Here is a 57,671-nt window from a genome sequence, read left to right as displayed (position 1 = left end):
TGACCGTAGAGACGCCAAAGGCGTGAAGCTCCCCTTCCTTCAGGGCGCTCACGCCGTTGATCTTTCTCACGGATATTTGGTCCAGATCGAGACTCATCCTTTTCCCCCAATCAAGCCGGCCAGATATACGCGGCGATGGTTCCGGGACCGACATGCGTGCCGACAACCGCTCCAATATCAGAGAACAACGTCTCCTCAATCGTGAACACAGACGAGAGCTGCTCCAGAAAGTCCTGAACCGAAGCAGGATCTGCCGTGGTCCCCACCGCTACCTTAATCTTTGTAACACCGGATAAATCCTGCTGAAACAGCTGGATCATCCGCGCCGTTGCTTTTTTGCGTCCTCTTACCTTGTCAACAGAGTAAATAACACCCTCCGCATCAATAGATAGAATCGGCTTGATATTCAGCAAGGTCCCTACCACTGCCGAGGCTTTGCCGATCCGGCCGCCTTTTTGCAAATATTCCAGTGTATCCACCAGGAAGTACAATGCCCGCTTGCTCCGCAGCTCCTCCGTGGAAGCTACAATCTCCTCCAGAGACTTTCCTTCCGCGGCCAGCTTCGCGGCATGCACAACGAACATACCAAAGCCGTATGAAGCAGATTTCGAATCCCATACCTGAACTCGTTCCTCATGATCGCCTTCCATGAGATCTGTGGCAAGGCGGGCAGCCTGATAGGTACCGCTAAGCGCCGAGGACAGATGCATGGACAGGATATAGCAGCCAGGGTGCTGCTCAAAAATACGCTCATACGCCGCTACAAAATCCGCCGGTGACGGCTGTGACGTTGTCGGCAGCTGCGGGGATTCTACCAACCTCTTGTAGAACTGGGATGCCGTAATTTCTGTTCCGTCCAAATATGATTCATTTCCAAACAATACCCTCAGCGGAACGACGACAATGCCATGCTGCTCAATCAGTGCTGCGGGTATATCCGAGGTGCTGTCCGTGACAATCACGGTTCTACTCATGTAAAACCCCTCCCGAAAATGATCCTCTGCTCTAGAACCGTAACGAAACCGTTACGCTTCCACAGAGAACAAATATGCATAAATGGGCTGTCCACCGTAGTGGATCTCAACCTCAGCATCCGGATACTCCTCTTCGAGCCAGCGGGCAATGCCTTCAGTAATCTCCTCTGTTGCGTCCTCACCAGTCAGCAGGGTAATGATCTCGTCTCCGGATTGAAGCATCTTGCCAAGCAGCTGCTGACAGGCCGTCTTCAGGTCTGCAGCGGCAGCAACAATCTTGGAGTTCTGGATGCCGATATATTCACCAGCCTTGATCTCCAGCTCGTCAATCGTTGTATCCCGCACCGCATAAGTAACTTGTCCGGATTGGACGCGCGATACCGCCTCCAGCATGCTCTCCGTATTACTTTCGGTGCTCTCTTCTTCCTGGAATTCAAAAGCAGCCGCAATCCCCTGCGGAATCGTCTTGCTCGGAATGACAGTGACGCTGCGCTCACCCTCCAGCAGCTCCCGTGCCTGCTGGGCAGCCAGCACAATGTTAGAATTGTTCGGCAGAATAAAGATATGCTGTGCCGAAATGGTGGCAATGGCATTGACGAAATCCTCTGTGCTCGGATTCATCGTCTGTCCGCCGGACAGCACGACATCCACACCAAGGCTCTTGAAAATGCTCGATATTCCTTCGCCTGAGGATACGGCGATAAATCCGAAAGGCGCAAGCTCGTCTGCCGGCGGGGCTGCCGGATCCTCTGGTGATTTCTTCTCGGCCGGAATATCCGCGAACAGCTCTGGCATCGGCGCAATATCCATGCCTGTAGTCAAGAGATCGCGGTGCTGCTCCCGCATATTCAGAATATGAATCTGTGTGATTTCTCCGTAACGCAGCGCAAGGTTCAGCACCTCACCGGGCGCTTTGGAGTGCACATGCACTTTAATCGTCTCGTCATCTGCAATGACAATAATCGAATCTCCGTTGACGGCCAGTGACTGCCGGAATTGGTCCTCATGGAATTCTGCAGCCGGAGCTCCGCCGAGCTGACGGTTAATGAAAAATTCCATATCGTACAGAAACTCAATGTCTTCGGTTGAAATTTTGGACTGCGCTGACGAAGGGGCAGGCGCAGGAGTTACAGCTGGCTGTGACGTCAGCGCCGGGCTGGCTGAAATTTTGGGCATAACCGGCTCTGAGCCTGGTGTCTTCGCCTCCGCCGACGCCCCTTCATTCAAGGCCTTCAAGAAGCCCTCGTAGATGTACACGAGGCCCTGACCGCCAGAGTCCACAACGCCAACCTGCTTCAATACGGGCAGCAGCTCCGGTGTCTGGGCGAGCGCTTCCTTCGCCTTGGCAAGCACCTGCTCCATCACCTCAATAATATCACTGCTGCGGCGTGAGAAATAAACGGCATGCTTGGCCGCTTCCTTCGCCACGGTGAGAATCGTGCCCTCTACCGGCTTGACAACAGCCTTGTAAGCAGCCTCTACACCGGTTTGCAGCGCAGCTGCAAACTGGGTGCTGTTCAGCTCATCAAACGGGGCGGCATAGCGGCTGAAGCCGCGGAACAGCTGGGACAGGATCACCCCGGAGTTGCCGCGTGCACCCATGAGCAGGCCCTTGGAAAGGACGCCTGCACTCTGACCGATCGACGCCGAATATTTCTGCTTCAGCTCATTGACGCCGGCCGTCATCGTTAAGTTCATATTGGTTCCCGTATCACCGTCTGGCACCGGAAACACGTTCAGGGCGTTAACATGCTCCGCATGCAGCTGGAGCTGCTCCGCTCCGGCGAGCACCATCGCGGTAAATTCTGTTCCATTCAAAGAACGCTTGCTCAATGAGAATTCCCCTTCCTGGCATCATACAAAAAACGCTTCAATTGTAAGTGTAATTTCATTATTATTTCGTGAGCGCCCTCTTCGCGCTGCCTGTGCTCCAGCCTTTGTCAGAGACAACGCTGTCAGAAAACTCCAAAGGCAGCAAGCCGCCAGACAAACGCTGGCGGTTAAGGCTCATATCCATGCATAACCCTGCATGTAAAATCAATCCATAAGATACCATTCCAAACTATTATGGACTAAACAACATTGTACTATAAGAGCCATGATAAATAAATGTTTTTAGGATAGTTGACGCCGCATTTTTTACTGTGATATTATATTTAAGTATTGTTTTATACAGGGTTATGAAACAAGGAGGTGTAATCTATGTCTCGCAAATGCTATGTAACTGGTAAGAAACCAAGCAGCGGCAACCACGTTTCTCACGCCAACAACCACAACAAACGTTCTTGGGGTGTCAACGTTCAGAAGGTTCGTATTCTCGTAGACGGCAAGCCAAAACGCGTATACGTGAGCACTCGTGCTCTGAAATCCGGTAAAGTAACTCGCGTATAATTGTTTAAGGAAAACTTCTTTCACCTTTCGCTTGCAGATGCTGTGACGGGGCAAGGAAGTTTTTCTTGCGTTGTACATACAATTTCATCCGTAATCAAAAAGCACCCTTTCATGCAGCAGGTGCTTTTTTTGTGTCTGTATAATGATCTGACTCGGTCGTAACACGGGCCAGGCAGCCAAGGTCATACTTGGCCATCCGCTTCATTGCTATCCATGCTGCTTCCCCCGTGCTGCCGTCCCGTGCGGAGGTATGTCTCGCCGATCCAAGCTGTCAGCCCTTATGAAATGTGTTTAATATGGCCTTTACGAAACCTCCCAAAAACTTCGGCAGCTTGAACGTGTAGAATTTCATGTCTCACCCTCCCCATGATTCTCATATCCCATTGTTATGTTATGCTCCGCCGATGCGGATGTGAACCACAACAAAAAAGGCTACATGAGAACCCAGCTCATGTAACCATATTTATGCGGCCATCCAGTGACCTATGCATTTTCAGTTCAAAGTCAGGCCTGATCAGCCTTGTACACTTTCCCGAATTCTGCGAATAGCAGCAGCCCGGTCGCTGGCTCCATATACGGCACTGCCAGCTACCAGCACATCAGCGCCGGCAGAGGTCACAAGCGGCGCCGTTTCCGCTGTAATTCCGCCATCTACTTCAATGTGGATGGAAGGATTCGGCCCTTGGGAGATCCAGCTGCGCAGCTGCTCTATTTTGCGAACGGTTTGATGGATGAACTGCTGACCTCCAAACCCAGGATTCACGGTCATGACCAGCACCAGATCGAGATCGGCCAGCACCTCCTGTATTGCTGCAGCCGGTGTCCCGGGATTGATGGCAACCCCTGCCTTCACACCATGCTCTTTAATCAGGTGGACGACCCGGTGCAGATGAGGACACGCTTCGGCGTGAACTGTAATGTAATCAGCTCCTGCCTTGGCGAAGTCCGCAATATAATTCTCGGGACGCTCAATCATAAGATGTACGTCCAGCGGCAGCTTAGTGTGGGGCCGTATGGCCTGCACAATCGGTGCGCCCAGTGTCAAATTGGGCACAAAATGCCCGTCCATGACATCGACATGGATCCAGTCCGCTCCGGCAGCGCCGACCTCTGCAATTTCCTCACCCAGCTTCGCAAAATCCGCAGACAAAATGGATGGTGCTATAATCATTGGCTAATACCTCCGCTTCTTGTCTTTCATCTCTTCCAGAAACTCCAGGTAGTGACGGTACCGGCTATCTGCAATGTCACCGCTCTCCTTGGCGACAAGCACCCGGCAGCCCGGCTCATGCGTATGGCTGCAGCCCCGGAACTTGCATTGTGACGCATAAGAAGCAAATTCCCGGAAGCACACGGACAGCTCTTCGACGCCCAGCTCCAGAAAGTCCAGCTGGCTGAAGCCCGGAGTGTCGGCAACAAAACCGCCGTTGTCCAGCTCTATCAGCTCCACATGCCGGGTGGTGTGCCGTCCTCTGCCCAGGCGCATACTGATTTCGCTCGTCTCAAGCGTTAATCCCGGCTTGATGGCATTCAGCAGTGAGGATTTCCCGACACCGGACTGACCGGAGAATACACTGATCTCTCCCGCCAGCCGCTCCTTGACCTTCTCCGTGCCGATGCCTTCTATGGAGCTGGTAATAAACACCTCATAGCCGACTGATTCATAAAGCTCCTGAACTCTGGCTGCCGTTGCATCTCCCTGACCCGCCAAGTCCTGCTTTGTGATCAGAATGATGGCATCCAGTCCCGCATGCTCAATATGTACAAGGAACTTGTCCAGAAGCAGCAGATTCATATCCGGCTCCTTGACGGAGAACAGCAGAACGGCAAGGCCTGCATTGGCTACCGGAGGACGGATTAATTGGGAAGACCGTGGAAGAATTTCATCCACGGTCCCCTCTCCATTCTCCGTGAGTGAGTACATGACACGATCCCCGACAAGGGGGGATTCGCCTCTCTTTTTGAAGATGCCGCGGGCTCGGCATTGAATCGCCGTCTCCTCACCGGACACCTTGCCGTCTCGAAGGGGCTTGACATAATAGTACCCGCTAAGCGCCTTGACAATCAGGCCTTCCTGCATGCACACGCCTCACTTTCTGGATAAAATGGTGAAATGGTCTCTTTTAATCGTCATCTTCATCTTCATCTTCATCTTTGGGATCTTTTTTCTTATCTTCGTTCTTATCTTTATCTTTACCCTTGGCTTCACCCGGCGTTTCTGTATTGCCGTTTCCTTCGGCACCTGTACCGCCGGTACCTTCAGCACTTCCATCGCCGTTCTCGGGCTCTGTAACGGCCGGAACCTCCGGCACGATCGGCAGCGGCGGCTCCACCTCAGGCTCAGGAACCGTGCCGTTCTTGGCGTCATTATAGGCTACGACATACGTATCCAGCGAGCGTCCGTCCCGGTAAATGGTTACCGTCCCATCCTTGCCGGGAGCAAGCACCAGCTCCACCGGAATAATCTCAGTCGCATTGACATCCCGCTCGATCGCTTCCGCACTATCTCCCCGGGCGTCTGAATATACGATCCGGATGCGGCTGGATTCTCCTAAAGCTGACGGCGCAACCGGCACCTTGAAGGTATAGTTCAGCGCATCGGAAGGATACCCAGAACTAACGACAATATTCTGCTCTGTACCCGGTGTAGCCATCGCCCCGGCATCCCAAGGCCATTGAGACAGCACCGTTCCGCGTTCTGCCGTAAAGCTTGGCTCATCCTTTACGGTGCCCACCTTGAGCCCGAGCCGCTTGATCTCGTTCTCCGCTTCACTGCGGGTCATCGTCGTCAGATCCGTCATTTCCACTTCCGCTTTCCCCTTGCTGACAACAAGCATCACATTGGCTTCATCCGGATCAAATTCAACACCACTATCCGGTGACTGGGAAAGGATCTCACCTGCCGCTGCGCTGTCACTGTTCTCTTCGCGGACAGTGATTGCGTCCTTATCCACCTTCTGCTCTGCCAACAGCTCCATCGCTTCATCCAGCGTTCTTCCAGACAGGCTAGGCATCACACTAAGCGGCTTCTCTTCACCTACCGTGAGCTGGACGCTTGCGCCTTCCTTCACCACTGTACCTTCTGCCCGGCTCTGCTTCAACACGATTCCGGCTTCTACACCTTCTTTATACTCCCGAAGCACTTCCGGATTTACGACAAGACCCGCCTCTTCCAGCGTCCGGACCGCCTCCGCCTCCGCCATCGTAATTACACCCGGAACGGTCACATCCTTGACCTCCAGCATTTGATTCACAAAGAGGACGAGCCCTGCAATAATAGCCAGGAACAAAAGACTTAATCCCACGATCAGGGCAGGCTTCTTCTTGCTCTGCTTGCCACTCTTACGCTCACTGACCATTTCCTTGCGCACTCCGTCATCCTCCACATCCCCTGACGATGCATTAGGCGCCGGGGGGCCGGTGTAATTCTCCGGTCCGGGATAAGCCTCGGTTGCCCCTGCCGGCTGCATGCTCTTCAGAGCAGGCATTACAATCGTCTGATCAGCATCATCATGAAATTGAATCTTTGGTTCATTGCGTCTTGCTGGAAGCAGGCATGTTTCCAGATCCTGCAGCATCTCTTCCGCAGACTGATAACGCTCCTGAGGGTTTTTTCGCATGGACTTGAGGATGACATTCTCCACGCTTTGCGGGATTAAAGCATTAACCTCTTTGGGCTCCTCAAATTCCTCTTGCAGATGCTTCAGCGCCACGCTGATCGGACTCTCACCCAGAAACGGAAGACGGCCGGTCAGCATTTGGTATAAAACGATGCCCAGAGAGTACAAATCCGACTTCTCTCCTGTCGCAACCCCTTTCGCGTGCTCGGGCGAGAAGTAATGCACCGAGCCGACTACCGAGCCGGTCTGCGTGATCGTCGTAGAGGTTACAGCCCGGGCAATCCCGAAATCCGTTACCTTCACCCGGCCGTTGCGGCCGATCAATATATTATGGGGCTTGATATCCCGATGAATGATCTGGTTCTGGTGCGCATGCTCTAGTGCATCGCAGATCTGCGACGCAATGCGTACAGCCTCGTCCACTTGAAGCGGAGCCCGCTCTTTAATAATCTCATTTAAATTATTGCCGTCGATACATTCCATTACGATGTAATGCACATCGTCCTCTTGGCCCACATCATAAATGCTTACCACATTTGGATGTGACAATGACGCCGCAGACTGGGCCTCCCGCCGAAAACGGCGGATAAACTCCTCATCATGCACAAACTGCTGGCGCAGCACCTTGATCGCTACATGACGATTAAGCAGGATATCCTGGGCTTTGTAGACCAAAGCCATGCCACCCCCGCCAATCCGCTCAATCACCTTGTAACGACCAGCCAATTCATGTCCGATCATGAATTCCACCCCTTTGTTCGTTGCCGGCCGCTTCCTCCTGATGCTGAAGCAAAGCGACTGTAATATTGTCGTCGCCTCCGGCCAGAAGAGCCAGCTGAAGCAAACGGTCCGCCTTATCCTCCAAAGGAAGCTCCGCCGAGCCGATGACCTGGGCCATTCGCTCCCGGTTCACGAGATTACTCAGCCCGTCACTGCACAAAAGCAGCACGTCGCCGGCACCCAGCTCTACCGACCGCAGCTCCACCTCGACCTCGGAGTCGGTACCCAGCGCCCGAATGAGGACATTTTTGCGCGGATGCGAAGCCAGCTCTTCTTCAGTAATTTGACCATTCTTAAACAATTCATTGACCAGCGTATGATCCTCCGTCAGCAGGCTGACCTGATTGCCGGAGATCTTGTACGCCCTGCTGTCTCCGATGTGACCAATATAGCCCCGATGCTCCCGAAGAAGAACGGCCACGATGGTGGTTCCCATATTGTGCAGCCGTTCATTGCCGGAAGCTTCGCGGTAAATCACCTCATTGGCATGGAGTATAGCTTGTGTCAGCACTGCGCCTAATGCCTCTCCATCCAAATCAGCTGCCAGCTTCTTAAAATCCTCCGCCACGGTCTGTACCGCAAGCCTGCTGGCAGTGTCTCCTGCAAGGTGTCCCCCCATACCGTCGGCAACAATGCCGAGTGTATAGCCATGTCCGAGCTGCAGCACGAGGACCGAATCCTCATTGATCTGGCGCACCCGTCCGACATGACTCACATGAACCGTATTGATCAAATTTCGCTCACCCCAACTCCATATGCTTGGCTCGAAGCTGCCCGCAGGCCGCCGCAATATCATGGCCTTGCTCACGGCGAATTGTCACATTAACACCCTTGTCTGCCAGCGCCCGCTGAAATTTAAAAATATCATTCCGCGAGGTTCGCACATACTTGCGCTCCGGCACGTGATTGACAGGGATCAGATTGACGTGGCAGTTCATGTCCTTAATGACATCCGCCAGCTCCTCCGCGTGCTCAACCTGGTCATTCATGCCGCCAATCAGCGCATACTCGAACGTAATCCGGCGGCCTGTCTTGGCTTGATAATAACGCAGTGATTCAATGACATCCTCGAACGGGAAGCGCCGATTAACCGGCATCAGCTTGGAGCGGAGCTTGTCGTTAGGCGCATGGATCGAAATCGCCAGGTTGATCTGCGTGTTCTCCTCTGCAAACTGATAAATATTCGGAACAATACCGCTCGTAGACACCGTAATATGGCGCTGTCCGATATTCAGTCCCTTCTCGTGGATCATCGTGCGCAGAAATTTCATGGTTGCATCGTAGTTCTCAAACGGCTCGCCGGAGCCCATGATGACGATGCTGCTCACCCGTTCCCCTTTAGGATCAAGCATCTTCTGGGCCTGAACCACCTGGGCCACGATCTCGCCGGCAGTCAGGTTCCGCTTCAGTCCGCCCAGCGTAGAGGCGCAGAAGGTGCAACCGATCCGGCAGCCTACCTGGGTCGTCACACAGATGCTGTTGCCGTAATTATGCTTCATAATTACAGTCTCAATAGCATGATCATCATGCAATCCGAACAGGAATTTAATCGTTCCGTCCTTCGATTCAAAGCGCGTAATCTCATTCAAGGTTACAAAGCTGAACTGCTCGGTCAGCTTGCGGCGCAGCTCCTTGGACAAATTGCTCATCTCATCAAAGGAATTGACCCGCTTCACATACAGCCACTCATAAATCTGGCCTCCGCGAAAAGCCGCCTCTCCATTCTCTACAGCCCACTGCTGCAGCTCCTCTAACGATAAATCATATATAAAAGGGTTCATTTCACCACACCTGTCTATTTCATTTATACTCAGTTCTTTATTCATTCTTACTATTTTACCATAAATAAAACAGCCCGTAAAAGAGAAAACCCGCCAGAAGCGGCGGGCCGAAACCAGAATTCCCTATAAAAAGAGGCGTTAGCGCACTCTTCTCAGCCTTGCAATATAGAAGCCGTCACTGTGAAAATGCTGCGGCAGAATCTGAACGCCGCCGCCTCGGGAAAGAGCCTGCTCCCGAACCCGTTCCTGAAAGCCGTCGGGATCCTTCTCTACCTCAAACTCCGGACGGGAGGCCAGAAAGCCTTCCACGACGCCTTCATTCTCCCGCTCCTCCATCGTACAGGTGCTGTAAACCAGCAGCCCGCCGGGCTTGACCAGCTTCGCCGCCGCCTGGATCAGCTCCTGCTGAAGCTCGGCAATCGCGCCTACGTCCTCAGCCGTCTTGGTCCACTTCAAATCCGGCTTGCGCCGAATGACACCCAGACCCGAGCAGGGAGCATCCAGCAGCACACGATCAAATGCAGCCTCTTCATGAGCCTTTGGCAGATCCAGTGCATTCCCGGTCACCGGAACAATACTCGCCAGACCCAGACGCTCCGCCTGGGCTGCGATCAGCTTCTGCTTATGGGCATGGAGGTCATTCGCAAGGATCTCCCCCTGATCCTTCATCAGCTCGCCCATATGGGTGGTTTTGCCTCCCGGAGCTGCACAGCAGTCCAGAACCGTCATCCCCGGCTGGGGCTCTACCATCTCCGCGACGAGCATTGAGCTTTCGTCTTGAATAGAGATCATGCCCTCCCGGTACCACTCCGTAAAGGCCATATTGCCGCCGCTGCGGACGATAATGCCGTAAGGGCTGAGACTCGACGGAACAGCGTCCAGGCCCGCAGCCTCCATCTCTGCCAGCAGCTGCTCCCGGCTCACCATGGTTGTATTCACTCTGACGCTGACGGAAGGCGGCTCGTTATTCACGCGGCAGATCGACTCCGCGGCTGCCTCTCCGTACTGCTCTATCCAGCGCTCAACCAGCCACAGCGGGTGGGAGTGCTGCAGGGAAATGCGCTGTGCAAAGGGCAACTGCTCTGGCACAACCAGCTCTTCTTTTTGCCGGAGCACACTACGCAGCACCCCGTTCACCATCCCGGAGATGCCCTGGTGTCCCCGCTTCTTGCTAATGTTCACCGCTTCGCTGACAACAGCATGCTCTGGAATCCGATCCAGATACATGATCTGATACAGACTAAGACGCAGCAGGCTGCGCACCCAGGGCTGCAGCTTGGCCGTCCCCTTCTTGACGAAGCGGTCCAGGAAATAATCCAGCGTGTTCAGGCGTGAGATCGTTCCATACACCAGCTCTGTCGCGAGACCGGCATCTCCTTTATCCAGGGAGGACTGCGTTAAGGCGCTGTTCAGCAGCAGATTACTGTACGCCTGCTCCTGCTCCACCTGGGTTAGGACATTCATCGCCAGCTCTCTTGCGCTGGTCTTTCTGCTATGCCGGGTCACCGCAGCACCGTGCCTGGCACAAGGCTTGTCCCACGGATGAACTGGGCTGCCTCCATTGCTTTTTTGCCGCTCGGCTGAACGGTTTCCAGACTAAGCACACCCCTGCCTGTCTGAACCTGGATGCCGCGGTCGTCAAGCTTCAGCACTGTGCCGGGCTCTACATCCCCAGCTCTGCCTTCTTCCGCTTCAACGCGGGCACTCCAGACCTTGAATACCGCTTCATCCCATAAAGTAAAAGCGCCCGAAAAGGGAACCAGACCCCGAATTTGATTAAAAATATCAAGCGCTGACCGGCTCCAGTCAATCTTCTCGTCCTCGCGCTTCAGATTAGGAGCATAGGTCGCGTCTTCTTCGTTCTGCGGCTCTGCCTGAACCTTTCCGGCCGAAAGCGACGGAAGCTGTTCCTTCAACAGCTCTGCGCCAGCCTGGCTCAGCTTCTCAAACAGGGTGCCAGCGGTATCCTGCTCCAGTATTTGAACCTCTCTCTTGGCGATCATATCCCCGGTGTCCAGTCCTTCGGCCATGTACATCAGCGTAATGCCCGTCACCGTCTCCCCGTTGATAATACAGCGCTGAATCGGCGCCCCGCCCCGGTATTTCGGCAGCAAAGAGCCGTGCACGTTCAGACAGCCCAGACGCGGCAGCTCCAGCACCTCCTTGGGCAGGATCTGTCCATAGGCAGCTGTTATAATCATGTCCGGCTCGTACCGGGCTAATTCAGCTACGGCCTCCGGACTGCGCAGGCGCTGCGGCTGGAGCACGGGAATTCCGTGCGCCAGCGCCGCCTCCTTTACAGGGGTGGGCGTCAGCACCTTTTTCCTCCCCTGAGGTCGATCCGGCTGGGTGACGACCGCCACTACGGAATAGCCTTCCGCCAGCAGCATATTCAGGCTCGGAACAGCAAAGGCCGGGGTACCCATAAAAACAATCTTCATCGATTCTCCAGCTCCCTCCGGGGAGGCTGATTGGGATCGAATTCATAAACGCGCTCGGCAATATCCGTAAAGAGGACGCCATTCAAATGATCGATCTCATGCTGGAAAGCGCGGGAAAGCAAACCTGTTGCTGTCACGATCAGCTCCTTGCCTTCGCGGTCTAGTCCCTTAACCTTTACCTGCTCCGCCCGGCGAACATCTCCGTTCCAGCCGGGGATGCTGAGACAGCCTTCAGGTCCGAGCTGTTCTCCGTCACGCTCCAGAATTTCGGGATTGATCATCTTGATCAGCCCGTGCTCGTCACCGGCATCAACCACGATCAGCCGCTTCAAAATACCTACCTGCGGAGCAGCCAGGCCGACCCCGTCGGCATCATACATCGTATCTGCCATATCGTCCAGCAGCTTCTGAACGTTCGGGGTAATTTTGGTCACCTCTTTGGCGACCTTGTGCAGCACTTCATCCGGTTCTTTAACAATAATGCGAATGGCCATAACGACACCTTCCTCATGCTTTCTATAATTGTTGAATTCTTATATAGCAATGTATATGCAATATCACATTAACATTTGCGGATCCACATCAATACTGATCTGCAGGGTTTGATCGCGCGCAGCCTCCTGCAGCTCCTCCGCCACCTGGCGTACAAGCGATACGGCGTCCATGTTTCCACGCCATTTTATCATACATTGGAACCGGTATCTATTCTTGAGCCGGGGGATCGGGGATGCGACAGGCCCCAGCACATCCAGCGCTTCTGCTGAAAAGCGATCCAGGCTGCCAAACCAGCCGCGGCGGTCTGCCTTGTTCTTCAGATCACCGGCATAATTCTCCGCCGCCCGGACCAGCACCGTCAGCTGCTCATGGGATAAGGTGACGAGAATGAGCCGGCAGTATGGCGGATAGTGCAGCGCTTTGCGATGCTTCAGCTCATCTTTGACAAACGACAGGTAGTCATGGCCGCTGGCATGAATAATGGAATAATGGTCTGGCGTATAGGATTGAATAAACACCTCTCCCGGGAGGTGATGACGTCCCGCCCGGCCTGCTACCTGCGTCAGCAGCTGAAAGGTTTTCTCGGCCGCCCGGAAATCCGGAAGATTCAATGCCGAATCTGCCGTAATGACCCCGACCAGGGTGACATCCGGAAAATCCAGACCCTTCGCCACCATTTGGGTGCCCAGCAGCACATCCCCTTTTTTCTCCCGAAACTGCTTCAGCAGCTTCTCGTGAGAGCCCTTCTCGGTCGTGGTGTCCACGTCCATCCGAATGACGCGGATCCCGGGGAACAGCTTCGCAAGCTCTTCTTCTACCCGCTGGGTGCCTGTACCGAAATAACGGATATGCTCGCTGCCACAGTCAGGGCAGACCTCCGGCGCCGGGGCGGCATAGCCGCAATAGTGACAGCGGAGATTGTTGGCCTTCTGGTGATAGGTCAGTGAAATATCACACTCCCCGCACTGCGCAACATATCCGCAGCTGCGGCACATCACGAAGGTGGAGTAGCCGCGCCGGTTCAGCAGCAGCACACTCTGCTCCTGGCGTTCCAGCCGGGCGGCGAGCGCCTCATGCAGGGAGCGGCTGAACATGGAGCGGTTGCCATCCTTGAGCTCCTCCCGCATATCGACAATGCGGACCTCTGGCAGTCGGTTCCCCAGCGCGCGGGTGGGCATCTCCAGCAGCTCCGGTTCGAAATCCTCCTGGGACTTCGATCTCGCCGCGAAATAGCTTTCCAGTGAAGGCGTAGCCGATCCCAAAATGACGGCAGCACCGGCCTGGGACGCCCGGCGAATCGCAACATCTCTGGCATGGTATTTAGGAGTTTCCTCCTGTTTATAAGAGGTTTCATGCTCTTCATCCATAATAATCAGTCCCAGGGATTGAAAAGGAGCAAAAACTGCCGAGCGGGCGCCAACGACGACCGAAGCGCGTCCTTCATTGATTTTGCGCCATTCATCATAGCGTTCTCCCTGGGAGAGACGGCTGTGCATTACAGCCACCCGATCTCCGAACCGTCCCTTGAAGCGCTCCACCATTTGCGGGGTCAGTGAAATTTCAGGAACGAGCACGATTGCCTGCCGCTCCTGCTCTAGACAGCGCTGAATGGTCTGCAAATAGATTTCGGTCTTCCCGCTGCCTGTGACCCCGTGCAGCAGAAACACGCCATGATCTCTTGACTCCAGCTTCCTTACAATGCGGGAGTATACATGCTCCTGCTCAGCGGTCAGCGTAAGCGGCTCTGTAGGCTTGAAGCTTCTGCCTTTATAAGGGTCACGCTGCACTTCCATATCCTGTATGTTAATAAAGCCTTTGTCTGCCAGAGCCTTCACCGTTCCGGCGGTCACACCGACAGCTGTCAGCACCTCCTGCAGAGATAGAGGAAGAAAGGCCTCCATGTCCACAACATAGGAGAGGACCTCCTTCTGACGCTGCGCTTTGGAAGAAAAGCTCTCCAGAGCCTGCCTCGCTTCCGCAAGGCCGATGCTGAGAGAGACTGCCTTCATCGTTTTTTTCTGCAGCTTGTCCTTGATCTGCTGATATTCACGCAGCAGCCCCTGAGCCAGCAAGGCCTTGAGACTGGCCGAATCCTCGGGAAAAGCACGGTTCAGCTGCTCCAGCGACACCTCACCCCGCTGCTTGACGAAATCCAGCATACGCTGCTCCCCTTCCGTCTGCGGAGCCGCTGCGAATAGCACGCCATGCTGATGCTGCTCCTGCACCGAGCTCTCACCGGGATCGGCGAGAGCTACATACCGCTCCGCCTTTCCTTTCAGGGCCGTCGGCAGCATGGATTGCAGAACGGTAATCTGCCTGCAGGCATAGCGCTCCTTCATCCACACACTCAGCTCCACGAGCTCCCGGGACAATGGAGGGGAGAAGTCGAGCACCTCCCCAATCTCCTTGATCCGGGACGTCTCCACCTCCGATCTCAGATGCAGCGAGACCACGAACCCTTGAAGCGTCCGATTGCCAAACGGCACCCCGACCCGGCTGCCAACATCCACCCAAGGGCTCAGCCGCTTGGGGATCAAATAGTCAAAGGGCCGGTCTGTATCCTTGGACGGCACATCAACAATCACCTTGGCTACTTCCATGATTCCGCCTCCTTGACTGGAATCCTTTCCGCCGCAAGCAGAAGCAGCTGCACCGCAACCTCCTCCTTGGTCATGAATGGCAGGTCACGGACCAGTCCGTCCGCATTATAGATCTGCACCTTATTGCTATCGGCACCAAAGCCTGCCCCGGCTACGGTCACATCATTAGCAACGATAAGATCACACTGCTTGCGCCGCAGCTTGTCCAGTGCATGAGCTTCCACATGATCTGTTTCCGCCGCAAAGCCGATGAGCAGCTGGGAGGTCTTGCGTTGACCCAGCGTTTCCAAAATATCGTCGGTCTTCACGAGTGTCAGGCTGAGCGTATCCCCATTCTTCTTAATCTTTACGGGGGCCTCCTGCTCCGGCCGGTAATCGGCCACGGCCGCAGCCTTGATGACTATGTCACTGTCCGTAAATTCCGACATGACCCTGTCGTACATGTCCTTCGCCGATTCCACGCGCTGCACGGTGACTCCCTCCGGAAGCGGCGCGTCAGTACGGGCAGCAATGAGTACAACCTCAGCCCCCATGTCACGAGCCGCTTTGGCGATAGCAAACCCCATTTTGCCGGAGGAGTCATTCGTAATATAGCGGACGGGATCGATCCGCTCTACCGTGCCGCCTGCCGTGACCAGCACTTTTTTGCCGGACAGGACGCCGCGGCCTGCTCTGACAGCCTCATGCCCCTGACCCTTGGCCACTCTTCTCTCAACAGCCCCGCTCTGTTGATCATCACGCTCCTCGAAAAAGCGCTCCACTACCTGTACGATGCTTTCGGGCTCCTCCATCCTGCCCTTCCCGACATAGCCGCAGGCCAGCAGCCCTTCGCCCGGCTCAATCATTCCCACGCCGCGGGATACCAGGGTATTCATGTTCGCGACGACCGCAGGGTGGGTGTACATGTGCACGTTCATCGCGGGAGACACCATGATTGGCGCCGTCGTTGCCAGCAGAGTTGTTGTCAGCATATCATCACCCAGGCCAAGGGCCATTTTGGCGATGCTGTTAGCTGTGGCAGGCGCAATGAGCACCAGATCCGCTTTATCCGCAAGATCGATATGGGAGACGACCGAAGGATCTCTTTCATCAAACGTATCGCTGTAGACCGGGTTTTTGGAAAGCGACTGCAGGGTCAGCTCGGTAATGAACTGCTTGGCTGACTCTGTCATGATGACATGCACGTCCGCCCCCTTCTGAACCAGCTTGCTGCACAAGGCCGCCGCCTTGTACGCGGCAATGCCTCCCGTCACCCCAAGCACAATGACCTTACCTTTTAACATGCTGCTCCCTCCCAGGCTTGTATTGAAACAACAAAGAAGCAACTGACATGCCGCCAAAGCTGCTTCTTCTCAAAAAAATAACAACCTTGCGGTTGTCACATTTTTGGATCATACCTATAAAGCTGTTGGGGAAGAATTAATCTTCGCCCTTCTCCACCCGAACCAGGTCTCCGTAAATTTCTTCAAGCGCCACACCAACATACTTGTGGGATTTCGGATTACTCAGCTCGGTAGTCTGTCCTTCACGAAGCTGGCGGGCACGGCGGGAAGCCGCGACAACGAGCGAGTATTTGCTGTCTACTTTGTTCATCATTTCATCAATGGAAGGATAAAGCATCGTTCCAACACCCCTGTTCTCTTGATTTCTATAAGCTGGCCGGACTGGCTAGGCTCTCACCTTACAATGCTCGGCAATAATGATAGATTCTATTCTCTTGCAGGCCTGATTGATCTCGTCATTCACTACGGCATAGTCATAGTGACGGATCAGGTCCAGCTCATCTACAGCGACAGACATGCGGTGATCGATGACGGCCTGGCTCTCGGTACCACGGCCGACAATCCGATCCTTCAGCTCATCCAGTGAAGGCGGAGTCAGGAAAATAAAGATGCCGTCAGGGAACTTCTCCTTCACCTTCAGCGCACCCTGAACCTCAATCTCAAGAATAATATCCTTGCCCTTCGCGAGGGTTTCTTCTACGAAATCACGCGGTGTACCGTAATAGTTGCCCACGTATTCCGCATATTCCAGAAGCTGGTCATGCTCAATCATAGAGAGAAACTGCTCCCGGTCCTTGAAAAAATAGTTCGTGCCATCCACCTCACCCAGCCTCGGCTGGCGTGTGGTGGCAGACACTGAATAGATCAATTCCGGCATGCGGGTGCGCAACGCGCTGCATACCGTACCCTTACCTACGCCGGACGGACCGGACAGTACAATTAACAATCCCTTTGTAGACATAATACTCCCCATCTTTATTCGTCGTTGTCATCATCTTTACTGGACAATCGGTGGGCCACCGTCTCCGGCTGTACGGCTGACAGGATGACATGATCGCTGTCCGTAATAATAACGGCTCTCGTACGGCGGCCGTATGTAGCATCAATCAGCATGTGGCGGTCTCTGGCTTCCTGAATAATTCTCTTGATCGGCGCGGACTCCGGACTCACGATAGAAATAATACGGTTGGCTGATACAATGTTTCCGAAGCCGATATTAATCAATTTGATGGCCATAATGCGATTGCTCCCCCTAACACTTGACTGCATTCTCCGGACAGGCCGGACTGGTTATTCTATATTGGCGGCTTGTTCGCGTATCTTCTCCAGCTCCGCCTTCAGTTCGACCACGTGCTGGGTCATAGCAAGGTGATTGGCCTTGGATCCGATCGTGTTCACTTCCCTGTTCATTTCCTGAATCAGAAAATCCAGCTTTCTGCCGATGGGACCGGCAGCTTGAAGAAGCTGCTCCGCCTGATCCAGGTGACTTCTCAGCCGGGTCAATTCCTCTTCTACGTTGGACTTCTCCGCAAACAGCGCCAATTCCATCCCGAAAGCAGCGGTTGGAAAAGCAGGCTCATCCTGTGTCAGGCTCTCCAGGCGCTGCCGCAGACGGAGGCGATACTCCTCGGTTACCCGCGGAGCCAGAGCCTCCAGCTCGGAATGCAGGGCAGATATGCGATCCAGCCTGAGAAGGATATCCTCGGCGAGAAAGGCGCCTTCCTGACTTCTCATGGCGAGCAACTCATCCAGCGCCAGGTTCAGGCCTTCACACAGCAGGTCGCGCCATTGCTCACGCTTCTCCTCGCCCGGCTGCTCAACGCCTGTCATCAGTACATCCGGCAGCGACAGCAGATCCTGCACAGTCAGCTTACCTTCAGCGCCGTATGTACCCAGCTCTTCTGCCGCCTTCAAATAGGACTGCACCATGGCATGATTAAGCGCCGCCGTGGCCTGACCGGCGTCGCTCACTTTATTCATGTAAACATCAATCCGGCCGCGGTGTATACGGGACTGAATAACTCTCTTCAGCGCATCCTCGTGACAGGACCACTCCCGCGGCATCCGGTACAGCACCTCGCAGTACCGGTGATTGACAGATTTAACTTCGATCGTAATTCTATATCCTTCAAAAGCTACGGCCGACTGGCCGAATCCGGTCATGCTCAATGACATCGGAATCACATCCATTGATCTATTGTAATAGATAATCTTTAATGAGACAAGGGGGATAACGAACGCCCGGATAACTCCCAGACATATTGCGTAAGCTGCACGGTCATATCATAGAACATAAACGGGGTCATCAGATAAATGCCATTGAAATGCTCGACAGCCGTTGTCAGCAGCTCCATCGCAATCTGGACTCCCATCGCCCGGCCTTCCTCGCCCTCCAGGCCGGCCATCCGGCTCCGTACCTGCTCCGACAGCTGGATTCCCGGCACCTCATTGTGCAGGTACTCGGCATTCCGTCCGCTCGCAAGCGGCATCACTCCCACAAAAATCGGAATATCCAGATGCTTCGTCGCTTCCTTCATTCTTACAATTAATTCCGCATCATATACCGGCTGCGTCATAATGTAGTCTGCACCACTCGCAATTTTCTTCTCCAGACGCTGCACGGCCTTATCGAGATGCTTCACATTGGGATTGAAGGCCGCTCCGACAACAAAGCCGGCTTTCTGCTTCAACGGCTTGCCGGAGAAGGCAACCCCTTCATTGAGCTGCTTAATCATCCGGATGATCTCGAAGGAGGTCAGGTCATAGACAGAGCTTGCTCCTGGAAGATCGCCGAATTTGGCAGGATCTCCCGTCACGGCCAGCACATGATCAATGCCCAGTGCATCAAAGCCCATCATATGGGACTGGGTGCCGATCAGGTTGCGGTCCCGGCACGCGATATGAATCAGCGGCCGGAGTCCGACCTGCGACTGCACCAGGTGACCCAGCGCCATATTGCTCATCCGGGTCACAGCAAGCGAATTATCAGCCAGTGTCAGGGCATCCGCACCCGCACGCTTCAGCGCTTCCGCCCCCTTCATAAACTTGCCGATGTCCAGATCACGCGGCGGATCCAGCTCCACAATGACCGTATGACGTTCCCGAACCAGGTCAACAAGGGTCGGCTCGCCGCCCGGCTGCTTGGAAGCCGGCTCCTGCTTCTCGTGAATGACGATTCGCTCTTCCGCTTCCTCCAATACAGGCAGAGGCATCGGCTGATATCCTTGCAGCGCCGCTGATATTTGCGCAATATGCTCCGGTGTTGTACCGCAGCAGCCGCCAATCAGCCGGGCTCCCATGTCCGCAAACCGAAGCGCCATCTGCCCGAAATATTCAGGACTTGCGCCGTAGCGGTATTCCCCGTCCACATAATCCGCAATACCCGCGTTCGGATATACAGAGGCAGGCAGGCTTCGAACATGCTGCAGCGTTTCCAGTGCCCGGGCAAGACCGTTCGGTCCCGTCCGGCAGTTAAAGCCGAATACATCCGCACCGGCTTGCTTCACAATTCGAAAAGCGTCGGCCATCGTGTAGCCGTCCAGTGTCCGGGCAATGTCCTCGACCGCAAACTGGGCGATGACCGGCAGTTCGCTGTTTTTTCGGACCAGCGACAAGGCGATCAGCATTTCCTCTACATCATAAAAGGTTTCCAGCAGCAGGCCGTCTACTCCTTCCGTAAGCTGAGCATGAATCTGCTGCTCGAAATGCCGCTTCAGCTCCTCGGAAGAGATGTTGTTACGCTTGCCGCCGCGAATCGACCCTACAGCTCCGACAACATATCCCTGCGGTCCAGCCGCTTCCCGGGCAATGCGGACCCCGGCACGGTTAATCTCCTCGACCTTGCCCTCCAGCCCGTATTTGGACAGCTTGTCATAGTTGGCGGAGAACGTGTTGCTCTCCAGCACGTCCGATCCGGCCTTCATGTACTGCTTGTGCACATCCCTGATGACCTCCGGGGCTGTTAAATTCAGCTCCTCGTAGGAAATGCCGACCGGAAAGCCCTTTTGGTACAAAAAGGTTCCCATTGCCCCATCTCCGATCAGGACTTGATCGGCCATCGCTTTACGCAAATCCGGTTTCATTCCGTACGCTCCCCCCGCCAAACAATATTTTCAAATAAATGTATCATACTTGATATTCAAAGATAAAGAGACCAACATACGGTAAAGAGACAAAAAGAGGACCGTCGCCGGCCCTCTCCTGAATGTTAAACTAGTCGACATTCCCTTCAAATACAAACGCTGCAGGTCCTGTCATAAATACATGGTTGCTGTCCTCATCCCACTCAATAAACAGGTCGCCGCCCTTCAGGGATACCGTAGCTGCGCGGTCACTGGTCCCATTCAATACGGAGGAAACCAGTGTGGCGCAGGCTCCGGTCCCGCAGGCCAGTGTTGGACCGGCTCCGCGCTCCCAGACACGCATATCGATATAATCGCGGCGCTGAACGGTTGCAAACTCGACATTGATCTTCTTCGGGAACAGCGGGTGCGTCTCCAGCAGCGGCCCCCAGGTGCTCAGGTCGAAGCCGACCGCATCATCCACATAAATAACGCAATGCGGATTGCCCATGGATACCGCTGTAAAGCGGAACGCCTGACCGCCGACCTCGACCGGATGATGAATGACCGGATTGGCGTCTACTGTTGTCGGAACCTGAAGACCCTCCAGCACCGGCGCTCCCATATCGACGCGAACCGTCTTCACCTTGCCGTCTTCCAGCTGCAGCGTAAGCGGCTGCACACCGGCACCCAGCGTCTCGATCGTTATCTCTTCCTGCGAGATGTAGCCCTTGTCATACACATACTTGGCTACACAACGGATGGCATTGCCACACTGCTCGGCTTCGCTGCCGTCCGAGTTCATAATGCGCATCTTAAAATCTGCCACCTCGGAAGGCAGTATATATACAAGCCCGTCGGCTCCAATTCCAAAAAAACGGCTGCACAGCTCAATCGCACGCTCTGAAGCATCCGCAGGCAGTTCCTGTTCTCCATAAACTACAATAAAATCATTTCCAAGGCCATGCATCTTCGTAAATTCCATGTCTGTTATTTCTCCCTTCTACGGCTGCTTGTTCTCAGCATACCGCAGAAGGGACAGATGTGAAATTTACTTTATGCTGAAAGGTTTGCACTTTTCATCATGCTTCTGCGGCTCCGGTTCTTCCGGCCGCCCCAGACGCTGCCTGCTCCCATCAGGAAGGTCGGAATGCCTGCAGCGACAAGCGTGACCGCCCACTCCCGAAGGCCGAGAGGCACTGTCTTGAAGATCGGCTGCAGCATTTCAATATACATAACGCCGAGCAGCAGCAGGACGGAGGAGAGAACGGCAAGAACGAGATATTTGTTCTGCAGCGGGTTTCGGTGAAAGATGGAGCGCGAGCTCCGGCAATCAAATACATGGATGAGCTGCGCCATAACCAGGGTGGCGAAGGCCACCGACTGGGCTTTCGCCAGCTGTCCCGGAGAGTCAGGGGCATGGCTCAACGTGAGCCAGAAGGCGCCCAGTGTGCACAAGCCGATCAGAATACCGCGGCTGATAATCTTCCAGCCCAGCCGCCGGGCGAAGATGTTCTCCTTCGCGCCGCGCGGCTTGTGCTCCATCAGATCCTTCTCCGGCTGATCCACCCCGAGCGCCATGGCCGGCAGACCATCGGTCACGAGATTGACCCACAGAATCTGAATCGGCACCAGCGGCAGCGGCAGACCCATCATCATCGCAAAGAACATCGTCAGAATTTCGCCCACATTGGATGCCAGCAAGTATCTTATAAACTTACGGATGTTCTCATAGATGCTCCGCCCTTCCTCAATAGCGGCCACGATCGTCGAGAAGTTGTCGTCACTGAGCACCAGCGCCGACGCCTCCTTGGTCACATCCGTTCCGGTAATGCCCATGGAAATGCCGATGTCTGCCGCCTTGATCGCCGGAGCGTCGTTAACGCCGTCCCCGGTCATGGCTACCACATGTCCCTTGCGCTGCAGCGACTTAACAATCCGCAGCTTGTGCTCCGGCGAGACCCGCGCATAGACGTAGGTGTGGTCCACCTTCGCATCGAGCTCCTGATCGTCCATTCTTGACAGCTCTTGTCCCGTCATGGACAAGCCGCCGCGCGGGATGATCCCCAGCTGGGCAGCAATCGCTTCTGCTGTCGTCCGATGATCTCCCGTGATCATGACGGTCTTGATCCCCGCCCGGCGGCAGACAGCAATCGCATCCCGAACCTCTCGCCTTGGCGGATCGATCATGCCTGTCAGTCCGGCGAACACAAGCTGGCATTCCGCTTCCTTCTCGGTATCCGGCTTGTCATAAGACCGGAGATCCCGGTAAGCGAGGCCCAGCACGCGCAGCGCATCGCCAGCCATACCCTCGTTGGCTGCCAGCACCTTTTGCTTCAGGGTTCCGGTCAGCGGCACGACATTGCCATCCCACAATATATACGCACAGGCATCCAGCAGGACATCCGGCGCCCCCTTGGTGTAGATGAGCCTTCCGCCCTGATGACTGACCAGAACCGACATCAGCTTCCGCTCCGAGTCGAAAGGAAATTCCCGTTCCCGCTGATACAGCCCGGAAAGAGTCGAGCTGCTCATGCCCATTTTGCTGGCGAGCGCCAGCAGCGCTCCCTCGGTTGGATCCCCCTTCAGCTCCCAGGTGGAATCGCTCTTTGCACCGCTGCCTCCGGCGTCTTTGGCTGCTTTCTTTTTCCCCCTGCTGTCTTCCGGCTTCACTTCCTGAATTTCAGCATTGTTGCACAATACGCTAATTTGAAGCAGCCGCCGCAGCGCCGGCTCCTTACTCAGCTCCACTGGCTTCGCGGCCTTCAGAATCTGTCCCTGCGGCTCATAGCCCTGGCCGGTGACCTCCATCATCCCGCCGCCGGTCCAGACACGGGTCACAGTCATTTTGTTCTGGGTGAGCGTGCCTGTCTTGTCAGAGCAGATGACGGAGGCGCAGCCGAGGGTTTCGACCGAAGGCAGCTTCCGCACGATCGCCTTGCGCTTGATCATCCGCTGGACCCCGAGCGCCAGCGCGATCGTTACAATGGCTGGCAGCCCTTCCGGGATGGCAGCTACCGCCAGGCTGACCCCTGCCAGGAACATGCCGGCAGCCGGCTGTCCGTGCAAAATACCGGCCACGACCACCATAACCGTCAATGCCAGTGAAACACCAATCAATATTTTCCCCAGCTGCTCCAGGCGATGCTGCAGCGGAGTTGCCTGGGACTCGGTGCTCTGAATAAGATCGGCAATCTTCCCCATTTCGGTGTTCATGCCCGTGCAGATGACGATTCCTTTGGCGGTTCCGCGCGTGACCATTGTGCCCATGTAGCCGGTGTTTTTGCGGTCACCTAAAGGAACATCCTCCCCTTCAATCGGCTCGGCATGCTTATTCACTGGCAGGGATTCCCCGGTCAGCGCCGACTCCTCGACACTGCAGCTGCTGCTTTCCAGCCACCGGACGTCTGCAGGAATGCGGTCGCCGCTCTCCACCAGGATCATATCCCCGGGCACCAGCAGCTTTGCCGCAATATGCACGACTTTTCCGTCTCGGATCACCTTCGCTCCCGGCGCGGACAGCTGCTTCAAGGCGCGCAGCGAACGCTCCGCCCGGAATTCCTGCACAAACCCAAGGACGGCATTGATCATAATGATTGCGACAATCGTTACCGCATCCAAGTACTCCCCGAGCATTCCCGACACGAGAGTGGCTCCTAGCAGCACCAGCACCATAAAATCCTTGAACTGGTTCAGAAACAGCGTGAACGGAGAGATTTTCACTCCCTCCGACAGCTCGTTAAAGCCGCTTTCCTTCCGCCGCTTCTCTACTTCCTCCTCGGTAAGGCCCTGCTGCGGATGAACCTGCATCATCTGCTGCAGCTCGCTCGTATCCATCTGGTGCCATTGCTTTTGTTCCATGCTTCCTTTCCCTCCCGGTTGTTACACATTTCCGGCGGACGACAGCTTTTCCACCTTTCTTCTGAAATGTATTCGGACAGGTCTGCAATTATCACCCGCCATTAGCTCTTAAGTTTTGGCCGGAAATTTTGTATCATAGAGAAGAACGCCGCCGGTGATGGCGACTTCAGAAGAGGAGAATACACTATGGCATTGGACGGTATCGTAACCCGGGCGATTGTGCAGGAGCTTCAAGGCTGCATCGGCGCCCGGATCAATAAAATATATCAGCCCGGGGAGAGAGACATCGTGCTGCACCTCCGGACACAACGCGGAAACGTCAAGCTTCTGCTGTCGGCGAACCCCACTTATCCGCGGGTGCATCTGACTCAGGAAACCTTTGTGAACCCGGTGGAGGCGCCCATGTTCTGCATGCTGATGCGCAAGCACTGTGAGAGCGGCACGATCGAGGAGATCAGTCAGATTGGCATGGAGCGCATCATCCACATCAAGATCAGGCAGCGCGATGAGCTGGGGGATGTGTCCAGCAAGGTCATTATCGTGGAGCTGATGGGAAGGCACAGCAATATTATATTGGCAGATCCGGCCTCGGGAAATATCCTGGACGGCATCCATCATGTAACCCCCGCGATCAGCAGCTACCGGATCATCATGCCCGGCTTCAGCTACACCGAGCCGCCGCAGCAGCATAAGCACCATCCCCTGGAGATCGGAGCAGACGCCTTTGCCTCTGCTTTCCGCGAGGCCCAGGAGGAGAATGTCACCTCCTGGATCGTTCAAGCCTTCAGTGGTTTCAGCCCGCTGGCCGCGCAGGAGGTTGTGCATCGTGCCGGCTTGCCGGCAGACGCCAAGCTGAATCGCGAGGACGGACAGGCTGAAGCGCTGTGGAACGCTTTTTCCGGGCTTGCAGCGTCCATTTCTCAGCACGACTACACCCCGGTTACCGGAGACAACGACAAGGGCAAGACGGTGTTCTCGGTCATTCCTCTAACCTTCCTGCCGGGACCACTTCAGGAGTATGACAGCATCAGCAGCTGTCTGGAGGATTATTACGGGGAGAAAGCCCAGCGGGACGCGGTAAAGCAGAAGGTCAGCGACCTGCTGCGGTTTTTGCAGAATGAGCGGACGAAGAATATCAAGAAGCTGGATTATTTGAAAAAGGATCTGGAGGAAGCGCAGGATGCCGATCATTACCGGATTTCCGGAGAGCTTCTGTTTGCGAATCTGCATCAGCTGAGTAAGGGAGACAAGAAGGCTGAGCTGGTCAACTTCTACGATGAGGAGCAGAAGACAATCACGATTCCTCTGGACCCACTGCTCTCTCCCTCAGACAATGCCCAGCGCTACTTCAAGAAATATAACAAGTACAAAAACAGCCTGGCGGTCATCGAGGAGCAAAGTGATAAAACCCATCAGGAAATCGCTTATCTTGACAGCCTGCTGCAGCAGCTGGCTCACGCCTCTCTCAACGACATTGACGAAATCCGGGAGGAGCTCATTCAGCAAGGTTATCTGAGAGACCGCGGACGCAAGGTCAAGAAGAAGAAAAAGAATGATAAGCCGACCCTGCACGTCTACACCTCCTCCGAGGGCATCGAGCTGTATGTCGGCAAAAACAATCTGCAGAACGAATATGTAACGAACCGGCTGGCGTCTTCCAACGACACCTGGCTGCACACAAAGGATATTCCGGGCTCGCATGTGGTCATCCGAAGCGACTCCTTCAGTGAGGACACACTGCAGGAAGCGGCTCAGCTGGCGGCTTACCACAGCCAGGCCAAAGAATCCAGCAGTGTTCCGGTCGATTATACTCTGATTCGGCACGTCCGCAAGCCCAATGGCTCCAAGCCGGGCTTCGTCATTTATGACCACCAGAAGACGCTGTTCGTAACGCCGGATGAGAAGCTGATCCGCAGCCTTCCGGTCACGATCAAGAATCAGCGAAGCTGAGCTGCCTTCCCGCCAGTCTTGATACCAACCCTCAAAAAAAGCTGTGCCTGCACCGGGTATCCCCCGAAATCAGGCACAGCTTTTTTACTGGAATGAGGCTCCGCCTCGACGGCACACAGCTTGAAGCTGATTAAGCACCGATACAGGAACCGTCTTAGAACCGAGGTCTCCGTGAAAGACAATACCCTGGCGCTCCCCATGATAATCCGAGCCTCCCGTCAGAATGAGTCCTCTCTCCTCCCCCATCCGGCGGTACCGTTCTTCTTCCTGAGCACCATGGTCCGCATGATACACCTCGATCCCGTCAAACCCTCCTTCGGCAAGCAAAGCTTGAACGAGGGCGTCCTCCCCGTACAAGCCAGGATGCGCCAGCACGGCTGCTCCGCCTGCTTCCGTAATCCATGCACAGGCCTCTGCCGGTGTAATTCTAGGCTGGGGTGCATAGCCCGGCTTGCCCTGAGCCAGATAACGGTCAAAGGCGTCCCGCAGATCCTGTGCGTATCCTTTGGCCACTAATACATCAGCGATATGCGGCCGGCCAACGCTCTCATCAGGCTTCAGTTCACGGCCCAAGCCGGAAATGACCTCCTCCATCGTGATGCTCATACCGAGGCTGTTCAGCCGGCGGATGATCATGTGGTTCCGCGCTTCGCGGGTATCCCTCAGCCGGCGAAGCCGCTCTCCCAGGAGCTCGTCGCGATGATTTATATAATAACCGAGCACGTGAATATCCTTGCCGCCGGCCTGGGTACTGATTTCTACGCCGGGAACGACAAGGATTCCGGTGGGCGCGGCCTCCAGCGCCTCCTGCACGCCTGCTACCGTATCGTGATCGGTAATGGCCACGGCGGCAAGTCCCTTTTTCCTCGCGAGAGAAACTTGTTCTGACGGGCTGTTCATCCCATCCGAAGCGGTCGTGTGACTATGTAGATCACATGCTCCTTGGCGATCATGATGCTGCATCTCTCTTCACTCCCTTATGGTTCATTTATAGCATCAAATCGTGCGTTTTATCCAGCTTCATTGTACCGGACAAGCATCCCCAAGCACAAAAAAAGAGCATTCGCGCGGCTTCAGGCACGTCTGCTCTTATTTGCGTTTGCGGCTGTTCTTGACCAGGGTCATCCGGCGGGAGTGACGCAGCCAGGAATAATACGACTTCAGATCCCGAAGCTCAATCGTTTCGGACATCCGGCCGAGAAAGGTAACGATAATCATCTGGTGCAGCGGATTTCCAATCAAATCCCGTTCATGCTCCAGCTCCGAGAATTCAGCCACCATGACAAGATCCTCATCGATCAAATACACATCCTGCTCGTTCTTGTAATACGGCGTAATCCGGTTCTGCTTCAGGCATTCCCACATCCAGGCCCCGATCTCCTCCTGCTGTGCTCCTTCGGCCTTCAGCCGTTCCTCGTACCGCTGCCGTGCATGATGCGTGATGACAATATCCGCTATTTTCTTATCATTCAATGTGATATAGAAGGGCTCGTACGTACTCCAGCGCTCCGTGCCTTTATCTCTCATCCATGATCATCTCCCACCATATGGGTCTTTCTATCTATGTATATATACCCAACATATTACAACATTCCTCATATCCGCACAAGAAGATAAACTTTTTTAGATATGAATATATGTTTCAGGATTCAAAAAAAGCGGCCGTATCGGCCGCTTCACCCTGCTCACCTGCTTGCTTACACCCCGTAAAACTGCGTTTTATCCGGTGTCTTGCTGCTATATTCCTTCTTGATCTCATTCCGGTACGAGCGCTCAATCTTGCGCACATAGGACAGCCGCCGAACGTTACGTGCCGTCTCCTCCGCACGGTCTGCATTGACGTACATGACGACATACTGCATGCGGCGGGAAATATAATGAACGCTCCCATACTTCTCCAGATTTCTAGCTGCTTTAATATCACTCACCCATATAATAAAGCCTGTTCGTTCCGCCAGCATGAATACCCATCGCCTCGCTCTCTTCAACTATTGTGCCGCTATTTATCCACACTGACAGCCGCCACCGCTGCCACAGCCCTTCTTCGGCAGCGGATCGTTGCTCGGAACCTTGATGCTGTCTGATACGGAAAAGGCAATGGTCTCCGACATGCTGTGCAGCAGCTCATCCAGATTCTTCTCTGCCAGCTTAAATCGAGCAACCTCCTCAATTCCCTCCAGCTTCGCCTCCACCGCGCTGACCTGCTCCTTCGCTTCATGATAATTCGGATGGAAGTGCCCGAAGCGCTCCGTTTCCTCAAAAAGCTCCTTCTTCGCCTGAAGCTCCCTCACCAGTGCCTTCACATCCGGATGATTCTCCACAGCCTGCTTCCAATATAGATAGTCCGCCACTTCCACGGACGCATTAATCATATCACCCAATTGATAGGCGTAGGTGAGCACCTCGGCCATATCGACCGTGTTTAATTCCGATACGCTCATGAACTCATCCCACTTCTGTTATAGATTTACCGGCTTCAAGTAAAGCCGGCTCCTATTATCATAGCATATCAGGCGCTTCTTAAGAAGGGGAAATGCACCGCAGCTCAAAGATTCAAGCACCGCTGAAAAGCCGCTTGGCAGCCTGCTTCATCCTCAAGAGATGTATCGTTCTGCTGCATTACTCGCATGAGAGGGGCAGCAAAATACGCAATCTCGGCCAGTCCTCCGCCCCAAGCACGACACGCCGGGGCGCAGCCGATCCCTGTTCGTATAGCAGGCCCGCCATTTTCCACGGCGCAGGCTCGTGCTGCAGCGGTATGAACCGGACCACGCTTTCTGCTGCCCCTAGCTCCAGCGCCATACGCCAGCCCAGCGCCGTCTCCATAAGCTTCTCCGCCGTGGATCTATGGTATGACCGCAGCTCGCGGGTCCAGGAACGGGGGATGTCTTTGAGACCCGGAAAGAGGGCATCGGCATCAGGAACATTGAAATCCGGCTCCAATCTCTCCACAAGGTGGTCGTGGTGAATGAGGCCCTTCTGCAGAGCAAAACCGCGGGTATGTAAATTCTTCGTGATCCCAGCTTGTTCCGGCGCTGCACTCTGCCCTGCAGCTTTTGAACAGTGCAGCTTCTCGAGGTCTGCACTGGATTCAGGGGATGCCGCGACGTCTGATTGTCCCCATAGCTGCACAGCATCCGCCACTGACTCTGGAATGCCCGATAAGGAATAGCGCGTAAGGCCGTTCAGCATCTCCCCGGCAGAATAGCCTTGACGCGCTGCAGTCTGCAGAGATTCCCGGGTCAGCCGGTATGTGGTGATCCGGTCCTCCGACAGCCGTTCGGCGCAGCGCGCGACATCCCAATGCACAGACAACGGCGCATCGGGCAGCACAAGAATGTCTCCATCCGGCTGAACATACAGACATGGCTGGATGGAAAGCGAGCTTTCGTCGATCGGGCCTCGGGGCGGCGACAGTAGAGCGTGACCAGGCAGCCGTAAGGAAAGCCATGGCCTTCCCTGCTCGCATTGCCCTATATCCGCCCAGCCGGCTGCGGCCATAAAATTCATCCACGCCTGGGCTCCGGCTGTAACCGACTCCATGGCTGCAGGCTTAGCCTGGAAGCCCGCAATGGACGCCACCAGCACGTCTCCCTTTATCCAGGCATGAGGTGAGAGTTTGCTACAACAAAGCAGCCTTCTGAAATGCTGAAGAGGCACGGATGGTGCACCGTACCGATTCAGCACCTGCTGAAAAATCAGGGCATGCATACTTTCCTCCGGCAAGGCGAGCCAGGCGCGTACGGCTTTAGAATCCAGTCTGAGGCTTCCCGCCTGTTCCCGCACAAGGCCGAGTGTGAGCAGCAAATCGAGCAGCACCGCGGCCACAGGCGGGTACAAGTCTAGATGCTGATCAGACACGCCAAGGGCATAAACATGCTCCGGCTGCAAGCCCGTCTTCAGTCTGTTCAGCTTTTGCAGCTGCCTTTTGTGAATCGTGCCCCTGGCGGTCAGCTCGAGACCTCCCTCCTGGTGCAGAAAGAGCAGCGCCTGCAGCACGTCCCGGGGGAGTCCCGGAGCAGCCTCCTGCTTCAAGGCAGGCTCTGCAGCCGCATAAATTTCAGGGGGCAGCTCATAGAACTGCTCCTGAAGCGCTGCAAGATGATTTTCGGGGATGTAGAACCAGCGCTCTCCCCATGCTTTTGGAGCCGAGTGAAGCTCGCCGCTACGCACGAGCCCGGTTACAGCAGCCAGCACCTCCGCTCCGCTAAGCGGCGGCACGGACAAGGCCGACAGCTCGGCATCATCAAACGGCTGTCCGGCAAAGCACTGCCACACCCGGGTAAGCACCTGAGTCTCAGCTTCTTGCAGCACGGGTCTTGTTGTATGGGGAAGTTCATCTCGGTTCATATGAGCTCCCCCTCCTCTCGAGCGTTCCATTGCACATCCGCACCGCAGAGAGCATCCCCGTTCTGCGTTACGTATTCATATCCTTGTTCGATCAGAAACATTCGCCGGCGAATTGCAAACTCTTCTTCCCGGCTGTCCTTCGTCACCAGATGGTAGAAGGAGGCGCGGGCGCCGTTTTTTTTGGGACGCAAAATTCTCCCCAGTCGCTGCGCCTCCTCCTGCCGTGAGCCGTAGCTGCCAGACACCTCCAAAGCGACCGAGGCATCCGGCAGGTCCACCGCAAAATTCGCCACCTTGGATACGGCCAGTACCGGTATAGAGCCATCTCGAAAGGCGTCATACAGCCGTTCTCGTTCCGCCCGATTCGTGCTCCCGGTGATCAAGGGAACATTCAGCGCCTCTGCCATGCTCTGAAGCTGCTTCACATATTGACCGATAATTAACATCTGCTCCCCGGCATGACGGGATAGCAGTCTCTTCGCTGCAGCTGTCTTGGCCGGATTTTCGGAGGCCAGCCTGTACTGCTCTCTTTTTCCAGCCCTATAGTAGGCAGGCTTGAGAGAATCCGGCAGCGACACCTTCAGCTCTACGCAATCCGCCGAAGCAATCCAGCCCTTCTCCTCCAGCCTTTTCCAGGGCATTACATATCGCTTGGGGCCGATGAGCGAAAAGACATCCTGCTCTCTTCCATCCTCACGAATCAGCGTAGCAGTCAATCCAAGGCGGCGTGTAGCCTGAATGTCGGCAGCAGCGCGGAATACCGGAGCCGGAAGCAAATGCACCTCGTCATAAATAATCAATCCCCAGCTGCGCTCGCTGAACAGATTGACAGGCTGAGGCGCCTCTGCTCCCTTGCGGTGCGTCAGCATCTGATAAGTCGCCACCGTAACCGGCCCTACCTTTTTCCGCTGTCCGGTGTACTCGCCAATCTCCTCCTGCTGAAGCGTTGTCCGGGTTACCAGCTCGTTGATCCATTGGGCTACCGATGTAGAGCTGGAGGTCAAAATTAGCGTCTCGCACTGCAGCTCCATCATGGCACCAAGACCGATCACCGTCTTTCCGGCGCCGCAGGGCAGCACCAACACCCCGCTGCCCCCTGTACCGCCGCCGTTCATAAAGGCACTGACTGCAGCACGCTGATATTCCCGCAGCTGAAAGCCTTCTCCCGTGCAGGAGGGGGACCATTCCAGTCCGAGATGCTGTCCGTCCTCATACCCGGCAAGGTCCAGTACAGGATAGCCGGCGCGAGTCAGCTCCTGCTTCAGCATCCCGCGACGGTGCGATGGAATTTCCACACCCAGTCCGGCTGCGAACACAGCCCCTGCTTCTTTCAGGCATGGCAAGGCACGGATCGCCTCTTCCGTCTGGATATCCTCCAGCGACAGAAGCAGCCAGCTTGTCTTCTGTGGATGACAGGTCAGCCTCAGCTTGCCGAATCTCGACATCAGCTCCTGGATTTCCCCCTGTACGGCGGACGGCACTTCCCAGCGGGAAAGCGGGACCAGGCTCGAAATGACCGCAGCGGGAGACCATCCGGCGGCGGCAGCATTCCACAGCGATAGCGGCGTGATCTGGTAGGTATGAAAAGAAGCCGGGCTCTTCACCAGCTCGCAATAGTGCGACAGTGTGGACTGCGCTTTCTCAAAATCCGGGTGGCCCACCTCCAGCAAAATAGTGCGGTTGCGCTGCACGATACAAGGTCCGGTCTGTGAGGCCGTTTTGTTCGTATTCATAGAATCGCTATGCATGGACGAAGTCTCCTTTCACAAAAAAAGAAGCTCAAGCTCAAATACTCACGAGCTTGAACTTCCCCTAAGCTTAGAATGACCTGATCTCCACGCTTTCATGCATGCTTAATTGGCGCTGCCTTCGGTTCCTTCATGTTCATCCTGATAGGCTTCTGTCATCTGGATAAGCAGCTTCAGGCCCAGAAGCATGGCATCCTCATCAAAATCAAACCTTGGATGATGATGCGGATAGACCGCTCCTTTCGCTTCATTGCCTGCACCGACAAACATAAAGCAGCCTGGAATCTGCTGCAAATAATAAGCGAAATCCTCCGCCGGCATAATCGGCGGTGTCAGCAGCACCTGCTCTCCCCCAAACACCTGAGGAGCGGTCTTAAAGAAGCGCTGGGTTTCCAGCTCATCATTAATAACTGCCGGGTACCCGATGAGGTAGTCAATAACTGCGGTTGTATCGCTGCTGTCAGCAACAGCATGGGCAATTCTCTCAATACGGCTTCGAATAAGCAGGCGAGTCTCCTCATCAAAGGTCCGCACTGTCCCCGTAATCCGGCAGCGGTCAGCGACAACATTTTGCGCCGAGCCGCCCTGGATGGTGCCTATCGTCACGACTGCAGGCTGCAAGGGGTCCACGGACCGGCTCACAATGCTCTGCAGCTGGGTGACGAGCGTTGCCCCGGCCAGCACGGCATCTGCAGTCACATGCGGCATCCCTCCGTGGCCGCCCCGGCCCACCATATCAATGAAGAATTCATCCGCAGCGGCCATAAGCGGACCTGCGGCGCTTGAGGCCATGCCGACCGGCAGCGGCGTCCACAAGTGCAGGCCATATATCACATCGGCTCCCTTTAGTGCACCGGCCTCGATCATGCCCAGCGCACCGCCGGGGCATACTTCTTCTGCCGGCTGGAACAGAAACCGTATCTCTCCGCGAACCTGGTCCTCCATCGATTTAAAATAAGCTGCAGCCGCCAGCAGCATGGACGTATGCCCATCATGGCCGCAGGCATGCATAACCCCCTCCACAGCGGATTTATATTGACATTCCTTTTCATCCTGGATGGGAAGAGCGTCCATATCCGCGCGCAGCACGATGGTGCGGCCGGGCCTGCCACCCTTCAGCACAGCCATCACACCATGTCCGCCCATCCCGGTGCGGGGCTCATAGCCCAGCGCTTCCAGGACAGAAGCTACGAATTGTGCCGTTTTCTCCTCCTGATAGGATACCTCGGGAAACCTATGTAAATATCGGCGCCATTCCACCATCCGCGGAAACAGCGCTTCAGCCTGTTCAGTTCTGATCATTGACAACCACCCTTTCCCCAAGTGTGCTTTTTCGTCCGGCCATTCAGGCCTTCAACGCCTTGCTGTGCATAGAGGAATTGCCTAACGCTGCCGCCCTTAAGTTCATGAACCCTGGGGCCGCATCTTTCTTTGTTAACCATTGTAGCAGAAACCGGGAAGGCCATGCACTTTAAATTGAAGTCGATTCACGGCTCCCCTGGTTACTTTCAGACCTTTCTTTAGGCAGAAAGAAAGACATTTTCGCGCGGCTGGCAGGCTTGCACAAGTGCCGGAAACATACTATCATATTTAAAGACCTTTGTAGGGACTAATTAAGGGGGTTTACAGACGCCATGATTTTCAAAGATACGGGCCTCGACGGCTTGAAGAGTGATTTGGCCTACATGGATGAGAGCGCAGAGAAAGTCGGCTTTATCCGCTGGCAGTGGGAATACTACCGTGCTACATATGATTTCAAAATTGAGGACAGAAAGAACGAAACGGACTACTATCTCCGCATTAATACGCGCGCGATCGAAGGCAAGCTGGAGAAGCCGGATACCGTTCTTCAAATTGAAGCCGTTTACCTGGGCAAGGCTACCTTCCCGCACGGTCTGGAATATGATTCCGCACCTCCTTCAGCCGTGCTGAACATTGCGAACGGAAAGCTGCAGCAGCTCAAAACGCTTCTGGAAGCGTAACGCGATTATTGTATGACTACGCCCAAACCGCAGCCAAAGAGAGGGACGCCGGATTTTCAGCTGTTGATCCTTACCTTGCTGCTGGTGGGATTCGGTTTAATCATGGTGTTCAGCTCCAGCGCAAGCCTTGCTGTCGTTAGCGAAAGGTTCAGCTATGACGCCCTGTATTTTACAAAGCGCCAGCTTGTATTTGCAGCTCTGGGCACCTTCGTCATGCTGATTGCCATGAACATTTCTTACAAGAAATATCGGATATTATTTTTTCCTATGTTCTTTCTGACGCTGATTCTGCTTATACTGGTCATCGTGATCGGCCGCACGACGAACGGTGCATCCAGCTGGTTTAATCTCGGAAATTTAGGAATCCAGCCTACAGAGCTCGCCAAGATAGCCACAATCGGATATTTAGCTGCTCTCATTACCAAGAAGGGGGAGCGCATCCGGCAGTGGAAGGGCGGTTTTTTTCCCGTACTGATTATTGTCGGGGTTGTGGCCGGCTTGATTATGCTGCAGCCGGATCTGGGCTCCACTTTTATTCTGGTCGCCACCTGCGGACTTATTATTTATGCCGGAGGCGCGAGCCTGAAGCATATTACAGCCTGTATTTCGCTGGTTGCTCTGGGACTTGCGCTGACAATCGGGGTTGGCTCTTTGATCAATGCCATCTCGGGCGGACAATCCCAAGCGGACGGCAACTACAAGGTGGGCCGGATTGAAGCATTTCTGAATCCGTTTCAGGACCAATCCGGGGTCGGCTACAATCTGGTGCAGTCCCTGATTGCCATTGGCCAGGGCGGCGTAACGGGAGCCGGCTACGGCGAAGGCGTCCAGAAGCTGCACTACCTGCCTAACCCGTACAACGACTTTATTTTTTCAGTCATCGGGGAAGAGTTCGGCTTTATCGGAACGTCCTTGTTTCTCCTTCTGTACCTGTATTTCATCTGGAGAGGCATTATCGTCTCTCTTCGCTGTCCGGACCCGTTCGGGACATTGACGGGGATCGGTATTATGGGACTCATTGCGATTCAGGCCTTTGTCAATATTGGCGGAGTCACCAACACCATTCCTATTACGGGAGTCACGCTTCCGTTCGTCAGCTATGGCGGCTCTTCCCTGCTCGTGATGATGCTTTCTATCGGCATTGTACTCAGCATTTCCAGGGAAAGCACGCGTCCCGCGAAGGAAGAGCATGTCAAATCTGTACTCAAAAAAGACTACCGGTCTTCCCGGTAGTCTTTTCTTCGTTGCTTCGTTGCGGTATTTCTGCAGTAGTGATTTACTTGGTACGACCTGAATAATCCTCGATCTCATCGTCCTTGAAGGCAACGCCTTCCACCTTGACGTTCACTTCCACCACACGCAGACCCGTCATACTCTCAACTGCTTCCCGAACATTTTGCTGAAGCATCCGGCACACTTCATGGATCGGTGTCTCGTAGAGGACAATAATGCGCAGATCAATGGCCGCCTCAAGCTGGCCAACTTCTACCGTTACCCCCTTCTGCACGTTCTTGCCGCTCAGCCGTTTGGCCCAGCCCTCGGATAAGCCGCCCGACATGGCAGCAATCCCCGGTGTTTCCAAAGCCGCCATCCCGGCGATTTTAGAGACAACGTCATCTGATATCCGAATCAATCCATTATCCAGTTGAAGCTGTTCAGCCATGCCAAAATCCCCCTTCACCTCATTATTCGTTATTGTAAATCCTAACAGGCCTAAAAAGCAAATCTAACCTGGAAAATATATGATCACCGCCCAGTCATCAAGCGCAAAAAAACGCATGCCGGTCTCCTTCCCGAGCATGCGCTTCTATGTATCGCCTGTCACGAGGACAGGCTATTCAGCTTGATTCAAGGCTTCATAGAGAAGAGCCAGATTGCGCTCGAGCTTGCTGATCAACTGCTTGCCTGTTACTTCCGGCAATAGGCCTGCTCTGACCGCAAAATCAACCTCTTTCGAGAATCCGTACATCTGGGTATCCAGCACTTCCTCATAGAGAGGGCAATAACGGGTTGCCAGATTCTCCATCTGCACTTCAATGAGCTTTTGAATTTTATCCGCATCTTCATGAAGAAGACTGATCGCTTTAAGATTCAGCTGTTCCTGTAAATCCGATGAAGTCATGATTTGTCCCCCCTATGTCAAAATCACAGCTCGGTACTATCCCTAATATTAGACGAAAAGTCTTGACAATACAAGGACCAGTTCCTTCAGAACAGGCACACTTCACAAAAAAACATCCCTCCTGGAATCCAGGAAGGATGTCTCTTCGCCGGAGCTTAGTCAGCCACTACGGTAACATTCAGCCCATGCTTGGTAAACACATCAATCATTGCTTGCTTCGCTTCTTCGGCATCCGAGCCATGAACATGAAGCTCGTAGCTCTTGTGACTGACCAATGTCGTAAATAACCCCAAAATGCTCTTGACGTCAATGTACTTATTCTCGGTCTGCAGAACAATGGATGAAGAAAATTGACCTGCGGTTTGAGCAATTTCGACAACGCTTGCATTGTTGTTATTGGACATAGGAATCCCTCCATATCTATAGGGTGGAATCAATGGATTTATTGCTTCTTCATGATACATTGAATCCGTTTTCTTTTGCAACCCATTTTATGCTATTTTAGATTTTCGGGATTCAGGCTCTCGAGCTCCGGAATTACAAACAAGCCGTCTTTCCGGACCAAGACATCGTCGAAGTAAATTTCTCCGCCGCCATACTCCGGACGCTGGATCAGCACCAGATCCCAGTGGATGGACGAGCGGTTGCCGTTATCGGTCACCTCGTAGGCTTGACCTGGCGTGAAGTGCAGGCTGCCGGCAATTTTTTCATCAAACAAAATATCCTTCATCGGATGCAAAATATACGGGTTAAAGCCGATCGCGAATTCCCCGATATAGCGTGCGCCTTCATCGCTGTCCAGAATCTCGTTCAAGCGCGCCGTATCGCTGCCGGTAGCCTCTACAATCTTCCCTTGCTCAAAACGGAAGGTGATATTCTCAAAGGTGACTCCGTTATACAGCGTTGGCGTATTGTATGCAATCGTTCCATTCACGGAATCACGAACCGGAGATGTGTACACCTCGCCGTCCGGAATGTTCTTCTGGCCGGAGCATTTCTCTGCACCGATATTTTTGATCGAGAAGGAAATATCTGTTCCCGGTCCGGTAATACGCACCTTGTCCGTCCGGCGCATAAGCTCAGCGAGCGGGTCCTGGGCACGGTCCATTTTGGAATAGTCCAGGTTGCACACATCGAAGTAAAAGTCCTCAAACGCTTCCGTGCTTGTATTGGCAAGCTGAGCCATGCTCGCGTTCGGATAGCGCAGCACCACCCACTTCGTCCGCTTGACACGCTCTTCGCTATGTACGGGGTGGGAGTAAATGGAGTTATAGAGCTTCATATTCTGCTCCGGCACATCCGCAAGGTCGTTGACATTCTCGCCGGCACGGATCCCGATATAGCAGTCCATCTGCTTCATCCGGGCAAGGTCAAGCTCGGACCAGATCGACAGCTGCTCCTTGGTGGCATGCTTCAGCATAGCCCGCTGTACCGTTTTGTCTGTCAGCTGTACGAAAGGACGTCCTCCTTTGCGGCCTACCTCTTCGACAATCGCATTGAGCAGATCCCGCTCCGAGCCAATCATCTCGATCAGTACATTTTCCCCGGGCTGCATATCGACCGAATAGCCCACCAGATTTTCTGCTAGTTTCTGAATTCTTGGATCACGCATGCTTGATTCCTCCTAAGGTGTAAGTAGCTACGCATCGTCTTGTTCAAATTATATTGAACAATGTTCAATCATTTTGTTATTGTATCACGTTCCTTCTGCTCCGTCAGCCGCTTGCCTGAAATATATTTAGCGGACTGCTGTAAAAGAGAAGCTCACCTCAGATCTCAGCATTTCATCATGTTTCCGTCCTGCTTGATCCTGATAGGTCACTCGCCGCTCTGACAGGAGCTTGACGGGCAGTCCCGTCGAATTTCGCACCGTCACATAGTAAACCGAATTTACTGTGCTTTGGTCCAGCAGCGCCTCCAGCATCCGGCGCTCCTTCTCCCAGATGCCCAGCAGCTTCTTCCGGCCAGCCTCGTCCCCGGTATACAGCTCACCGGCCGGCTCTTCCAGCTCATTCTTCAACTGCTCCATCTGCTGCTGCAAGAGCTCTCGGCAGCGGGTATATGCTGCTTGGGGGTCCAACTCTACCCGCAGCACCCGCGTCCCTCGCGCCGCTCCCAGCTCCTCAGACACATGCTTGTCGGCGCTGCCGATCAAGCTCAGCTCCTGCAGCGGGTTGTAGCCACTCAGCCATGTGCTGTCAGCATATCCTTCCTGCAGCGCCTTCCACGTGCCGCTCTTGTACTCCAGCTTGGCCTGAAACCCGTCTGCGGGATCGCCTGACTGCGCAAAACGCGGAGGACGTTTCTTGTCGCGTCCCTGATTTACCGTCATACTGAGCAGCGTATGGCTCCTCAGCTCTCCCGTATAATGAAGCTCAGCGCTGTACATACCGGTATCCAGGTTCTGAACGGCGCTCCGACCTTCAAAGTGAAGCTGCTCCAGGCCCGCCAAGCCCGCCAGCGTCGTTTGCAGCAGCCCCTCCGGGTCAGAGCCTTGAGGGGTACAACCCTGCATACTCAGGCTGCTGCCAAGAAACAGAAGCAGGCTAATCAAGAGGCCGACACGGTGAATCTTCATCATGAATCAGTCCTTTTTCAAGATGATGTATGATTCATAGGCTGTGTTGCCTCTTCCTTCTTTATGCAATTCATCGTGCAGCCACTCCAGGCCCTAACCTGCCAGAGCAGGCGGCATGAAGTCAATAAAGAGAAATAACCAGCCAAGTGTAACCTCCTTGGCTGGTTATTTCTCTTTGTACACGTTCTTTTCATATGATCGAGGCTATGCTTCAAATAGTATGATCTACTCGGGGACAGCCCCCTCCCGATCAAGATTCATTAATCTCCGGACGATTCGGTCTCTTCCATCATAATCTGGTTTCGGCCGCTGTTCTTGGCTTGATACAGCGCCATGTCAGCCCGGTAAAAGAGGGATTCTACACTGATCCGCTCCTGTGTCCAGTTCCACTCCGAAATCCCGCAGGATACCGTCACCAAAGGATCCGTTTCCTGCTCCACGCGCTGGCGGATACGTTCCCCCACTTGAAACGCCTGGTCAATGCCCAGACCTGGGAGGTACACCGCCAGCTCTTCGCCGCCCCATCTGGCAGCTATATCGCTTTGGCGAATCGAGGATTTAATGACATTGCTGACCTGCTTGAGAATCTTATCGCCCTTCTGATGGCCGAAGGTGTCATTCACCCGCTTGAAATGGTCAATATCCACCAGAATCAGGGACCCGCAGAAATCGCGGCTTTGGCATTTCTGGATGGCTTCATCCAGATAATGACGAGCATACAGCTCAGTCAGCATATCTCGGTTCGCCATTCTCCGTACCTCGGCATGCAGCGAGGCGTTTCCTACAGCCAGACCGATATGGCTGGAGAGCGTTTGGAGCAGCCGGTAGTTATCGTAAGAGAAATAGTGCTTCTTCCGGTGCGACATCAGGATGACCCCGCGGATCCCCCCGTTGACCATTAACGGGGTTGCGATCATGGAGCTGGACCCGGTCGTCTCCATCAGCTTCGACTCCGCCGGACGCTCCGCCGCATAATCCGCCAGAATGAACGGCTCCTTACTCTGGTAGACATACCCGCCGATGCCGTATTCCTTCGGGAACACTTCCTTGGCCAGCCATGGGGCATTACAGGAGGCCACCTCCAGTGCGCCCAGTTCCTCATTCATCACGAGAATGCAGCAATAGTGCGCACCCAGAATCTTTCGCAGCTCCTGATTGGCAAACTGGTAAATATCGGCCAGGTGCAGGCTTTTGCTAAGCCGCTGGGTCAGCTCGTTAATCATCCGCAGCTCGTGTATCATAACGTTGGACTGCTCATACAGCTTGGCGTTCTCAAAAGCCGTGCCCGCGGCATCCGCCATCATTTCCAGCAGCTCTACATCTAGCTCCTCCATAAGCGGCCCCGTCGCCTTCAAATGAAGCACACCGTAAACCCCCTGCTTCCCGCCGACCGGAACACCGATCTCTACGCGGGCTTCTTCCCCTGAGCCCCGGTGCAGCGTTGTGACGGTGCCTTCCATAAAGGTCCTTACATAAATCTCTTCCTGCCAGTGATGCAGCAGCAGCGGCTTCACTAATGGATGGTTGCTCTCGTGGTCCTGAGACATAAACAGCTCCAGACCTACCTCCGGATAAAGACCGAGAATGCTCTCCATCACCTCTGTCAGCACCTTGTCCACATCAATGCGTGAATGCATCCTCTTGATATATTGAAACAAAATGGAGCGTTGGCGGGCCTCCTTAGCGGCCTGAACGTATACCTTCTCCAAATCGTTGACAAAGATGGATTGAAATCCCCGGTAAAAACAGGAACGCAAAAGGAGTCCAGCCGCCTCCGTGAGCACCAGAACGCGCTCATCCAGCTTGTCCTCCAGTGACACTCTCACCAGAGCTCCGAACAGCTCGCCCCGTGTCCTGGACTGAAGCGGAACAGCACATACCGTTCTGCCGCCCATCACGGCGTCACTAACCGCCGCCGCCGGCTGCCCGGTACGCAGCACTCTCTGCAGAGTCTCGTCATCGCCGGCCAGGAAATAGTCCTGCAAGGCAGCATCCCCCGCAAGCCAGACGCCCTCGGAATTCAGCACTGCCCATTCTCCACCGACTTGCGACAGCAGGCTGGAGGCTTCACTCTTCCATTCCAGAAAGCTCTCCTCCATAATCGGTTGAAGATACGGCTGGTCATAGATCGTAATATCCAGATCGTGATGCCTGGTTCCGGCACTTCTGCTGATCAGCCCGCAGGATGCTGCGCCGTCTGGCAGAGCAGTCGTCCCGCAGGAGGCTGAAGATGCCTTCCGTTGTTCTTCTGACATATCGGGCGCTCCTTTGCACCATTATAAGGTCTGCCTAAAGACCCACATGTGCTTCATGAAATAAAACGTGCAATCACCCCTGCATGCCTATCCATTCATTTCCAGTTTGTAGCGATAAGCAAGCAATACAGGCGCCTTCTTATGTAATTTGATTATTTGAACAAAGTTCTCGTATAACAATATTATATTACTCTTTTTTACCTAGTATTGCATTACATTTTAGTTATTTCATTCATGTTTTTTAGGTCTGTAGTCCTATCGACAAAATTAGACAAAGTTCCGGGTTACGTTATTCTTGACTTTACACCCCTATTTCATATAATATTTATTGTTGAAAAAGAATGCAATGCATTCATTTGAATTTGGGCGGATGATTGTGTCACCCTCACGAATTTGTTGCTGACGGGACAGCGGCTGAACTTTCCTGTCAGATCTGTCAATATAGACAGCGATGAACAAATACGGCGCAAATAGAGCCCTAAATGAAACCTAATTACAAAGGAGTCTATATTACATGGCACGTTACACCGGTCCTAAATTTAAATTGAGCCGTCGCGTGGGTATTTCCCTCAGCGGTACTGGCAAAGAATTGAAGCGTCCTTTCCCTCCGGGTCAGCATGGTCCTAACCAACGGAGAAAGATGAGCAACTACGGTATGCAGCTTCAAGAAAAGCAAAAGCTTCGTCACATGTACGGCTTGGGCGAGAAGCAATTCCGCACACTGTTTGACAAAGCACAGCATATGAAAGGTATTGCCGGTGAGAACTTCATGTTCCTGCTCGAGAGCCGTCTGGACAACCTCGTATACCGCTTGGGTCTGAGCAATTCCCGTGCAGGTGCTCGTCAGCTGGTTGCTCATGGTCATGTTACTGTAAACGGCAAGAAAGTGGACATCGCTTCCTACTCCGTTTCCACTGGCGACGTGATCGGCCTTCGTGAGAAAAGCCGCGGCTTGTCCGCAATCAAGGATGCAATGGCTAACCGTGTGCATCTGCCAGCTTACCTGGAGTTTGATGAGAACGCAATGGAAGGCAAGTACATCCGTCTGCCAGAGCGCTCCGAGCTGTCCCAGGACATCGATGAGAAGCAAATCGTCGAATTCTACAACCGCTAATATAAGAATCCCCAGGTGGAAACACCGGGGGATTTTTTTTATAACATATGCCTCGCTCTGTATGCAGAAAGGCCGACAGGTTGAAGGTGATGTTCAGCTTCGTCTGCCGGCCTGCTGCTCTGTCTTTCTGTCTTTCTGTATTAAGAAAGCTTTAACTTCGCAAATTTGCGCTTACCCACTTGAAGAATATCTCCATCTGCCGGCTTGATGCTTCCGTTAAAGTCACTTTGCTTCTCTTCGTTCCATTTAACTGCGCCTTGCTGAATGCTGCGCTTGGCTTCTCCATTCGATGCTGCAAACCCTACTAAGGTCAGCAGCCGGATTAGCCGAATTTCTCCGTCCACGAGCTCCTCGGACGGAATCGCAAACTCCTCGATGTCCTCCGGCAGGGCGCGCTGCTGGAACACGGTCACGAAATGCTGCTGCGCAGCATCCGCCGCGTCCTGACCATGGTACATCCGTACAAAGGTATGACCAAGCTGCATCTTCGCATCTCTCGGATGCACAGTTCCCTTCTCCAATCCTTCAGTCAATGCGGTCAGCTCTTCATTGCTGATATCTGTCGCCAGACTATAGTATTTCAGCATCAGCTCATCCGGAATCGACATGGATTTGCCATACATTTCATTAGGCTCTTCATCAATACCGATGTAGTTGCCCAGGCTCTTGCTCATCTTCTGAACGCCGTCCAGCCCTTCAATCAGCGGAAGCGTCAGAATCGCCTGCTGCTCCACGCCATACTCCTTCTGCAATGTTCTGCCCATCAACAGATTGAATTTCTGGTCCGTGCCGCCAAGCTCCACATCACTTTTCAGCTCTACCGAATCCATGCCCTGCATGAGCGGGTAGAAAAATTCATGAATGCTGATCGGCTGTCCACTATGATATCTTTTCTCAAAATCATCCCGCTCCAGCATGCGCGCAACCGTGACCTTGGAGGATAGCTCAACGACATCCCCGAACGACATGCGTCCCAGCCAGTGAGAGTTAAAGTATACCTTGGTAAGCTCCGGCAGCAGCACCTTGTAGATTTGCTTCTGATACGTCTCAGCATTCCGGATCACATCCTCCTCCGTCAGCTGCTTCCGGGTTTCCGATTTACCGGTAGGGTCACCGATCCGGCCGGTAAAATCACCGATGATCAGCTGCACCTCATGCCCCAGCTCCTGGAACTGGCGCAGCTTCTGCAGAACGACCGTATGTCCAAGATGCAGATCCGGCGCCGATGGATCCATACCCAGCTTGATCCGCAGCGGCTCGTTGCTGACGACGGATCTCATCACCTTTTGTCTCATGTCCTCCTCAGGGACAATTTCAACGGCTCCCCTTGCGATGACATCCAGCTGACGCTCTACCTCCTGCTGCTGAACCTCTGTTAGCTCTTCCCATTTCATAGCCACTTCGTGCACATCCTTCCTGTATTTAGACGCAAAAAAGCTCCTTCTCATCCCAAGGGACGAGAAGGAGCACTCGCGTTACCACCCTAATTAAAACCCGCGCCGCATGAGGCAGGGGCTTTCACTTCATTAACATAACGGAATACAATACCCGGTACCGGACTACTGGTGACACTCTGAAGTGGATCACGTTCCTCCGGACAGCTCTGGACAGTAATTCAAAGGGGACGATTCTTCCGGTTCGCACCAACCACCGGATCTCTGGGAGATCTCATTCGCCCTTCTACTGGGGTCCTTCGAAGCTTTTATTGATATGAACTTAGCCATATTTATAGCATAAGCCGTCAATGCAAGTCAAACTTTTCATGACCAAATCGACAGGTTCCAGCCTGCATGATTCAAATCCTGCAATTTATGCTATAATAGGTGCGTTAAAAGGAGGAGTAAACATTCATGGTTGAGGAGAAAAAACAGAAGCCTGAGAAAGATCGTCCTCCCAAACGATCCATTGGACGCAGAATCGGGAGCGTGATCGGCTGGCTTTTTGTCGTAGGTCTCATGGGCATGCTGTTTGCGGGAGGGGCTGTGTTCGGCTACGTAACCTCCATTGTCAAGGATGATCCTGTCAGATCCCGGGACCTGATTGAGCAGCAAATGGGACTCAACGCCATCACCGGCTTCGCCTATTTTGGAGACGGCTCACCCATTGGCCAGCTTCGGACTGAAGAAGACCGGCGGCCGGTGGAGTTTGAAGAAATACCGCAAATTGTGATTGATGCCGTAGTAGCTATAGAAGACAACCGCTTCTTCACCCATGAAGGTGTGGACCTGAAAGGTACGACCCGCGCGGTAAAGCAGCGCCTGCTGAATGAGCCGGTGCAGACCGGAGGCAGCACGCTCACGCAGCAGCTGGCCAGACAGGTATTCTTGAGCAGGGACCGCACCGCCAACCGGAAGGTTAAGGAAATTTTGCTTGCCTTGCGCCTGGAGCGGTATATGACCAAGAACGAAATTATTACGGCTTATTTGAACAAGGTTCCGTACGGCAACGGCTCGAACGGCTATAATGTGTTCGGAATCAAGGCAGCAGCAAAAGGGATTTTTAACATGAATGATCTCAGCAAGCTGAATATCGCTCAGGCTGCCTATTTGGCCGGCCTGCCCCAGCTCCCGTCCGCCTATTCCGCTTTCGATGGAACCGGGCAGTTTAATGAGGACGCCTTTAACCGCGCCCTGAAGCGTCAGGGGCTGGTGCTGGAGCGTATGCTGGAGGAGGGCGTCATTACAGCGCAGCAATACGAGGAAGCACAGCAGTTTGATATTAAAGCCTCGCTTGCTCCCCGGCTGCAGAAGGCTTATGTCACCTATCCTTATCTGATGATGGAGGTTGAGCGCAAGGCATCCGATGTCATCATGAGCATGAACTACCCGGATGTTGATCTCAGCCAGGTCAGCTCAGATCAGCTGAATCAGATGATGGACGAAGCCCGGGAGCAGCTCAGCACGGGCGGCTACCGTGTCTATACGACCATTGACCGCACCCTGTACGGAGCCCTGCGGAAGATCGCGGATAACGATGACAACTTCTATCCGGACGATGAGGAGAAGGGTCAGGAGTTGACTGCGGCTATGGTTATCGACAATGATACGGGCGCCATCCTCAGCATGATTGAAGGCCGTGATTTTCAAACGGAGCAGACGAATCTGGCCACACAAATGCGGCGGCAGCCCGGCTCCGCCATGAAGCCGATTGCGGCGTATTTGCCGGCTCTGGAATCCGGTCAAGTTCAGCCCGCTAGCATAGTGGATGACTCTCCGATTATCCTGAAGGATGGCAGCAAGGGCTTTCATATTCCGATGAACGTATATGATAAATATAAAGGACTGATGACTGCACGCGAAGCCCTCAATGACTCCACCAATACTGTGGCGCTGAAGCTTTTTAATGAAGCCATTGGAATTGATAAGGCATGGGACTTTGCGAGAAAGCTCGGTATTACGACACTGACTGACAAAGATAACGCCGCGGCTACCGGAGTACTCGGCGGGCTGCAATATGGTGTAACGGTAGAAGAACTGACGAATGCCTACAGCTCGATCGGCAATCAGGGAAAATTCAACGATGCCTACATGATCAGCAAGATCTTGGATTCCCGCGGCAATATTGTATATCAGCACGAAGTGAAGCCCGTGAAGGTATATTCAGAGCAGACCGCCTATCTTATGACAGATATGATGCGAACGGTCATTACTGAAGGGTCTGGCGGTACGGTTCTTAAAAATTACAAGCATTTCAACAGTATTCCCATTGCCGGCAAAACGGGCTCTAGCCAAAACTATGCCGACAGCTGGTTCGTTGGCTTCTCGCCCGACATTACAGTCGGCGTATGGGTTGGCTATGATCTGCAGGTGAATACATTGGACCAACCGCAGCGGACTCATGCTCAAAATATTTGGTCCCAAATTATGAATGAGAGCATCAATCTTAAACCGAAGCTGTTTGAGAACAAGGAATTCAAGCAGCCGGAGGGCATTGTTACCCAGACCGTGTCTTACTACAGCGGCAAGCTTCCTTCGGCTCTGACCGACCGCTATGTCACGGATCTGTTCAATGCCAAGTTTGTGCCGAAAGAGCAGGATGATGCTGTGGAGCAAGCTAAATTCATCACCTACCGGGGCGCCAATTATATCGCCAGAGAAGGAACACCTGACGATTTCCTTAGCACCCGTACCGTCATCCGGCGCGAGAAGCCGATCAGCGAGCTGGTTCAGGAGCTGGAGAACGCCTTGGAGGTCATGACTGGCGATCATCCGCCATTATCCTATTACATTCCCAAGGATGCAAGCAAGGATATGCCGACCAAGGTGGATCCTCGGGTAGATGACGGCAGCGCGCCAACTCCGGCGAAGAATGCTCGATATTCTACAAGCAACGGCCAGGCTGTGATTAGCTTTACACCAAGCGGATCACCGGACGTAGTCGGGTATCGGCTGTACCGTTCTTCTAACGGAGGTGCTTTTCTACAGACCGGTCAGGTTGTGTCTAGTGACGGACCGAATTATATCGTGTCCTCGTCCGGATCGAACGTTCAGTACTATGTTGTTGCAGTGGATGTAGCAGGCAGAACGTCGGTTCCAAGTGATGCCGTCGGTCCATCATACACACCACCGGCTCCGGAACCGGTCACTCCGGATCCGCCGCAGCAGCCTCAGAATCCAGACGATGATAACAGCGCTCCGGAGGATGGCGTGACCGAGGAGCCTGAGGGTCCTCAGGAGCCTCAGGGCCCTTCCTCGATACCTTCTGAGCCAAGAAAACTGTCCGTTCAAGCGACGTCTAACGGCTTCAGAGCCACCTGGGCGGCGAACCCGGCTGATGAACAGGTGCAGCGTTATCAGGTATATTTCAGCCCGAATAGCAATGGCGTCTTCCAGATGATTGGCTCAAGCCAAGGCACGGAATTTACACTGCGTGTCGATGAACCGATCAACGGTACCTTCCGGGTAACCGCCATCAATGAACAGGGAGAATCCTCAGCTTCTGCGACAGTTAAGTTCGAGAAGCCTTAATGAGAAAACTCCCTTGAGTGAGTGAAATTATGAAGCCATAACATAAAGACATGGTAGAGTCTGGGAGGTTAGCCCAGCACCGCCATGTCTTTATTTTGGTCTATTTGCACTTTCTTCAGCACCGGGATCACCCTCCCGAGCACTGCCATGCCTGTTATAGTATTACTACTCTCTTACTAGTCTGTACATTAATCTTCGATCGTGGACAGATCGCCGGTCGGGAGATCCAGCTCCCATGCCTTCAATACCCGCCGCATAATCTTGCCGGAACGGGTCTTCGGCAGCTTATCCTTGAATTCGATCTCTCTCGGTGCAGCATGTGCCGACAGCCCTTCCTTGACGAAGCGATAAATGTCATCCTTGAGCTCCTGGGATGGCTCATAGCCTTCACGCAGCGAGATGAACGCTTTAATAATCTCTCCCCGAGTCACATCCGGCTTCCCGATGACGCCGGCCTCGGCAACCGCCGGGTGCTCTACCAGCTTGCTCTCCACTTCAAAGGGACCAATGCGTTCTCCGGACGAGTTAATAACATCATCAATCCGGCCTTGAAACCAGAAGTAGCCCTCTTCATCCATATACGCCGAATCTCCGGAAATGTACCAACCCGGGATTCGGAAATACTCCTCATACTTCGCCGGATTGTTCCAGATCTGCCTCATCATAGATGGCCAAGGAGTCTGAATGGCCAGATTGCCCATCGTGTTCGGCGGAACCTCCCGGCCCTGATCATCCAGAATCGCAGCCTTGACACCTGGAATCGGACGTCCCATAGAGCCAGGCTTAATGGTCATCCCCGGATAATTGCAAATGAGCTGCCCACCGGTCTCGGTCATCCACCAGGTATCGTGAATCCGCTGTCCGTACGCTTTATGTCCCCAGCGGACAACCTCCGGATTGAGCGGCTCTCCCACCGACAAGACATGGCGCAGATGACTCAGGTCATATTCGCTGATCATATCTGAGCCGGCTCCCATCAGCATTCGGAAGGCCGTCGGTGCACTGTACCAGACCGTTACCTTGTTCTTGGCCAAGGTGTTATACCAATCCTGGGGACTGAAGCGTCCGCCGCGGATCACATTGGTCACGCCATTTAACCAAGGTGCAAAAATCCCGTAAGAAGTGCCTGTAACCCATCCAGGGTCAGCGGTGCACCAGTACACATCATCCTCCCGCAGATCCAGAACAACCTTGCCGGTATAATAATGCTGAATCATAGCATTCTGTACGTGATATACTCCCTTCGGCTTGCCGGTTGAGCCGGAGGTATAATGCATAATCATGCCGTCTTCCCGATCCAGCCATTCAATCTGAAGGTCGGTTGAGGCCTGCTCCATCTCCTTCTGATAGCTTAGCAGCCCTTCACCCTCTGGAATGTCCTCTCCCACCAGAATCAGATGCTTGAGCAGCGGCAGCTCCTCCCGCTTGACTCGTGGCAGCAAGGCTGGTGTTGTGATCAACGCAACCGCTCCACTGTCCTCCAGGCGGTCCTTGACAGCGGTCTCCATGAAGGCCTCAAACAGCGGACCTACCACAGCCCCTACCTTCAGCGTGCCCAGCAGACTAACATAAAGCTCCGGACTGCGCGGCATAAAAATAAACACGCGGTCTCCCTTGCCAATGCCGTATTTACGCAGCACATTGCCGAACTTGTCGGATTGCTCCTTCATCTGTGCGAAGGTGACGGCTTCTTCTCTGCTGCTATCGCTGTACAGGAGCGCAGTTTTGTCCCCAAGGCCTTCTGCTACATGGCGGTCTATGGCTTCATAAGCCATGTTCACCTTCCCGGTATCATACCAGGTGAAATGGCTCTCAATTTCTTTCCACGAAAAACGCTCTACAGCCTGTTCATAGTGACTCAGATTGGAATGGGTAACCTCACTAGCTAGTACTTCCTTGTGCGTGTGATTCATGTTGCATCCTCCTCATCGTTAAATCATAATAGCAATGACTTACTTTCAAGTGGACAGCGCTTACAAAACACCAAGCAAGCGCGGATTACACAAAGCATTGAACAGCATCATTTCCGTACCCATGGCTTGATTAGAACTGCCGTGGAAGTCAATATGTTTATTTGTGAAGGTTTTATGTCGAGGAAAATTATATCATACCTGTCGTTTTCGTGTCATTGCTTTTCATTTTTTTATTTTTTTGCTATAAGTAGGGTAGGTACCCGAAAGGAGCGTACTAGATGGAGCATCCCAAGCTGTTCAAGTCTCATCTCTTGTATCCGGAAGATCGCCGTATAAAGGTGGAGGGTCCGATTCCTGCACAGGCTCTGGCCGATTTGAGCATGCATCCTCACCTGGATGCCTTCCGCCGCCCTGCCGATCAGCATGAAGCGCTGATTGAGATCGCCGGACTTCCCGAAGGCCGGATTATTGCAGCTATTGATAACGATACCATTGTAGGATATGTAACCTTCCACTATCCGGACGAGCTGGAACGCTGGTCACAAGGCAATATGGAAGATCTGATAGAATTAGGAGCCATCGAGGTGGCGGATGATTACCGCAGCCTGGGTCTCGGCCAGCACCTGATCAAGACCGCCTTCGAGGACGGCCAGCTGGAAGCCTATATAGTGTTTACGACGGAATACTATTGGCACTGGGACCTGCAGGGCAGCGGACTGAACGTCTGGGATTACCGCAAAATGATGGAGCGCCTCATGAAGGTGGTTGATATGGAGTGGTATGCCACTGACGATCCCGAAATTTGCTCCCATCCGGCTAATTGTCTCATGGTTCGCATTGGCAGCAAGGTTCCACTCTCGTCGAAGGAGCAGTTTGACCGCATTCGTTTTCAGCAGCGCATTATGTATTGAAGCTTGATCCCCCACAAACATCATAAAGCCTCCTCGACCCGAATGTACCTGGGCGAAGGAGGCTTTTTCATAGCGTCTTGTATGTTTACTGCACCGTACCCAGCTGACTCAGCATGCGGCTCACAATCCTGTGAGAACGCCGGGAGGAAGCCACTGTAAATTCGGCATAATTCACATGGGCCGAGCCATCTGCCTTATCCGACATGGAGCGAATCACAACAAACGGCACCCCGTTCATATAACAGGCCTGGGCCACAGCCGAGCCTTCCATCTCTGCGCAAGCGCCCTGAAGCTCGCCATAGAGCAGCTCAACCGTCTCCCGGCTTGCAATGAACTGATCCCCCGAGAGCACGCGGCCAACCTTGTAGCTGACATCCTCCAGCGTCTGGCACGCGGCCTCTGCCAAGGACACCAGCTCCTTGTCTGCAGGAAAATCAGAAACCTCCTGATACGGAATGACTCCTCTCTGGAAGCCTAGCGGTGTCACATCCATATCATGCTGCATGCAGGAGGAAGAAATAACGATATCGCCTATATTAAGCTCCGGATCCAGGGCTCCGGCCACGCCTGTAAAGAGGATCTGAGAGACCCCGAAGCTGTCAATCAGCACCTGGGTCGTAATCGCAGCATTGACTTTACCGACGCCGGATTTGCAGACCACGACCTCTTTCCCCTGTAAAGCACCCTTCACATATGTAATTCCTGCCTTCACAACTCTCTCACTGCACTCCATCTCATTAAGCAGCAATTCAATCTCTTCATCCATCGCGCCAATCAGGCCGACTGTATGGCTCTTCATCTACTTACAGCTCCTTCACAACGAATTATAGTTATCCAATCGAAAAAGCCCCGGAAAGGGGCTCTCTCGCTATATTGATTGCACTTCATGCTTAGTCTTAGTCGTTCACGTGACTCACGGACAAACGCAGAATCGTCTCATGCGGCAAAATGACGCGCGGATTCTCTACATTCTCCTTCTTCATCAGCTTCGTCAGCAGCCGCATAGCTACCGCGCCCAGGTCGTACATCGGCTGAGCCACTGTGGTCAGCTGAGGACGAACCATAGAGGCCATTCGAATGTTGTCTACGCTCATGATCGAGAAGTCATCCGGTACCTTGAGCCCTTCATCCTGGATGCTGTGGATCGCACCAATGCCCATCTCGTCTGTAGCAGCGAAGATGGCAGTTGGCTTCTTCTTCAAGCCCAGGAAATACTTCATGGCTTCCACACCGGACTCATAACGGTAATTGCCGATTCGTACCAGGTCCTCCTGATACTCGATACCAGCTGCCTCAAGCGCCTTCTTATATCCCTGGAAGCGGGCGTAGCCGTTCGCCGGATCCTGCAAGGTACCGCTGATCATTGCAACCTCGCGATGACCATGACGAATCAGTGTGCTGACCGCATCAAAGGCCGCCTGCTCATGATCGATATCGACCGAAGGATACGAGCCCTTCTCGTCACTGGTTGCGCAAAGCACGATGGGAACAGCAGAGGTCTGGAACGCCTGGATATGCTCATCTGTAACCGTTCCGCCCATGAAGAGCAGTCCGTCCACCTGCTTCTCCAGCAGTGTATTAATAACACGGATTTCCTTCTCTTTGCGCTTGTCCGCATTACACAGAATAATATTATAGTGATACATATTGGCGATATCTTCAATCCCGCGGGCAATCTCGGCAAAGATCGAGTTCGAGATGTCCGGAATGACCACACCTACCGTAGTGGTCTTCTTGCTGGCAAGGCCTCTTGCCACCGCATTCGGACGATATCCCAATCTCTCTATTGCTTCATAAACCTTCTTCCGGGTCTGTGGCTTCACATTGGGGTTGTTGTTCACAACCCTCGACACTGTGGCCATGGATACGCCTGCTTCGCGCGCCACATCATAAATGGTTACCGTCAAATTCCTTCTCTCCATTGCCAATAAATTTTCAAAAAAACGTTCGCCTAATAATTACATTTATGATACGACAAAATACGGCTTAGTGCAATGTCAAGCCCTTACATTACAGGCTCTTCAGCTTGCTGTCCAGCTCGCCTGCCGTGATTTGATAGTGCGATGTATGCCATACCGGCTGGCCGTCTTGAACCACAATTACCTGCGGCGATTCATGTCTCACGCCCAGTCTCTCTGCCGCTTCATTCGACACCGCCCGGTCAGCAATCACATCAATCATCATGTATTCAAAGCCTTCCTGAGGCTCCCCTTTCAAATAGGCCAGAACCTGATCGTAAGCAGCTGCACTGATCGGGCAGCGGGTACTGTGCTTGAACAGAAGCAGCGCCCGGTCGGAGGTACGCTCTATCGCAGCCTGCAGTTGATCTCTTGAAGTCATTTTTGTCATCGTCGCCATCGGATATACCTTCCCTCCATATTTTGAAGTTCCTACTCTATATCCTAACAAAACGATCGTGAAAAATCCAACAAACTCGACACCATGCGACAAATCAGCTCGCGTAAATATCTGAAGACGGCTGAATCGACTTCAGAAAGACCGTCATAGCCTCCAGGCGTTCGTTGATGTCTGCCATCCAGTCACCATCGCCCTCGCTTTTGGCGAATCGGTATAGGTCCAGAAGCATATTAATATGTTCCCCGATCAGATCCTTGCATTTCTCGGGCAGCTGGAAGCTGTCTTCCAGCGGTTCTGAGAGAATCTCTTTCAGCAGGGCAGCCGGCTCGTAAAGGTCCGTCAGCGAGATTTCACCGCCGCTTTGCCCTGCTTTCACTGAGGTCACGTAATTGACAACCTCCTGCTTGATGCACGGCAAGAGCTCATAGACTCCGCAATCCTCGCAAACATTCACGGGAACGTGAGTAATACTTTCTTTTTTGGAGAAAAACAGTGTTCTCAGGTTTAATTCCATCATTTGTCCACAAGTACATTTCTTCAACAATGGGGCCACCTCTGATTCCGTCATGAATGTCGTTACCGGGTCCTTATTCTCATAGTACTATTCTACTATCATAACAAAAATCCTTTCAGAATCCTTGAATAAATCAAATTATGCTTTATTTACCATCCCTGATTTTAAGGGTCCGATTTAGTTTGTTATACTTATAGAGTCTGTTACAGAATGAGACGTTGAATCTAAAACCCTGAGATTTTGAAAGGAGACCTGCTGTAATGAGATTGACCGGTAAAAAAGTGATTGCACTGCTCGATGAAGAATTTGAAGATCTGGAGTTGTGGTATCCCGTGTACAGAGTTCGGGAGGAAGGTGCAGAGGTGCATCTTGCCGGATTGGAGAAAGGAAAGACCTATATCGGCAAATACGGTGTGCCGGCAACGGCAGAATACGCTTTTGACGAGCTCGACAGCAAGGATTATGACGGCATTCTGGTGCCAGGCGGATGGGCGCCGGACAAGCTTCGCCGCTATGATCAGGTGCTTCAGCTGGTACGCCAGATGGATGCCGACCGCAAGCCGATCGGTCAGATCTGCCACGCTGGCTGGGTGCTGATCTCCGCCAAAATATTACAGGGGGTTACTGTAACGTCGACTCCCGGTATTCGCGATGATATGGAGAACGCCGGAGCAACGTGGGTGGATGAGCCGGTCATCACGGACGGACATATCGTTTCTGCGCGCCGGCCAGCCGACCTGCCTCCATACGGCCAAGCCTTCTGCGATGCGCTGGCCAAAGTCTGAGTGCACTTCAGCCGCAACAGGCCTGTCCCGAGAAATTCGGGACAGGCCTGTTGCTTGTATGCCTATGAAATTTATGAAGGCTGAGCCAGCGCAAACCGGCTGAGGCGATCCTCGATATCTGTACTGGAGCTCAGCGTAAAGCAGGCTTTGGCTTCCTGCTGAGCTGATGCGGCAGCCGTATTTAGGATGCGGTGCTTCACCCGAAGCAGGGACAGCGGAGACATACTGAGCTGATTGACACCCAGCTCCAGCCATAACGGAATGGCCCGTTCATCCCCAGCCAGCTCTCCGCAGACGCTGACCGGAATACCCGCTTCCTTCGCCGCGTCCACTGTTGTGCGCAGCATGCGCAGCACAGCCGGATGGAACGGCTGGTACATGGATGCAATCTGCTCATTCATCCGGTCCACAGCCAGTACGTACTGCACCAGATCATTGGTGCCAATGCTGAAGAAATCGCATTCCTTGGCCAGCATATCGGCAATCATGGCCGCCGCCGGCACCTCGATCATAATGCCCGCCTCAATATCCTGATCATACGGAATGCCTCTTCCGTCTAGCTCTTCCATGCATTGCTTCAGCACGGCATTGGCCTGCTTCAGCTCATCCACGGAGGAAATCATAGGATACAGAATTTTCATCTGGCCATGCTTGCTTGCCCGCAGGATGGCTCTTAATTGAGTGTGCAGCAGCTCTGTCCGGTCCAGCGTGATCCGGATTCCGCGGTAGCCCAGAACCGGGTTCTCTTCCTCTGCCAGTGGAAAATATTCCAGCTGCTTGTCTCCCCCGATATCGAGGGTCCGGATGACGACCGGTGCCCCTGCCATTCTCTCGGCGGCGTGGCGATAAATCTGAAACTGCTCCTCTTCGGTCGGAAAATCCTGCCGGTCCATATACAGAAACTCCGTCCGGAACAGACCTACGCCGTCCGCACCATGATGCAAGGCCGTGTCCAGCTCCTTCAGCGAGTTCATGTTGGCTGCCAGCCGGAAGCTGAAGCCATCCTTGGTGACCGCATCCACCGAGGAGAGCAGCTGAAGCTGCTCTTTCTTTTGCAGCTGCTGTTCACGCAGGCTTCGATAGTGCTCAATGACCTCGGTGTCCGGATTCACGTACAGGCATCCCTTTTCTCCATCCAGTGCAAGGTAGTCTCCGGTCTGAATCGGCTTCTCGAGCCGATTCTCCACACCCGAAACGAGCGGAATCCCGATGGCCCGCGCCATAATAGCGGAATGCGAGGTCTTCCCTCCTGCCATCGTTACGATTCCGAGCACGTGAGATGGATTCAAATGCGCCAGCTGCGATGGAGACAGTTCCTTCGCTACGAGAATATAGGGCTGGGTATCAGAGGGAAGCGTGACCTCTGGCGCCCCCAGCAAATGCTTGAGCAGACGATTGCCGACGTCCTTGATGTCCATGGCCCGCTCTTTCATATATTCATCATCCAGGAGATCAAACATCGTGACAAAGTGGTCAATGGCTTCCTTGACTGCGACTTCTGCCGCCTTGTACTGACGTTCGATCAAGCCCTGAATTTCATTCATAAATACCGGATCTTCCAGAATCGCCAGATGCGCATCAAAAATATGCGATTCCTCATCGCCGACCATTTCCTTAAACTCATTCTTGATATATTCGATTTCGTTCTTGGACGTCCGGATGCCCTCATACAGCCGTTCAAACTCTCTCGCCAAATCAACAGCGTCCTTCTGGGACTCCGGCAGATCGAGCTCCCAGTGCGGAAGCACAAAGGCCTTCCCGAACGCAACACCAGCTGCTGCGCCAATACCTTGAATCATTTCTCTCTACCCCCAGGATTGCTTTCATTTAACACCACCGATAGTACCGAGGTCTGCCCTTTCTTCACCGATTTGAAGGGTGCATAGCTCCAGGACTTGACCTTGTCGGGGTTCGTAATGACCATAGGTGTCGCCAGCGACGCGGCGTGCGTCTTGAGATAGCCCAGGTCAAACCTCACCAGCAGCTGGCCGGGCTCAACCTCGTCGCCCTCCTTCACTACAGCCTGGAACGGTCCCTTCAGCTGCGAAGTGTCAATGCCGATATGAATGAGCACCTCCAGCCCCTCCGGTGTGGCGATGCCCACTGCATGCATCGTTGGGTACACATGCATCACGGTTCCGAAGACGGGCGACACCAGCTCTCCCTTATCCGGGATAAACGCGACGCCGTTGCCCACGAGCTTGGCGGCAAATATATCGTCCGGAACGTCTTCAATCGGCAGCATCCGGCCCTGGACCGGCGCGCTGAACAGCACGCGCGGCAGATCCCGCTGCATCAGCTTGTTAATCTCTTCCCGAATCAGCTCGGAGTACGTACCGAAGACGACCTGCACATTGCCTCCGCCAAGCTTAATCAATCCGGCAGAGCCGAGCAGCTTCAGCGCATTGGCATCAATCTGGCGGTCATTGTACACCGTCAGCCGCAGGCGCGTCATGCAGGACTCCACCTGGACGATGTTGTCCTTGCCGCCCAGCGCCTCCAGAATAAGCGGAGCCTGATACGGAATGTTGCCGGCCCAGCCCTCCAGAGCGGACCCTTCCTCCCGGCCCGGCGTTGGAATGCCGAAGGTGCGGATCGCCCAACGGAACAGGAAGTAATACACCAGTCCATATGCCAGGCCGATCGGAATGAGCATCCAGGCATTTTGCGACAGGTGGAAGTTAATGACGAAATCAATAAAGCCTGCAGAGTAGGAGAAGCCGTGGTGGATGTTTAGCATATAGGTAAGCACCATGGCAAAGCCTGCCATCAGCGCATGCACGATATACAGATACGGTGAAGCAAAGAGAAAAGCGAATTCAATCTGCTCCGATACCCCGGTCAAAAAGCATACCAGTGCAGAGCGCATGAACGTCTTTTTCACCTTGGGCTTCAGATCCTCTCGCGCTTCCTGAATGATGGCAAAAGCTATTGCCGGCAGGGCAAACATCATAATCGGAAACAGCCCGGCCATAAAGTCACCCGCCGTCGGATCGCCGGCAAAAAACCGGGGCAAATCCCCTTGCACCACCGTCCCGTCCGGCGTCTCATACGTGCCTAACTGAAACCAGTACACATTGTTGAGGAGATGATGAAGCCCGAATGCGGCGAGCACCCGGTATAAAATACCGTACAGAAACAAGCCGAAGCCGCCCAGATGCACGGTCAGCTCATAAAATGACTCCATGCCTCCCTGTATCTTTGGCGCCAGCCCGACCATCCCCCAGGCAAACAGTGCCGAGAACAGTCCCATAATGAGAAGAACAAACCGCGACCCTCCAAAAAACTGAATCGCCTCCGGCAGCTTGATATGCTTAAACCGGTTATACACCAGGCTGGATACTAATCCAAAAATAATCCCGATCAGCGTCGAGGGCTGAATCTCCCCATCTCCTGCTGTGCCCGTCACCTGATCATAAATAAACATGCCTGCCAGCGCTGCCAGTCCTGCGGGACCGCCCTGATTGGACAATCCCCAAGCGACGCCAATAGCAAACAAATACGGCATGTAATAAAACACGCCATGGCCGGCCGCGGTAGCAATCGTGCCCAGGGATTCCGCACCCCAGGCTGCCCACGGCAGGCTTCCGAACGACAGCAGGAGAGCTGCCGCGGGCAGCGCCATGGTGGGAAGCATAACCGCCCGCCCCAGCTGCTGTAAAGAGCCCAACCAATTCAAGGCAAGCCCTCCTTTCTAACTTAGATGGTAAGCGCTGCTCCGGCTTTTGTCAAAAGGGTTTGCTGCAGGCAAAAAGAAGACAGGTCCTACGTCTGCATAGGACCTGTCTTCTCTCGCGCCAGGCAGCGCTTATGACCTTCCCCCGGTGATGGCATCCT

51 protein-coding genes and 1 other annotated feature (2 of these 52 cut by a window edge) are annotated in these 57,671 nt (G+C 53.9%); of the genes, 8 read left to right on the top strand and 43 right to left on the bottom strand.

Features of this window, described 5'->3' with window-relative positions; all coding sequences use genetic code 11:
* The 3 genes in view from recG to JJQ72_RS13465 are tightly spaced (at most 51 nt apart) and all read right to left on the bottom strand, a layout consistent with a single transcriptional unit that may run on beyond the window.
* Positions 1–97: the start of an ATP-dependent DNA helicase RecG gene (gene recG, locus JJQ72_RS13475; protein ID WP_208203998.1), read on the bottom strand. 1,955 nt of this gene lie to the left of the window's left edge; the window shows 97 of its 2,052 coding nt (coding positions 1–97); the start codon lies at positions 95–97; the stop codon falls past the left edge of the window.
* Positions 98–110: 13 nt separating this feature from the next.
* Positions 111–974, bottom strand: coding sequence for a DegV family protein (locus tag JJQ72_RS13470; RefSeq protein WP_208203997.1), 864 nt, complete (start codon positions 972–974; stop codon positions 111–113).
* A 51-nt stretch (positions 975–1,025) separates the two neighbouring features.
* A complete protein-coding gene (locus tag JJQ72_RS13465) occupies positions 1,026–2,807 on the bottom strand; it encodes a DAK2 domain-containing protein (RefSeq protein ID WP_208203996.1) in 1,782 nt (593 codons plus the stop codon).
* 369 nt (positions 2,808–3,176) lie between these two features.
* On the opposite strand from JJQ72_RS13465, the gene rpmB reads away from it, so the two are divergent.
* Positions 3,177–3,365, top strand: a complete 189-nt coding sequence (gene rpmB / locus JJQ72_RS13460) for a 50S ribosomal protein L28 (RefSeq protein WP_046680294.1) — start codon at positions 3,177–3,179, stop codon at positions 3,363–3,365.
* Between the two features lie 271 nt (positions 3,366–3,636).
* Here the strand turns inward: rpmB and spoVM are convergent, their stop codons facing one another.
* The 18 genes from spoVM to JJQ72_RS13370 form a co-directional block, all read right to left on the bottom strand.
* Positions 3,637–3,717, bottom strand: a complete 81-nt coding sequence (gene spoVM / locus JJQ72_RS13455; protein ID WP_095263314.1) for a stage V sporulation protein SpoVM — start codon at positions 3,715–3,717, stop codon at positions 3,637–3,639.
* 162 nt (positions 3,718–3,879) lie between these two features.
* Entirely contained in the window at positions 3,880–4,536 is a 657-nt protein-coding gene (gene rpe / locus JJQ72_RS13450; RefSeq protein ID WP_208203995.1) for a ribulose-phosphate 3-epimerase, read from the bottom strand.
* 3 nt (positions 4,537–4,539) lie between these two features.
* Entirely contained in the window at positions 4,540–5,445 is a 906-nt protein-coding gene (gene rsgA / locus JJQ72_RS13445) for a ribosome small subunit-dependent GTPase A (RefSeq protein ID WP_138225415.1), read from the bottom strand.
* A 43-nt stretch (positions 5,446–5,488) separates the two neighbouring features.
* Positions 5,489–7,726 (bottom strand): Stk1 family PASTA domain-containing Ser/Thr kinase, encoded by a 2,238-nt coding sequence (gene pknB, locus JJQ72_RS13440; RefSeq protein WP_208203994.1) that lies wholly within the window; start codon positions 7,724–7,726, stop codon positions 5,489–5,491.
* Positions 7,713–8,498, bottom strand: a complete 786-nt coding sequence (locus JJQ72_RS13435; protein ID WP_138225413.1) for a Stp1/IreP family PP2C-type Ser/Thr phosphatase — start codon at positions 8,496–8,498, stop codon at positions 7,713–7,715. The genes pknB and JJQ72_RS13435 overlap by 14 nt, the downstream gene beginning before the upstream one ends.
* A gap of 7 nt (positions 8,499–8,505) precedes the next feature.
* Positions 8,506–9,546, bottom strand: a complete 1,041-nt coding sequence (gene rlmN, locus JJQ72_RS13430) for a dual-specificity RNA methyltransferase RlmN (RefSeq protein ID WP_138225412.1) — start codon at positions 9,544–9,546, stop codon at positions 8,506–8,508.
* Positions 9,547–9,684: 138 nt separating this feature from the next.
* Positions 9,685–11,010, bottom strand: a complete 1,326-nt coding sequence (gene rsmB, locus JJQ72_RS13425; protein ID WP_243896083.1) for a 16S rRNA (cytosine(967)-C(5))-methyltransferase RsmB — start codon at positions 11,008–11,010, stop codon at positions 9,685–9,687.
* Positions 11,011–11,048: 38 nt separating this feature from the next.
* Entirely contained in the window at positions 11,049–11,987 is a 939-nt protein-coding gene (gene fmt / locus JJQ72_RS13420) for a methionyl-tRNA formyltransferase (protein ID WP_138225410.1), read from the bottom strand.
* A complete protein-coding gene (def, locus tag JJQ72_RS13415; protein ID WP_138225409.1) occupies positions 11,984–12,481 on the bottom strand; it encodes a peptide deformylase in 498 nt (165 codons plus the stop codon). Before def ends, fmt begins: the two co-directional genes overlap by 4 nt.
* A 63-nt stretch (positions 12,482–12,544) precedes the next feature.
* Positions 12,545–15,082, bottom strand: coding sequence for a primosomal protein N' (gene priA, locus JJQ72_RS13410; RefSeq protein WP_208203992.1), 2,538 nt, complete (start codon positions 15,080–15,082; stop codon positions 12,545–12,547).
* Positions 15,073–16,365 carry a bifunctional phosphopantothenoylcysteine decarboxylase/phosphopantothenate--cysteine ligase CoaBC gene (coaBC, locus tag JJQ72_RS13405; protein ID WP_138225407.1) on the bottom strand — a complete coding sequence of 431 codons (1,293 nt, stop codon included), beginning with the start codon at positions 16,363–16,365 and terminating at the stop codon, positions 15,073–15,075. Before coaBC ends, priA begins: the two co-directional genes overlap by 10 nt.
* A gap of 136 nt (positions 16,366–16,501) precedes the next feature.
* The gene (gene rpoZ / locus JJQ72_RS13400) at positions 16,502–16,702 is read right to left on the bottom strand and encodes a DNA-directed RNA polymerase subunit omega (RefSeq protein ID WP_138225406.1); all 201 of its coding nucleotides are present in this window, start codon (positions 16,700–16,702) and stop codon (positions 16,502–16,504) included.
* A 48-nt stretch (positions 16,703–16,750) separates the two neighbouring features.
* Positions 16,751–17,326: a guanylate kinase gene (gmk, locus tag JJQ72_RS13395; protein ID WP_138225405.1), complete on the bottom strand. Its 576-nt coding sequence runs from the start codon at positions 17,324–17,326 to the stop codon at positions 16,751–16,753.
* Between the two features lie 14 nt (positions 17,327–17,340).
* Positions 17,341–17,601, bottom strand: coding sequence for an extracellular matrix/biofilm regulator RemA (gene remA, locus JJQ72_RS13390; RefSeq protein WP_006209218.1), 261 nt, complete (start codon positions 17,599–17,601; stop codon positions 17,341–17,343).
* A gap of 54 nt (positions 17,602–17,655) precedes the next feature.
* The gene (locus JJQ72_RS13385; protein WP_208203991.1) at positions 17,656–18,540 is read right to left on the bottom strand and encodes a YicC/YloC family endoribonuclease; all 885 of its coding nucleotides are present in this window, start codon (positions 18,538–18,540) and stop codon (positions 17,656–17,658) included.
* Between the two features lie 38 nt (positions 18,541–18,578).
* Positions 18,579–20,447, bottom strand: a complete 1,869-nt coding sequence (locus JJQ72_RS13380; RefSeq protein WP_208203990.1) for a bifunctional homocysteine S-methyltransferase/methylenetetrahydrofolate reductase — start codon at positions 20,445–20,447, stop codon at positions 18,579–18,581.
* A 130-nt stretch (positions 20,448–20,577) separates the two neighbouring features.
* The gene (gene dapF, locus JJQ72_RS13375) at positions 20,578–21,411 is read right to left on the bottom strand and encodes a diaminopimelate epimerase (RefSeq protein WP_138225403.1); all 834 of its coding nucleotides are present in this window, start codon (positions 21,409–21,411) and stop codon (positions 20,578–20,580) included.
* Positions 21,412–21,482: 71 nt separating this feature from the next.
* Complete coding sequence (locus JJQ72_RS13370; RefSeq protein WP_208203989.1) at positions 21,483–24,287, bottom strand: calcium-translocating P-type ATPase, SERCA-type; 2,805 nt, start codon at positions 24,285–24,287, stop codon at positions 21,483–21,485.
* A gap of 186 nt (positions 24,288–24,473) precedes the next feature.
* Between JJQ72_RS13370 and JJQ72_RS13365 the strand changes: the two genes are divergently transcribed.
* Positions 24,474–26,237 (top strand): Rqc2 family fibronectin-binding protein, encoded by a 1,764-nt coding sequence (locus JJQ72_RS13365; RefSeq protein ID WP_208203988.1) that lies wholly within the window; start codon positions 24,474–24,476, stop codon positions 26,235–26,237.
* 84 nt (positions 26,238–26,321) lie between these two features.
* On the opposite strand, the gene JJQ72_RS13360 is transcribed toward JJQ72_RS13365, so the two are convergent.
* From JJQ72_RS13360 to JJQ72_RS13330, 7 genes are all read right to left on the bottom strand, one after another.
* Positions 26,322–27,200: a PHP domain-containing protein gene (locus tag JJQ72_RS13360; protein ID WP_208203987.1), complete on the bottom strand. Its 879-nt coding sequence runs from the start codon at positions 27,198–27,200 to the stop codon at positions 26,322–26,324.
* A 126-nt stretch (positions 27,201–27,326) separates the two neighbouring features.
* The gene (locus tag JJQ72_RS13355; RefSeq protein WP_138225399.1) at positions 27,327–27,764 is read right to left on the bottom strand and encodes a hypothetical protein; all 438 of its coding nucleotides are present in this window, start codon (positions 27,762–27,764) and stop codon (positions 27,327–27,329) included.
* A 170-nt stretch (positions 27,765–27,934) separates the two neighbouring features.
* Positions 27,935–28,198: a YlbG family protein gene (locus tag JJQ72_RS13350; RefSeq protein WP_138225398.1), complete on the bottom strand. Its 264-nt coding sequence runs from the start codon at positions 28,196–28,198 to the stop codon at positions 27,935–27,937.
* 42 nt (positions 28,199–28,240) lie between these two features.
* On the bottom strand, positions 28,241–28,678 hold the full coding sequence (locus JJQ72_RS13345) for a YlbF/YmcA family competence regulator (protein WP_138225397.1): 438 nt from the start codon (positions 28,676–28,678) through the stop codon (positions 28,241–28,243).
* Positions 28,679–28,856: 178 nt separating this feature from the next.
* Positions 28,857–30,587 (bottom strand): helicase-associated domain-containing protein, encoded by a 1,731-nt coding sequence (locus JJQ72_RS13340; RefSeq protein WP_208203986.1) that lies wholly within the window; start codon positions 30,585–30,587, stop codon positions 28,857–28,859.
* Positions 30,584–32,335 (bottom strand): DNA repair helicase XPB, encoded by a 1,752-nt coding sequence (locus JJQ72_RS13335; RefSeq protein ID WP_243896082.1) that lies wholly within the window; start codon positions 32,333–32,335, stop codon positions 30,584–30,586. Before JJQ72_RS13335 ends, JJQ72_RS13340 begins: the two co-directional genes overlap by 4 nt.
* Positions 32,336–32,440: 105 nt before the next feature.
* Positions 32,441–33,637: a M20 family metallopeptidase gene (locus tag JJQ72_RS13330; RefSeq protein WP_138225395.1), complete on the bottom strand. Its 1,197-nt coding sequence runs from the start codon at positions 33,635–33,637 to the stop codon at positions 32,441–32,443.
* 332 nt (positions 33,638–33,969) lie between these two features.
* Between JJQ72_RS13330 and JJQ72_RS13325 the strand changes: the two genes are divergently transcribed.
* Both JJQ72_RS13325 and ftsW read left to right on the top strand, forming a co-directional pair.
* Positions 33,970–34,317, top strand: a complete 348-nt coding sequence (locus JJQ72_RS13325) for a YugN family protein (protein ID WP_138225394.1) — start codon at positions 33,970–33,972, stop codon at positions 34,315–34,317.
* Positions 34,318–34,329: 12 nt separating this feature from the next.
* Positions 34,330–35,550, top strand: coding sequence for a putative lipid II flippase FtsW (gene ftsW / locus JJQ72_RS13320; protein ID WP_138225393.1), 1,221 nt, complete (start codon positions 34,330–34,332; stop codon positions 35,548–35,550).
* Positions 35,551–35,593: 43 nt separating this feature from the next.
* Here the strand turns inward: ftsW and JJQ72_RS13315 are convergent, their stop codons facing one another.
* The 6 genes from JJQ72_RS13315 to JJQ72_RS13290 form a co-directional block, all read right to left on the bottom strand.
* On the bottom strand, positions 35,594–35,980 hold the full coding sequence (locus JJQ72_RS13315) for an Asp23/Gls24 family envelope stress response protein (protein ID WP_138225392.1): 387 nt from the start codon (positions 35,978–35,980) through the stop codon (positions 35,594–35,596).
* A gap of 171 nt (positions 35,981–36,151) precedes the next feature.
* Positions 36,152–36,439 carry an Fpa/YlaN family protein gene (locus JJQ72_RS13310; protein WP_138225391.1) on the bottom strand — a complete coding sequence of 96 codons (288 nt, stop codon included), beginning with the start codon at positions 36,437–36,439 and terminating at the stop codon, positions 36,152–36,154.
* A 155-nt stretch (positions 36,440–36,594) separates the two neighbouring features.
* Positions 36,595–36,843, bottom strand: coding sequence for an HPr family phosphocarrier protein (locus JJQ72_RS13305; RefSeq protein WP_138225390.1), 249 nt, complete (start codon positions 36,841–36,843; stop codon positions 36,595–36,597).
* A 92-nt stretch (positions 36,844–36,935) separates the two neighbouring features.
* Positions 36,936–38,051 carry an aminopeptidase gene (locus JJQ72_RS13300; RefSeq protein WP_208203985.1) on the bottom strand — a complete coding sequence of 372 codons (1,116 nt, stop codon included), beginning with the start codon at positions 38,049–38,051 and terminating at the stop codon, positions 36,936–36,938.
* Positions 38,052–38,177: 126 nt separating this feature from the next.
* On the bottom strand, positions 38,178–39,020 hold the full coding sequence (locus tag JJQ72_RS13295) for a hypothetical protein (protein WP_208203984.1): 843 nt from the start codon (positions 39,018–39,020) through the stop codon (positions 38,178–38,180).
* A gap of 257 nt (positions 39,021–39,277) precedes the next feature.
* Positions 39,278–41,272 (bottom strand): sensor domain-containing diguanylate cyclase, encoded by a 1,995-nt coding sequence (locus JJQ72_RS13290; protein ID WP_208203983.1) that lies wholly within the window; start codon positions 41,270–41,272, stop codon positions 39,278–39,280.
* Positions 41,273–41,786: 514 nt separating this feature from the next.
* Between JJQ72_RS13290 and rpsD the strand changes: the two genes are divergently transcribed.
* The gene (gene rpsD / locus JJQ72_RS13285; RefSeq protein WP_138225386.1) at positions 41,787–42,386 is read left to right on the top strand and encodes a 30S ribosomal protein S4; all 600 of its coding nucleotides are present in this window, start codon (positions 41,787–41,789) and stop codon (positions 42,384–42,386) included.
* A gap of 140 nt (positions 42,387–42,526) precedes the next feature.
* On the opposite strand, the gene tyrS is transcribed toward rpsD, so the two are convergent.
* The gene (gene tyrS / locus JJQ72_RS13280) at positions 42,527–43,780 is read right to left on the bottom strand and encodes a tyrosine--tRNA ligase (RefSeq protein ID WP_208204012.1); all 1,254 of its coding nucleotides are present in this window, start codon (positions 43,778–43,780) and stop codon (positions 42,527–42,529) included.
* A 55-nt stretch (positions 43,781–43,835) separates the two neighbouring features.
* Positions 43,836–44,092 (bottom strand) — a binding site (T-box leader).
* Positions 44,093–44,236: 144 nt separating this feature from the next.
* Here tyrS and JJQ72_RS13275 point away from each other — a divergent pair.
* Positions 44,237–47,353: a transglycosylase domain-containing protein gene (locus JJQ72_RS13275; protein WP_208203982.1), complete on the top strand. Its 3,117-nt coding sequence runs from the start codon at positions 44,237–44,239 to the stop codon at positions 47,351–47,353.
* A gap of 188 nt (positions 47,354–47,541) precedes the next feature.
* Here JJQ72_RS13275 and acsA read toward each other — a convergent pair whose 3' ends face one another.
* Positions 47,542–49,266, bottom strand: coding sequence for an acetate--CoA ligase (gene acsA / locus JJQ72_RS13270; protein ID WP_208203981.1), 1,725 nt, complete (start codon positions 49,264–49,266; stop codon positions 47,542–47,544).
* 278 nt (positions 49,267–49,544) lie between these two features.
* Here acsA and JJQ72_RS13265 point away from each other — a divergent pair, with 278 nt between their 5' ends.
* A complete protein-coding gene (locus tag JJQ72_RS13265; protein WP_138225383.1) occupies positions 49,545–50,177 on the top strand; it encodes a GNAT family N-acetyltransferase in 633 nt (210 codons plus the stop codon).
* An 85-nt stretch (positions 50,178–50,262) separates the two neighbouring features.
* On the opposite strand, the gene JJQ72_RS13260 is transcribed toward JJQ72_RS13265, so the two are convergent.
* From JJQ72_RS13260 to JJQ72_RS13245, 4 genes are all read right to left on the bottom strand, one after another.
* Positions 50,263–50,976, bottom strand: coding sequence for a 5'-methylthioadenosine/adenosylhomocysteine nucleosidase (locus JJQ72_RS13260; RefSeq protein ID WP_208203980.1), 714 nt, complete (start codon positions 50,974–50,976; stop codon positions 50,263–50,265).
* 97 nt (positions 50,977–51,073) lie between these two features.
* The gene (ccpA, locus tag JJQ72_RS13255) at positions 51,074–52,084 is read right to left on the bottom strand and encodes a catabolite control protein A (protein ID WP_138225381.1); all 1,011 of its coding nucleotides are present in this window, start codon (positions 52,082–52,084) and stop codon (positions 51,074–51,076) included.
* A gap of 103 nt (positions 52,085–52,187) precedes the next feature.
* Entirely contained in the window at positions 52,188–52,535 is a 348-nt protein-coding gene (gene ytxJ / locus JJQ72_RS13250; protein ID WP_138225380.1) for a bacillithiol system redox-active protein YtxJ, read from the bottom strand.
* Between the two features lie 94 nt (positions 52,536–52,629).
* Positions 52,630–53,076, bottom strand: coding sequence for a hypothetical protein (locus tag JJQ72_RS13245; protein ID WP_208203979.1), 447 nt, complete (start codon positions 53,074–53,076; stop codon positions 52,630–52,632).
* Positions 53,077–53,309: 233 nt separating this feature from the next.
* Between JJQ72_RS13245 and JJQ72_RS13240 the strand changes: the two genes are divergently transcribed.
* Complete coding sequence (locus tag JJQ72_RS13240; protein WP_208203978.1) at positions 53,310–53,834, top strand: type 1 glutamine amidotransferase domain-containing protein; 525 nt, start codon at positions 53,310–53,312, stop codon at positions 53,832–53,834.
* A 71-nt stretch (positions 53,835–53,905) separates the two neighbouring features.
* Here the strand turns inward: JJQ72_RS13240 and ptsP are convergent, their stop codons facing one another.
* From ptsP to JJQ72_RS13225, 3 genes are all read right to left on the bottom strand, one after another.
* A complete protein-coding gene (gene ptsP, locus JJQ72_RS13235) occupies positions 53,906–55,633 on the bottom strand; it encodes a phosphoenolpyruvate--protein phosphotransferase (RefSeq protein ID WP_208203977.1) in 1,728 nt (575 codons plus the stop codon).
* Complete coding sequence (locus JJQ72_RS13230; protein ID WP_208203976.1) at positions 55,630–57,513, bottom strand: glucose PTS transporter subunit IIA; 1,884 nt, start codon at positions 57,511–57,513, stop codon at positions 55,630–55,632. Before JJQ72_RS13230 ends, ptsP begins: the two co-directional genes overlap by 4 nt.
* Positions 57,514–57,642: 129 nt before the next feature.
* A protein-coding gene (locus JJQ72_RS13225) for a CoA-binding protein (protein WP_138225375.1) crosses the window boundary here: on the bottom strand, positions 57,643–57,671 show its 3' portion. It continues 394 nt past the right edge of the window; the window shows 29 of its 423 coding nt (coding positions 395–423); the start codon falls outside the window, past its right edge — the gene reads right to left on this strand; its stop codon occupies positions 57,643–57,645.

Source organism: Paenibacillus sp. F411 (genome assembly GCF_017582705.1).
Lineage (GTDB): Bacteria > Bacillota > Bacilli > Paenibacillales > Paenibacillaceae > Paenibacillus_AQ > Paenibacillus_AQ algicola.
This window is presented reverse-complemented; position numbering and strand designations above follow the sequence as displayed.

Coding starts and splice junctions, on each gene's coding strand:
- JJQ72_RS13470 (WP_208203997.1), bottom strand. CDS start 974: ATGAGTAGAACCGTGATTGTCACGGACAGCACCTCGGATATACCCGCA.
- rpmB (WP_046680294.1), top strand. CDS start 3,177: ATGTCTCGCAAATGCTATGTAACTGGTAAGAAACCAAGCAGCGGCAAC.
- spoVM (WP_095263314.1), bottom strand. CDS start 3,717: ATGAAATTCTACACGTTCAAGCTGCCGAAGTTTTTGGGAGGTTTCGTA.
- rpe (WP_208203995.1), bottom strand. CDS start 4,536: ATGATTATAGCACCATCCATTTTGTCTGCGGATTTTGCGAAGCTGGGT.
- rsgA (WP_138225415.1), bottom strand. CDS start 5,445: ATGCAGGAAGGCCTGATTGTCAAGGCGCTTAGCGGGTACTATTATGTC.
- pknB (WP_208203994.1), bottom strand. CDS start 7,726: ATGATCGGACATGAATTGGCTGGTCGTTACAAGGTGATTGAGCGGATT.
- rlmN (WP_138225412.1), bottom strand. CDS start 9,546: ATGAACCCTTTTATATATGATTTATCGTTAGAGGAGCTGCAGCAGTGG.
- rsmB (WP_243896083.1), bottom strand. CDS start 11,010: ATGAATGTCCTAACCCAGGTGGAGCAGGAGCAGGCGTACAGTAATCTG.
- fmt (WP_138225410.1), bottom strand. CDS start 11,987: ATGAAGATTGTTTTTATGGGTACCCCGGCCTTTGCTGTTCCGAGCCTG.
- def (WP_138225409.1), bottom strand. CDS start 12,481: ATGGCCATTCGCATTATTGTTAAAGAACCGGATGAAGTGCTGCACAAG.
- priA (WP_208203992.1), bottom strand. CDS start 15,082: ATGGAAGTAGCCAAGGTGATTGTTGATGTGCCGTCCAAGGATACAGAC.
- coaBC (WP_138225407.1), bottom strand. CDS start 16,365: ATGTTAAAAGGTAAGGTCATTGTGCTTGGGGTGACGGGAGGCATTGCC.
- rpoZ (WP_138225406.1), bottom strand. CDS start 16,702: ATGCTTTATCCTTCCATTGATGAAATGATGAACAAAGTAGACAGCAAA.
- gmk (WP_138225405.1), bottom strand. CDS start 17,326: ATGTCTACAAAGGGATTGTTAATTGTACTGTCCGGTCCGTCCGGCGTA.
- remA (WP_006209218.1), bottom strand. CDS start 17,601: ATGGCCATCAAATTGATTAATATCGGCTTCGGAAACATTGTATCAGCC.
- JJQ72_RS13385 (WP_208203991.1), bottom strand. CDS start 18,540: ATGTCATTGAGCATGACCGGATTCGGCCAGTCGGCCGTAGCTTTTGAA.
- JJQ72_RS13380 (WP_208203990.1), bottom strand. CDS start 20,447: ATGAAACCGGATTTGCGTAAAGCGATGGCCGATCAAGTCCTGATCGGA.
- dapF (WP_138225403.1), bottom strand. CDS start 21,411: ATGGAATTTACGAAGATGCATGGCCTTGGAAATGATTTTATTGTAGTT.
- JJQ72_RS13370 (WP_208203989.1), bottom strand. CDS start 24,287: ATGGAACAAAAGCAATGGCACCAGATGGATACGAGCGAGCTGCAGCAG.
- JJQ72_RS13365 (WP_208203988.1), top strand. CDS start 24,474: ATGGCATTGGACGGTATCGTAACCCGGGCGATTGTGCAGGAGCTTCAA.
- JJQ72_RS13360 (WP_208203987.1), bottom strand. CDS start 27,200: ATGCAGCATCATGATCGCCAAGGAGCATGTGATCTACATAGTCACACG.
- JJQ72_RS13355 (WP_138225399.1), bottom strand. CDS start 27,764: ATGAGAGATAAAGGCACGGAGCGCTGGAGTACGTACGAGCCCTTCTAT.
- JJQ72_RS13350 (WP_138225398.1), bottom strand. CDS start 28,198: ATGCTGGCGGAACGAACAGGCTTTATTATATGGGTGAGTGATATTAAA.
- JJQ72_RS13345 (WP_138225397.1), bottom strand. CDS start 28,678: ATGAGCGTATCGGAATTAAACACGGTCGATATGGCCGAGGTGCTCACC.
- JJQ72_RS13340 (WP_208203986.1), bottom strand. CDS start 30,587: ATGAACCGAGATGAACTTCCCCATACAACAAGACCCGTGCTGCAAGAA.
- JJQ72_RS13335 (WP_243896082.1), bottom strand. CDS start 32,335: ATGCATAGCGATTCTATGAATACGAACAAAACGGCCTCACAGACCGGA.
- JJQ72_RS13330 (WP_138225395.1), bottom strand. CDS start 33,637: ATGATCAGAACTGAACAGGCTGAAGCGCTGTTTCCGCGGATGGTGGAA.
- JJQ72_RS13325 (WP_138225394.1), top strand. CDS start 33,970: ATGATTTTCAAAGATACGGGCCTCGACGGCTTGAAGAGTGATTTGGCC.
- ftsW (WP_138225393.1), top strand. CDS start 34,330: ATGACTACGCCCAAACCGCAGCCAAAGAGAGGGACGCCGGATTTTCAG.
- JJQ72_RS13315 (WP_138225392.1), bottom strand. CDS start 35,980: ATGGCTGAACAGCTTCAACTGGATAATGGATTGATTCGGATATCAGAT.
- JJQ72_RS13310 (WP_138225391.1), bottom strand. CDS start 36,439: ATGACTTCATCGGATTTACAGGAACAGCTGAATCTTAAAGCGATCAGT.
- JJQ72_RS13305 (WP_138225390.1), bottom strand. CDS start 36,843: ATGTCCAATAACAACAATGCAAGCGTTGTCGAAATTGCTCAAACCGCA.
- JJQ72_RS13300 (WP_208203985.1), bottom strand. CDS start 38,051: ATGCGTGATCCAAGAATTCAGAAACTAGCAGAAAATCTGGTGGGCTAT.
- JJQ72_RS13295 (WP_208203984.1), bottom strand. CDS start 39,020: ATGATGAAGATTCACCGTGTCGGCCTCTTGATTAGCCTGCTTCTGTTT.
- JJQ72_RS13290 (WP_208203983.1), bottom strand. CDS start 41,272: ATGTCAGAAGAACAACGGAAGGCATCTTCAGCCTCCTGCGGGACGACT.
- rpsD (WP_138225386.1), top strand. CDS start 41,787: ATGGCACGTTACACCGGTCCTAAATTTAAATTGAGCCGTCGCGTGGGT.
- tyrS (WP_208204012.1), bottom strand. CDS start 43,780: ATGAAATGGGAAGAGCTAACAGAGGTTCAGCAGCAGGAGGTAGAGCGT.
- JJQ72_RS13275 (WP_208203982.1), top strand. CDS start 44,237: ATGGTTGAGGAGAAAAAACAGAAGCCTGAGAAAGATCGTCCTCCCAAA.
- acsA (WP_208203981.1), bottom strand. CDS start 49,266: ATGAATCACACGCACAAGGAAGTACTAGCTAGTGAGGTTACCCATTCC.
- JJQ72_RS13265 (WP_138225383.1), top strand. CDS start 49,545: ATGGAGCATCCCAAGCTGTTCAAGTCTCATCTCTTGTATCCGGAAGAT.
- JJQ72_RS13260 (WP_208203980.1), bottom strand. CDS start 50,976: ATGAAGAGCCATACAGTCGGCCTGATTGGCGCGATGGATGAAGAGATT.
- ytxJ (WP_138225380.1), bottom strand. CDS start 52,535: ATGGCGACGATGACAAAAATGACTTCAAGAGATCAACTGCAGGCTGCG.
- JJQ72_RS13240 (WP_208203978.1), top strand. CDS start 53,310: ATGAGATTGACCGGTAAAAAAGTGATTGCACTGCTCGATGAAGAATTT.
- ptsP (WP_208203977.1), bottom strand. CDS start 55,633: ATGATTCAAGGTATTGGCGCAGCAGCTGGTGTTGCGTTCGGGAAGGCC.